The sequence below is a fragment of the Acutalibacter sp. LFL-21 genome (assembly GCF_025630755.1).
Classification (GTDB): Bacteria; Bacillota; Clostridia; order Oscillospirales; family Acutalibacteraceae; genus Acutalibacter; species Acutalibacter stercoravium.
The window spans coordinates 56184-113854 of record NZ_JAOTNT010000008.1; the positions used below are offsets into that span (position 1 = coordinate 56184).

45 protein-coding genes, 1 tRNA gene and 2 pseudogenes (1 of these 48 only partly in view) are annotated in these 57671 nt (G+C 56.2%); 30 read left to right on the plus strand and 18 right to left on the minus strand.

What is annotated here, in order from left to right:
• The 3 genes and pseudogenes from ODJ80_RS10720 to ODJ80_RS10735 all read left to right on the plus strand — a co-directional run.
• Nucleotides 1-583: the 3' end of an S-layer homology domain-containing protein gene (locus ODJ80_RS10720; RefSeq protein ID WP_263042069.1), read on the plus strand. It extends 716 nt beyond the left edge of the window; only the last 583 of its 1299 coding nucleotides appear in the window; its start codon lies off the left edge, out of view; its stop codon occupies nucleotides 581-583.
• A gap of 455 nt (nucleotides 584-1038) precedes the next feature.
• A pseudogene (locus ODJ80_RS10725) lies at nucleotides 1039-2280 on the plus strand (ABC transporter ATP-binding protein/permease).
• An 85-nt stretch (nucleotides 2281-2365) separates the two neighbouring features.
• Nucleotides 2366-3709 (plus strand): NosD domain-containing protein, encoded by a 1344-nt coding sequence (locus tag ODJ80_RS10735; RefSeq protein ID WP_178863161.1) that lies wholly within the window; start codon nucleotides 2366-2368, stop codon nucleotides 3707-3709.
• A gap of 75 nt (nucleotides 3710-3784) precedes the next feature.
• Here ODJ80_RS10735 and ODJ80_RS10740 read toward each other — a convergent pair whose 3' ends face one another.
• On the minus strand, nucleotides 3785-6433 hold the full coding sequence (locus tag ODJ80_RS10740; RefSeq protein ID WP_263042070.1) for a calcium-translocating P-type ATPase, PMCA-type: 2649 nt from the start codon (nucleotides 6431-6433) through the stop codon (nucleotides 3785-3787).
• A gap of 413 nt (nucleotides 6434-6846) precedes the next feature.
• On the opposite strand from ODJ80_RS10740, the gene ODJ80_RS10745 reads away from it, so the two are divergent.
• The 3 genes from ODJ80_RS10745 (at nucleotide 6847) to ODJ80_RS10755 (ending at nucleotide 8938) form a co-directional block, all read left to right on the plus strand.
• Nucleotides 6847-8244 (plus strand): MATE family efflux transporter, encoded by a 1398-nt coding sequence (locus tag ODJ80_RS10745; RefSeq protein WP_263042071.1) that lies wholly within the window; start codon nucleotides 6847-6849, stop codon nucleotides 8242-8244.
• A gap of 90 nt (nucleotides 8245-8334) precedes the next feature.
• Nucleotides 8335-8589: a Smr/MutS family protein gene (locus ODJ80_RS10750; RefSeq protein ID WP_263042072.1), complete on the plus strand. Its 255-nt coding sequence runs from the start codon at nucleotides 8335-8337 to the stop codon at nucleotides 8587-8589.
• 22 nt (nucleotides 8590-8611) lie between these two features.
• Complete coding sequence (locus ODJ80_RS10755; RefSeq protein ID WP_263042073.1) at nucleotides 8612-8938, plus strand: nucleoside triphosphate pyrophosphohydrolase family protein; 327 nt, start codon at nucleotides 8612-8614, stop codon at nucleotides 8936-8938.
• A gap of 56 nt (nucleotides 8939-8994) precedes the next feature.
• Here ODJ80_RS10755 and ODJ80_RS10760 read toward each other — a convergent pair whose 3' ends face one another.
• The 9 genes from ODJ80_RS10760 to ODJ80_RS10800 all read right to left on the minus strand — a co-directional run bounded on the left by ODJ80_RS10760 (nucleotide 8995) and on the right by ODJ80_RS10800 (nucleotide 20007).
• A complete protein-coding gene (locus ODJ80_RS10760) occupies nucleotides 8995-9834 on the minus strand; it encodes a M15 family metallopeptidase (protein WP_442863914.1) in 840 nt (279 codons plus the stop codon).
• A gap of 152 nt (nucleotides 9835-9986) precedes the next feature.
• A complete protein-coding gene (locus ODJ80_RS10765) occupies nucleotides 9987-10832 on the minus strand; it encodes a hypothetical protein (RefSeq protein ID WP_263042075.1) in 846 nt (281 codons plus the stop codon).
• Between the two features lie 137 nt (nucleotides 10833-10969).
• Nucleotides 10970-12283 carry an L-cysteine desulfidase family protein gene (locus ODJ80_RS10770; RefSeq protein WP_442863915.1) on the minus strand — a complete coding sequence of 438 codons (1314 nt, stop codon included), beginning with the start codon at nucleotides 12281-12283 and terminating at the stop codon, nucleotides 10970-10972.
• 2 nt (nucleotides 12284-12285) lie between these two features.
• On the minus strand, nucleotides 12286-13002 hold the full coding sequence (locus ODJ80_RS10775; protein ID WP_263042077.1) for an HAD family hydrolase: 717 nt from the start codon (nucleotides 13000-13002) through the stop codon (nucleotides 12286-12288).
• Nucleotides 13003-13083: 81 nt separating this feature from the next.
• Complete coding sequence (locus ODJ80_RS10780) at nucleotides 13084-14856, minus strand: ABC transporter ATP-binding protein (protein WP_178863147.1); 1773 nt, start codon at nucleotides 14854-14856, stop codon at nucleotides 13084-13086.
• Nucleotides 14857-16602: an ABC transporter ATP-binding protein gene (locus ODJ80_RS10785; RefSeq protein WP_263042078.1), complete on the minus strand. Its 1746-nt coding sequence runs from the start codon at nucleotides 16600-16602 to the stop codon at nucleotides 14857-14859. It lies immediately after the preceding gene.
• Between the two features lie 224 nt (nucleotides 16603-16826).
• Complete coding sequence (locus tag ODJ80_RS10790; protein ID WP_263042079.1) at nucleotides 16827-18563, minus strand: ABC transporter ATP-binding protein; 1737 nt, start codon at nucleotides 18561-18563, stop codon at nucleotides 16827-16829.
• Nucleotides 18564-18792: 229 nt separating this feature from the next.
• On the minus strand, nucleotides 18793-19521 hold the full coding sequence (locus tag ODJ80_RS10795; protein ID WP_263042080.1) for a hypothetical protein: 729 nt from the start codon (nucleotides 19519-19521) through the stop codon (nucleotides 18793-18795).
• Nucleotides 19522-19545: 24 nt separating this feature from the next.
• A complete protein-coding gene (locus tag ODJ80_RS10800) occupies nucleotides 19546-20007 on the minus strand; it encodes a methylated-DNA--[protein]-cysteine S-methyltransferase (RefSeq protein ID WP_263042081.1) in 462 nt (153 codons plus the stop codon).
• Nucleotides 20008-20170: 163 nt separating this feature from the next.
• Here ODJ80_RS10800 and ODJ80_RS10805 point away from each other — a divergent pair, with 163 nt between their 5' ends.
• Nucleotides 20171-23320, plus strand: coding sequence for a UvrD-helicase domain-containing protein (locus ODJ80_RS10805; protein WP_263042082.1), 3150 nt, complete (start codon nucleotides 20171-20173; stop codon nucleotides 23318-23320).
• Between the two features lie 247 nt (nucleotides 23321-23567).
• Here the strand turns inward: ODJ80_RS10805 and ODJ80_RS10810 are convergent, their stop codons facing one another.
• From ODJ80_RS10810 to ODJ80_RS10830, 5 genes and pseudogenes are all read right to left on the minus strand, one after another.
• Complete coding sequence (locus ODJ80_RS10810) at nucleotides 23568-23846, minus strand: GNAT family N-acetyltransferase (protein WP_178863135.1); 279 nt, start codon at nucleotides 23844-23846, stop codon at nucleotides 23568-23570.
• Between the two features lie 30 nt (nucleotides 23847-23876).
• Nucleotides 23877-24419: a phosphodiesterase gene (gene yfcE / locus ODJ80_RS10815; protein ID WP_263042083.1), complete on the minus strand. Its 543-nt coding sequence runs from the start codon at nucleotides 24417-24419 to the stop codon at nucleotides 23877-23879.
• 129 nt (nucleotides 24420-24548) lie between these two features.
• Nucleotides 24549-25187, minus strand: a complete 639-nt coding sequence (locus ODJ80_RS10820; protein ID WP_178863132.1) for an orotate phosphoribosyltransferase — start codon at nucleotides 25185-25187, stop codon at nucleotides 24549-24551.
• A gap of 784 nt (nucleotides 25188-25971) precedes the next feature.
• Nucleotides 25972-27246, minus strand: a pseudogene (locus tag ODJ80_RS10825) (ABC transporter ATP-binding protein); the annotation flags it as partial.
• Between the two features lie 359 nt (nucleotides 27247-27605).
• Entirely contained in the window at nucleotides 27606-28031 is a 426-nt protein-coding gene (locus ODJ80_RS10830) for a MarR family winged helix-turn-helix transcriptional regulator (RefSeq protein WP_263042085.1), read from the minus strand.
• A 146-nt stretch (nucleotides 28032-28177) separates the two neighbouring features.
• On the opposite strand from ODJ80_RS10830, the gene ODJ80_RS10835 reads away from it, so the two are divergent.
• The gene (locus ODJ80_RS10835) at nucleotides 28178-29068 is read left to right on the plus strand and encodes a LysR family transcriptional regulator (protein WP_263042086.1); all 891 of its coding nucleotides are present in this window, start codon (nucleotides 28178-28180) and stop codon (nucleotides 29066-29068) included.
• A 72-nt stretch (nucleotides 29069-29140) separates the two neighbouring features.
• Here the strand turns inward: ODJ80_RS10835 and ODJ80_RS10840 are convergent, their stop codons facing one another.
• Together ODJ80_RS10840 and ODJ80_RS10845 are read right to left on the minus strand one after the other, a co-directional pair.
• Nucleotides 29141-30862, minus strand: coding sequence for an ammonium transporter (locus ODJ80_RS10840; RefSeq protein WP_263042087.1), 1722 nt, complete (start codon nucleotides 30860-30862; stop codon nucleotides 29141-29143).
• A 398-nt stretch (nucleotides 30863-31260) separates the two neighbouring features.
• Nucleotides 31261-32469 carry a MalY/PatB family protein gene (locus ODJ80_RS10845; protein ID WP_263042088.1) on the minus strand — a complete coding sequence of 403 codons (1209 nt, stop codon included), beginning with the start codon at nucleotides 32467-32469 and terminating at the stop codon, nucleotides 31261-31263.
• A gap of 388 nt (nucleotides 32470-32857) precedes the next feature.
• Here ODJ80_RS10845 and ODJ80_RS10850 point away from each other — a divergent pair, with 388 nt between their 5' ends.
• On the plus strand, nucleotides 32858-33382 hold the full coding sequence (locus tag ODJ80_RS10850; RefSeq protein ID WP_263042089.1) for a helix-turn-helix transcriptional regulator: 525 nt from the start codon (nucleotides 32858-32860) through the stop codon (nucleotides 33380-33382).
• Nucleotides 33383-33646: 264 nt separating this feature from the next.
• Here the strand turns inward: ODJ80_RS10850 and ODJ80_RS10855 are convergent.
• Nucleotides 33647-33776: transfer RNA gene (locus ODJ80_RS10855), tRNA-Leu, on the minus strand.
• Here ODJ80_RS10855 and ODJ80_RS10860 point away from each other — a divergent pair.
• From ODJ80_RS10860 to ODJ80_RS10960, 21 genes are all read left to right on the plus strand, one after another.
• Nucleotides 33744-34730 (plus strand): replication initiator protein A, encoded by a 987-nt coding sequence (locus ODJ80_RS10860; protein ID WP_263042090.1) that lies wholly within the window; start codon nucleotides 33744-33746, stop codon nucleotides 34728-34730. The genes ODJ80_RS10855 and ODJ80_RS10860 overlap by 33 nt on opposite strands.
• Before the next feature lie 53 nt (nucleotides 34731-34783).
• Complete coding sequence (locus tag ODJ80_RS10865) at nucleotides 34784-35554, plus strand: ParA family protein (RefSeq protein WP_263042091.1); 771 nt, start codon at nucleotides 34784-34786, stop codon at nucleotides 35552-35554.
• The gene (locus ODJ80_RS10870) at nucleotides 35551-36507 is read left to right on the plus strand and encodes a ParB/RepB/Spo0J family partition protein (protein WP_263042092.1); all 957 of its coding nucleotides are present in this window, start codon (nucleotides 35551-35553) and stop codon (nucleotides 36505-36507) included. Before ODJ80_RS10865 ends, ODJ80_RS10870 begins: the two co-directional genes overlap by 4 nt.
• A gap of 66 nt (nucleotides 36508-36573) precedes the next feature.
• The gene (locus tag ODJ80_RS10875; RefSeq protein WP_263042093.1) at nucleotides 36574-36807 is read left to right on the plus strand and encodes a hypothetical protein; all 234 of its coding nucleotides are present in this window, start codon (nucleotides 36574-36576) and stop codon (nucleotides 36805-36807) included.
• Between the two features lie 17 nt (nucleotides 36808-36824).
• Entirely contained in the window at nucleotides 36825-37142 is a 318-nt protein-coding gene (locus ODJ80_RS10880; RefSeq protein WP_263042094.1) for a SpoVG family protein, read from the plus strand.
• Between the two features lie 112 nt (nucleotides 37143-37254).
• The gene (locus ODJ80_RS10885; protein ID WP_263042095.1) at nucleotides 37255-37530 is read left to right on the plus strand and encodes a type II toxin-antitoxin system Phd/YefM family antitoxin; all 276 of its coding nucleotides are present in this window, start codon (nucleotides 37255-37257) and stop codon (nucleotides 37528-37530) included.
• Nucleotides 37531-37535: 5 nt separating this feature from the next.
• Entirely contained in the window at nucleotides 37536-37925 is a 390-nt protein-coding gene (locus tag ODJ80_RS10890; RefSeq protein ID WP_263042096.1) for a putative toxin-antitoxin system toxin component, PIN family, read from the plus strand.
• A 179-nt stretch (nucleotides 37926-38104) separates the two neighbouring features.
• Nucleotides 38105-38374, plus strand: a complete 270-nt coding sequence (locus ODJ80_RS10895; RefSeq protein ID WP_263042097.1) for a hypothetical protein — start codon at nucleotides 38105-38107, stop codon at nucleotides 38372-38374.
• 782 nt (nucleotides 38375-39156) lie between these two features.
• Nucleotides 39157-39513 (plus strand): TnpV protein, encoded by a 357-nt coding sequence (locus ODJ80_RS10900; RefSeq protein ID WP_263042098.1) that lies wholly within the window; start codon nucleotides 39157-39159, stop codon nucleotides 39511-39513.
• Nucleotides 39514-39527: 14 nt separating this feature from the next.
• The gene (locus ODJ80_RS10905; protein WP_263042099.1) at nucleotides 39528-47450 is read left to right on the plus strand and encodes a YodL domain-containing protein; all 7923 of its coding nucleotides are present in this window, start codon (nucleotides 39528-39530) and stop codon (nucleotides 47448-47450) included.
• A gap of 121 nt (nucleotides 47451-47571) precedes the next feature.
• Entirely contained in the window at nucleotides 47572-48858 is a 1287-nt protein-coding gene (locus ODJ80_RS10910; RefSeq protein WP_263042100.1) for a DUF3849 domain-containing protein, read from the plus strand.
• Nucleotides 48859-48908: 50 nt separating this feature from the next.
• Nucleotides 48909-49061 carry a hypothetical protein gene (locus ODJ80_RS10915; RefSeq protein ID WP_263042101.1) on the plus strand — a complete coding sequence of 51 codons (153 nt, stop codon included), beginning with the start codon at nucleotides 48909-48911 and terminating at the stop codon, nucleotides 49059-49061.
• Nucleotides 49042-50253 carry an ArdC family protein gene (locus tag ODJ80_RS10920; protein ID WP_263042102.1) on the plus strand — a complete coding sequence of 404 codons (1212 nt, stop codon included), beginning with the start codon at nucleotides 49042-49044 and terminating at the stop codon, nucleotides 50251-50253. Before ODJ80_RS10915 ends, ODJ80_RS10920 begins: the two co-directional genes overlap by 20 nt.
• A gap of 12 nt (nucleotides 50254-50265) precedes the next feature.
• Entirely contained in the window at nucleotides 50266-50997 is a 732-nt protein-coding gene (locus tag ODJ80_RS10925; protein WP_263042103.1) for a hypothetical protein, read from the plus strand.
• Nucleotides 50998-51015: 18 nt separating this feature from the next.
• Nucleotides 51016-51792, plus strand: coding sequence for an ATP-binding protein (locus ODJ80_RS10930; protein ID WP_263042104.1), 777 nt, complete (start codon nucleotides 51016-51018; stop codon nucleotides 51790-51792).
• Nucleotides 51793-51816: 24 nt separating this feature from the next.
• On the plus strand, nucleotides 51817-52086 hold the full coding sequence (locus ODJ80_RS10935) for a DUF6103 family protein (protein WP_263042105.1): 270 nt from the start codon (nucleotides 51817-51819) through the stop codon (nucleotides 52084-52086).
• 249 nt (nucleotides 52087-52335) lie between these two features.
• Nucleotides 52336-52668 carry a plasmid mobilization protein gene (locus ODJ80_RS10940; RefSeq protein ID WP_442863916.1) on the plus strand — a complete coding sequence of 111 codons (333 nt, stop codon included), beginning with the start codon at nucleotides 52336-52338 and terminating at the stop codon, nucleotides 52666-52668.
• 46 nt (nucleotides 52669-52714) lie between these two features.
• Nucleotides 52715-54007, plus strand: coding sequence for a relaxase/mobilization nuclease domain-containing protein (locus ODJ80_RS10945; protein ID WP_442863918.1), 1293 nt, complete (start codon nucleotides 52715-52717; stop codon nucleotides 54005-54007).
• On the plus strand, nucleotides 54004-54876 hold the full coding sequence (locus ODJ80_RS10950; protein ID WP_263042108.1) for a PcfB family protein: 873 nt from the start codon (nucleotides 54004-54006) through the stop codon (nucleotides 54874-54876). The genes ODJ80_RS10945 and ODJ80_RS10950 overlap by 4 nt, the downstream gene beginning before the upstream one ends.
• A gap of 1 nt (nucleotide 54877) precedes the next feature.
• Complete coding sequence (locus tag ODJ80_RS10955) at nucleotides 54878-55816, plus strand: hypothetical protein (protein ID WP_263042109.1); 939 nt, start codon at nucleotides 54878-54880, stop codon at nucleotides 55814-55816.
• The gene (locus ODJ80_RS10960; protein WP_263042110.1) at nucleotides 55813-57624 is read left to right on the plus strand and encodes a VirD4-like conjugal transfer protein, CD1115 family; all 1812 of its coding nucleotides are present in this window, start codon (nucleotides 55813-55815) and stop codon (nucleotides 57622-57624) included. The genes ODJ80_RS10955 and ODJ80_RS10960 overlap by 4 nt, the downstream gene beginning before the upstream one ends.
• Nucleotides 57625-57671 lie beyond the last annotated feature (47 nt).

The following is a 57671-nucleotide window of genomic DNA, read 5'->3' on the forward strand; positions in this document are numbered from 1 at the left end:
GTCTGTGCAGTCCTTGGACTGTTACCAGTTTTTTGCTGATGGCACGGGGATCAACCTCTATGGCACTCCTATCCCGGCCGTTGTTCCTTTTACATATGCTATTGATGAGAGAAATTGCACCGTGAAGATCTCTTTTGGGGATTCGGCTAGAAATGTTCCTACTTGGAACTATTCCTCCGCATTACAATCCTTCTCTCTTTTCTTTACTGAGGCCCCCGGCGGCCAGCAGGTCTCCTTCCAGCTTCGCTCTGGAAGTATGGGGGAGGAATTTGCAAGCGCGGCGGAATATTGTGAGGCAGAGTGGGAAAGAACCGTCAGCGAGACCGCCAACGTGCACCTTCTGGGAAACAGTGTAGATACCATGAAGACCCTGATGGAGAGGATTGTGCAATACCTGGGGTATGTGTTGCCTCCGGAGGAATTTGCCCAGTTGAACCGGCAGTTGGCATCTTGGGAGCAGGACTTGCAGGCAGAAATGGAGAGTGTAGAGTGGGTAGGCACCATTTCCAGCCTTACAAGGCTGTCTATCAATAAAGAGTGGACCATAAAAAAGATTTATGAGTTGATCGAGATGATCCCCTAAAGCTCCTTGGTACGCCACAATTGAGATAGGCGTGTATCCTCGTTTTGAGCAGGGCTAGGCCCGCAGACCTTCTTTGCGGCGGGAATCCCTGCAAAACAGCGGGGACTTGCGGGGATAGTTTTGCGCGGCAAAAAAAGAGATGCGCTTTCGAGAAGCTTGCACCTGTAAAATGGAAGTAGACACTCACAAAAGTGGGTGTCTGCTTTTTTATGGTAAGATAGAGAAAAGGAGGAAGAGGAAATGGGAAAGAAAGGAACGCCACATCGGAAATGGAGCAAAGAGGAAAAGCTGCAATACATCCGTCTGCACCTGGAAAAACATATCTCGCTTCTGGAAATCGAGCGGAAATATGGAGTGAGATTTCTTTTGCGGCCTTTGTGCAAAGATGGAGGGGGCACCATCAATACAGCCGGCAGGCGCCTTGTGCGGAGGCGCCCGCGGAAAGGAACGGTGTAATGCTTCAGCTCAACAAGATATCTAAGCAGTACAGGACCGGGGATTTGGTGCAGCAGGCGCTGGACCAGGTGAGCCTGAGCCTGCGGGACAACGAGTTTGTCTCCATCCTGGGCCCCAGCGGCTCCGGCAAGACCACCCTGTTGAATGTCATTGGCGGCCTGGACCGCTATGACTCTGGGGACCTGGTCATCAACGGGGTTTCCACCAAACAGTATAGGGACCGGGACTGGGACTCCTACCGGAACCACACCATCGGCTTTGTGTTCCAAAGCTACAACCTGATCCCCCACCAGTCGGTGCTGGCCAACGTGGAACTGGCGTTGACCATCAGCGGCGTCTCCAGGGGGGAACGGCGGCAGCGGGAAAAACAGGCCCTGGAGGAGGTGGGGCTGGGAAACCAGCTCCATAAGCGCCCCAGCCAGATGTCAGGCGGGCAGATGTAGCGGGTGGCCATTGCCCGGGCCCTGGTCAACGACCCGGACATCCTCCTCGCTGATGAGCCCACCGGCGCCTTGGACAGCGAGACCAGCATCCAGATCATGGAGCTTCTGAAACGGGTGGCCAAGGACCGGCTTGTGGTGATGGTCACCCACAACCCAGAGCTGGCCCAGCGGTATTCCACCCGCATCGTCAAGCTGCGGGACGGGAAGATCATCGACGACTCGGACCCCTATACGCCCGCCCCCGCGGAAAAGCCGCTGGAGCACCGCAACCTGGGCAAGGCCAAGATGTCCTTTGGCACCTCCCTGGCCCTCAGCTTCAACAACCTGCGGACGAAAAAGGGCCGCACAGTCCTTACAGCCTTTGCCGGCTCCATCACCTCCATTGTGGATATGATCTCCTATGTGCTCATTGCCTTTGTGAGGGTGTCCTTGATCGTCTCCAGCATTATGATCGGCATTATCACCCACATCTCGGTGCTGGAGCGCACCAAGGAGATTGGCATTCTCCGCGCCATTGGAGCTTCCAAGGGCAACATTGCCCAGGTGTTCAACGCGGAGACGCTGATTATCGGCTTGCTGGCAGGGGCCATTGGGGTGGGGGTCTCCGCCCTGCTGACCCTTCCCATCAACAGCCTGATGCGCCAGCTGCTGGGGGCGGAGACCCTGACCACCTCCCTGCCTCTGGGCGCCGCGCTGATCTTAGTGGCCCTGAGCATGGCCATCACTCTCATTGCCGGGCTGGTTCCCGCCCGGAGCGCCGCGAAAAAGGACCCTGTGGCCGCTCTGCGTTCAGAATGATTTCCCTTTGGGGACAGGTTGACAGACGGAAACGGATATATTATATTTGATTTGAGTAAATTTCATTCTAAAGGCGGGATGTCCTGTGGGGAATTATTACGACGTGACACAGTGGCCTATTGGAAATGCGCAGGAAGACATAGGCCAGGTCATTAATAGTATTTTGGAAGATCTAAAAGCCCATCAAAGCCAGACGGATTTCCATGAAGGGGGAAAGCCCGGGGCAGTGATCTACCTCCCGCCTGGAGATTATCACCTGCGCACCCAGGTGGTCATTGATCGCAGCTATGTTAAAATTATGGGCTCGGGCCATGGCTTTGTGTCTTCCAGCATCCGGTATAATCTTCCCAGGGAACAGTGGCCCAGTCTGCATGAGATGTGGCCGGGAGGGAGCCGTGTGCTAGTGGACCTGGTTCCCGACCCGGGGGATGAAACCTCTGGGGCGGCATTTTATATCAACCGGGAGGGCGACCCCCGCATCAGTTCGGTGGAATTTGAGAACTTCTGCATTGACGGCCTGCACTTTGTAGAGGATGGCGGCCGGGATGATCCGGAAAACACCTATGTTAACGGGAAGACGGGAATTTATGTGGCAAGCGCCCAAGATTCGTTCCGATTAAACGGGATGGGTATGGTTTATTTGGAACATGGGGTGGTTATCTACCATGCGGACGCGCTGAGCATCCATGACAATTTCATCGCGGAGTGTGGGAGCTGCATCGAGTTGCGGGGTTGGGGCCAGGCCAGCAAGGTGACAGAAAACCTGCTGGGCGCAGGCTACAAGGGGTATTCTATCTATGCCCAGAACTTTGGGGGGCTTCTTGTCTCCTCAAACAATGTGTTTCCCCGGGGGAAAAGCAGCGTCCACCTGTCTGGGGTGGCCCGCTCCTCAATTACAGGAAACCGCTTCCATTCGTTTTATCCAGGCATGTTGGAAATGGACAGCAACTGCGCGGAAAACCTGGTCTCCAGCAACCATTTCTACCGTTCCCGGGAACCTTGGCCCCCCATGCAAAGCCATGATAACGGCCTGGATGACGCCTATGGCCTGGTCCATATAGAGGGGTTCCACAATTCTTTGATTGGGAACCATTTTTCCGAGGTCATAGACCAGGAGTATATCCGCCCCCAAGGGGTTCGCCCAGTAATTGTCCGCGTTGCCTCTGGCTATGGAAACTACATTGCTTCCAACTATATGGTGGGTGTGACAGAATCCGCCCCCGCGCCTGCCGGCAAGGAGGACTCCTGTTATTCTGCTCAGGTGGGGGCCATGTTGAGCATTGCCAACGCGCAGCCGGTACCCTTGGTTACAGTCCAGGTGGACGCCCAGGCGGGGGACAATATTGTGTTGGACTCCGGCCGGGAGGACCAGGTGGTTTTGGATCGGACAGAGAACGCGTTCCGGCCTACCCCTGCCCCGGGCAGGTAAAAAAGAAAAGCCGCGGCTGCTCCTTTGGAGAGGCCGCGGCTTTTGCGGTTTGCAAGCTGTCTTATGGTCTTTGTGTTAATGCCGGTGCCGCACCAGCCCAATGGCTTTGGCCAGCTCCATCACGGGCAGGGGAACCAAAATCAGCCCCAGGCCCACCAGGTATAGCCAGGCGGGCAGCAGCACCAGCCCAAAAGCGATGCGCACCGGGGTGAACAGCACCAGGCACACCAGCGCCAGGCTCAGCAGGGCGGCGCCATTCAGCTTCTTATTGGAGAAGGGGCCGATGGCGAAGAGAGAGCGCTGGCTGCGCATGTTGAAGGATTGAACAATCTGGGTCAGGGCCAGCACCATAAAGGCCATGGTCTGGCCGGCCTCCAGGCTGCCGCCGTAGCGCTGGCCCAGCACAAAGGCCGCCAGGGTTAAAAGGGCGAACATACAGCCCTGCAGTACCACCTGAATGCCCAGTCCGTGGGCAAAGATGCCCTCGCTCTTAGGCTTGGGCTTGTGGTCCATCACGTCGGCCTCCACCGCTTCCATGCCCAGAGAGATGGCGGGCAGACTGTCCGTCACCAGGTTGATCCACAAAAGCTGCATGGAGAGCAGGGGCGTCTTGTGCCACAGGATCATGGCAAAGAACACGGTGAGCACCTCGCCGATATTGGTGCCCAGAAGGAAGCCCACCACCTTCTTGATGTTGGCGTAGATGCCACGGCCTTCCCGGACAGCGTCCACAATGGTGGCGAAGTTGTCGTCGGTGAGGGTCATGTCCGCGGCGCCCTTGGCCACGTCGGTGCCGGTGATGCCCATGGCGCAGCCGATGTCCGCGGCCTTCAGGGCAGGGGCGTCGTTGACGCCGTCGCCGGTCATAGAGACCACCTGGCCCTTGCGCTGCCAGGCCTTGACAATGCGGATCTTGTTCTCCGGGGAAACCCGGGCGTACACGGAGATGTGCTCCACCTCCTGGTCCAGCTGTTCCTCCGTCATGGCGTCCAGCTGGGCGCCGGTGATGGCCTTGTCTCCGTCCTCCAGAATGCCAAGCTCTTTGGCGATGGCGGAGGCCGTCACCACATGGTCGCCGGTGATCATCACAGGCTTGATGCCGGCCTGGCGGCAGGTGGCCACAGCGGCCTTTGCCTCGGGACGGGGCGGGTCAATCATGCCCACCAGGCCCAAAAGGGTCAGGCCGTTTTCCAGCTCCTCGCTGGTGGGATCCTCCGGCGCCTCCTCCAGGATTTTATAGCCCACCGCCAGCACCCGCAGGGCGCCGCGGCTCATCTCGTCATTTTTCTCCTTGGCGGCTTCCAGGTCGCCAGAGACGCACCGGGCGGCCATCATGTCGAAAGCGCCCTTGACAATGGCCACGATCTTCCCGTCGATTTGGTTGACAGAGGTCATCAGCTTCCGGTCAGAGTCAAAGGGCAGCTCCGCCAGCCGGGGATACTGCCGGTTCAGCTCGTCCTGCTCCATGCCGTTTTTGTGGGCCGCCACCAGGATGGAGGTCTCGGTGGGGTCGCCGATGTGCTGCTCGGTGCCGTCCTCTTTGTAGACCACAGAGCCGTCGCAGCACAGGGCGCCGTAGCGCAGCAGTTCCCGGGCGGCCGGGGTGTTGGAGGCGGAAACCGTCTCAAGTTCCGGCTCTCCGTTTACCCACAGCTTTACCAGGGTCATGCGGTTCTGGGTCAGGGTGCCGGTCTTGTCCGAGCAGATTACCGAGGCGCTGCCCAGGGTTTCCACCGCGGGCAGGCGGCGGATCAGGGCGTTTTTCCGCACCATCCGCTGCACGCCGATGGCCAGCACGATGGTGACAATGGCGGGCAGGCCCTCAGGGATGGCGGAAACCGCCAGAGAGACGGCGGTCATAAAGATTTCCAGCACGTTGATGCCGCCCGCCAGCCCCACCACAAAAATGACCGCGCAGGCTGCCAGGGCCACAAAGCCCAGGTATTTTCCCAGCTGGGCCAGCTTCTGCTGCAGGGGGGTCTGGCCCTCCTCTTCCCCTTCCAGCAGGCCGGCGATTTTGCCCATCTCTGTGTTCATCCCTGTCCCAGTGACCACCGCCGTGGCAGTTCCATATGTGACAGAGCAGCCGGAGAACACCATGTTGCTTCGGTCGCCCAAGGGGGCTTTCTCCTCCACAAGGGCGGCGGCGTCCTTTTCGCTGGGGACGCTTTCGCCGGTGAGGGCGGACTCCTCGCTCTTTAAGCTGACGCTTTTCAGCAGCCGGGCGTCCGCGGGGATGAAGTCCCCGGCCTCCAAGCGGATGACGTCGCCGGGCACCAGCTGGGCGGCGTCGATGACCTGTTCTTTCCCATCCCGAAGGACCCGGGCATGGGGGGCGGACATGTTTTTCAGGGCATCCAGGGCTTTTTCCGCCTTGGCCTCCTGCACCATGCCCAGCACGGCGTTGAGCACAACGATCAGCAGGATGAGCAGCGGCTCAAAGAACTCCATGGGGTCGTGGCCAAAGCAGGCCACCACAAAGCTCACTGCCGCGGCCAGCAGCAAAATGATGATCATGGCGTCCTTGAACTGCTCTAAAAAGCGCTGCAGGTTGGTCTTTTTCTTCTTTTCAGCCAGTTTGTTTTCCCCATATTGCCCAAGGCGCTGTTGGGCCTCCTGGCTGGAGAGGCCCGCCTCTAACGAGGTGCGCAGTTCCTTGAGCAGGTCCGCTTGGGGTGTGTTGTGAGGGGTCAAACGAGATTCCTCCTTACTTTTTTCTGTCAAGAGATCCAGGTGGGTGTTTTCTGGCTAGAAGGGGGCGCCGCTGGGGGCGGAGAACCCGCCCGCCGATCTCTCCCACAGGCCGCCTGAAAAACAGACTGTCCCAGAGCAGGGGCGCAAAAAAGGCGCTGCGCGGCCCACTCCAGGACGGGTGTAAGGGGAGATTCAATTGAGATGCCTCCTCGCTGAGTCAGTATTCTCATTATACCAGGCCCACCGAAAAAGTCCACAAAAATAGAGAAAATTTACAAATCGTTTATTTCTTTTTTGAGAGGGCCTCTTTAGCAGGGGTGAGCATGGGTAAAGGGGATATATGCCCTTTGCGCATGTTGTGGGATTCTTACCAGGTATTGGACAGGGGCGGGGCTGCCCCGGTATAATAAGTGTGAAAAATTCGTTGGGGGCGTGGAGAAAGGATGCAGCCGTTCAAAGGCATATGGAGCAGGCTTTTGGAGCCCGGTCAGCAGGTGGAAGAGGGGCAGAAGCTGTTCTCCAACTCGGACCTGAAAAAACTGATTGTGCCGCTGTTCGTGGAGCAGCTGTTGGCCATGCTGGTGGGCATTGCCGACACGCTGATGGTCAGCTATGCGGGAGAGGCCGCTGTGTCCGGCGTTTCCCTGGTGAACATGCTGAACATCTTTTTCATTTTTCTGTTCACGGCCCTGGCCTCCGGCGGGGCGGTGGTGGTCAGCCAGTATATCGGCAGCAGGGACCGGAAGAACAGCAGCCTGGCCGCAGGGCAGCTGTACCTGCTCTCCCTTCTGTTTTCCCTGGCGTGCATGGGGGCGACCCTGCTGTGGGACCGTCCCCTGCTGGGGCTGCTCTTTGGGCAGGTGGAGCCGGACGTGATGCAGGCCGGCCTGGTCTATCTACGCATCTCCGCTTATTCCTATCCGGCCCTGGCCCTGTACAACGCCGGCGCGGCCCTGTACCGCAGCATGAACAAGACCAAGGTGACCATGCATGTCTCCCTGGTGATGAACGCCATCAACGTGGTGGGAAACGCTATCGGCATTTTTGTCCTTCACGCGGGGGTGGCTGGCGTGGCCTGGCCTTCTACGATCTCCCGGGTATTTGCGGCCGTGGCCATGACGGTGCTTTGCTTTTGGGGGAAAAATCCCGCTGCCCTCACTTGGGGCGGCCTCTTCACCTGGAACAGCAGCATGGTGCGCAGGCTGTTGGGCATCGCTGTGCCCAACTCCATCGAGAACGGCCTGTTCCAGCTGGCGAAAGTGGCGTTAAGCTCCATCACCGCCATGTTTGGCACCGTGCAGATCGCCGCCAATGGCGTGGCCCAGAGCATTTGGTCTTTGGCGGCGCTGGTGGGGTCTGCCATGGGCCCCGCTTTCATCACTGTGGTGGGACAGTGCATGGGCGCGGGGGACGTGGACGCCGCAGATTACTACATGAGAAAGCTTACCCGGCTGACCTTTTTCATCTCCATCGCCTGGAACGCCTTGGTGCTTTTGGCCACCCCGGTGATGCTCCTGTTCTATGACCTCTCCCCCGAAGCCAAAAACTTGGTGCTTTGGCTGGTGGTGATCCACAATATCTTCAACGCCGTGGCCTATCCCATCTCCGGCCCCTTTTCCAACGGGCTGCGTGCCGCCGGAGATGTGAAGTTTACCATGTATATTTCCCTGTTTTCCACCCTTGTGGTGCGGGTGGCCCTGTCTGTCCTGATGGGGGTGTGGCTGCACCTGGGGGTCATCGGCATTGCCCTGGCCATGGCGGGGGACTGGTGCGTCAAGGCGGTTATCCTGCTGCTGCGCTACAAAGGCGGCAGATGGAAAGCCTTCCGTGTGCTGGAATGAGGCTTGCATTTCCCGCACCGCCCGGCTATACTGAAAAGAGAAAAGCGGCTGCCCGCTGGGGCGGCCTTTCCTGCTGGGAGGAGGGTTTGAATGCGTTTTCAACGCCAGGGCAGCTTGGCCACGGTGGACCTTCATGGAGTTTACGAGCGGGACGCCAGGGATCTTCTTGCCGGCTGGCTGAACACCGCCCCCGCGGAGGTCACAGAGCTGCGGGTGATCCACGGCTACCAGCGGGGGACTGCGCTGCGGGATATGCTGCGCGGCGGCTTTTCCCATCCGCGGGTTCGGGCCGTTCTTCCCAGCCTGAATCCGGGGGAGACGCGGCTGATCTTGAAAAAGCCTTAGGAAAGAGGGAGGTTGCCGCTTTATGACGGTCAACGAATATCAAAAAATGGCCATGGCCACCCTAAATCCAGCGCTTGCCAAAAAGGATGTGCTCATCAATGGGGTCATGGGCCTGTGCGGCGAGGCAGGGGAGGCCATCGACGTGGTGAAAAAGCATTTGGCCCAGGGCCATCTGCTGGACCGGGAGCACCTGATCCAGGAGCTGGGGGACGTCGCCTGGTATCTGGCGGAAACAGCCACTGCGCTGGATGTGGACCTGGAAGAGGTCTTTTCCCGGAACATTGAAAAGCTCAGGCGCCGCTACCCCCAGGGGTTTGCGGCCCAGCGCTCCCTGGAGAGGGAGGAGTGAGCGCCCCGGATCAGAGGCATAAGAAAAAGAGGCTGGCAGGGACCAACCTCTTTTTCTTATGCCTGCCCCAAATATTCCTCCAGACAGAGGCCCTGGGACATGATTTCTTGGGCGGCTTCCACCCCGACATAGCGGTAGTGCCAGGGCTCATACCCTACGCCGGTCAGGCTCTGCTTGTCCCTTGGGTAGCGGAGGATAAAGCCATATTCCTGGCAGTGGGCCATCAGCCATTGCTGCTCGGGGGTGTTTTCCTGCTCTTCCTCCAGAACCTGGTAATCTGCCGACACAATGTCGGCCGCTAAACCGAGCTGGTGTTCGCTGGTTCCCGCGGGCACCACCCAACGAGAGGCCTCTTCCTCGGCGGAAGCCGGGGAATAGCCCTGGGACAAAAGCCGGTTCACTTTGTTTTGATGAAGGGCCTCCTGTTCCTCCCAGGTGCGGAAGGAGGAGCAGACCACGGGAGAAAGGCCCTGGGCTTCCATATCGGACACCATTTGAGAGAGCGCGGAGGCAGCCCGGCTGTCAAGCTGGCCCTCTGCCGCCTCTGCGGTCTCCACGGAAAAATCCCGGGGAAGGGGGTTGTCCTTGTTCACCAAGCGAAGGTTCCAGGGAAGCTCCTCCGGCAAAGGGATCTCATCCTGGCCGGTTTGGGGGGAGGCCGTTTCCAGGTCCACACCTGGCTGTTCGCTTTCAGAGGCGCTGTTGGCGCTTGCGGCAGGGGGCGGGGAAGAGGGTGGGGTTTCCCCGCTGGCTGCCGCGGTTCCCAACCGCGAGCTGAAGAGCATGAAAGCCAGCACGCAGGCTGCAGCGGCCAGGCCCGCCAGCAGGTCGTGAAAAGCGCGGTTTTTCCGGCCGCGGCGCCGGGCAGGCTGGGGTTCCGGTGGGTTCATAGGCATTCCCTCCTTTTGGGTTTTGCAATACAGACGGGGGAGAAGGGTGGGATTCTTACAAAATCCTACCGTTTCCTCGCGCGGCCCTATCCATTAGACGGATGGGATGAAAAATGGAAAGAAAGGGCGGGGAAATTTTTCCCCGCCCTTGTTGCGGCTCATGGCTCATACCGGGTGATGCACTCCATTTCATAGCTGTAAGCCGCCAGTTCCTCCCAGCTGAGAAAGCGGTCCCAGCTGATGAGGCAGTGTTCGTAATCCCGGTTACACTCCACCACAGTGATGCCCTCTTCGGCCACCGTCAGCACAGTCATGGAGTGTTCCGTCAGTTCCAGCCGGATGTGGTCTCCCACCCGCAGCTGGGTGTAGTCGGTAAAGGTGGAAACAGGGGCGTCCTCCCCAAAGACCAAATCGCTGAGCAGCGCCGCAAAGCCCAAACACTGCTCCATGGGCTCAAACTGGGGGAACAGCTCCTGGATGCCCCCGGTGTAACTGTTGCAGTAGGTGTCCCAATACAGGTCGTGATCGCAGGGAATGTCCGTCACGGTGAACTCATCCCATTCCTCCAGACCCATGTGGTTCCAATAGGAGCCATCGGGGAAGGTGTCCCGCAGGCTCTCCAGGGTGGCGGCAGCCTCCTCCTCGGTGATGGGCTGGGGCTCCTCATAGCAGGAGAAGGCAAGTCCCACGGCCCCTTGGGAGCTCTCCTCCAGGGCGCTTTCCACAGCGGAGGAAGCCGAGGAAAGCGCCTCCTTCTCCCGCGATGCCGCTTGGAGCGCGCTTTCCTCCGCCTCGCTTTCCTCCTCTTGGGCGCTTTCCAAAAGGGCGTCCTCTTGGACAGGGGCGGAGCTGTCCCCGGTGCCCAGCTCCATCACCCCCAGCACCAGGCAGAATGCCAGCAGCAGGGAGGATATCCCCATCAGCGCGGGGATGTGCCAACTCCGGTTGGGCCAGACGCGGCGGAAATGGATCACCGGCCTTTTGGGACGCCGTAAACGAAACATCGTGGTGAAAGACCCCTTTCCATACACAGGGAAAGGGACCGCCCTTCCCCTTTTTTCTACCTTATAGACATAGAATAAAGGCCTTTTGTGACAGTTCGGTGAGGAAACCGCCCCGCGGAAGGATTTTTTCAAAAAAGTCAGCAGCGGGTGGTCATAATGTCCAGGATTTCCCGGTCAGTTTCCCGCATGCCTTGGGTGGCAAGCAGGCCAATATTGTGGATAGTTTCCTCCACGCCTTTGGAGATAATGCCGTCCCCGCCCCGGAACTGCTGCCCCTGCTGGTACATGGTGAAGCCCAGAATGCCCGCGTCCACCGCCGAGGCGATCTTCGCCGCGCAGGAAGCCTTGGCCCCGTCGCACACCATGCCAGAGACCACCGCCAGGGAGTTGACAATGGTGTGGGAAACGTCTTTCAGCAGGGCTTCCTCGGGTTTATCCTTCCCATACAGGTAGGCGATGCCCGCCCCGCTGCCGCACCCGGCGCTGACGGCCCCGCAATAGGCGGAAAGCCGGCCGATTTCTGCCTTCAGGTGGATGGTGATGAGGTCGGAAACCAGCAGCGCCCGGTACAAAGTCTCCTGGTCCGTTCCCAGCTCCTTGGCGTATTCAATCACTGGGAGAGAAGCGGTAAGCCCCTGGTTCCCGCTGCCAGAGACAATGACCACCGGCAGGCCGCAGCCGTTCATCCGGGCGTCGGACCCGGCGGCAGCCATGGCCTTGGCCCGGATCTTCACATCGTCCCCATAGGCGGAGAGCAGCACCTGGCCGATATTGGCGCCGTAATCCCCCCGCAGGCCCTCTTGGGCGATGGCGGTATTAAAGCGGATCTGCCGGGAAAGGGTCTCCTCCACATCTGAGAGGTCCGCTTCCCGGGCGAATTCCAGGATGCCCCGCACGGAGAGCACGGATTTGTCTGTCAGCCCTTCCTCGGCGGCGGCTTGGACGGGCAGGTCCTTGAGGACAGCCCCGTTTTTCTCAATGCGGACAATGTGGGTGTGGTAGTTGGCAATGCGCACCAGGGCGCTGTCCTCCCCGGCCCAAGCCCGGACCAGGATGTCGAAAATCAGCGGGGAGTCCGCCAGTTTTACGGTGATGGGTGTATGGGCCAGGTATTCCCGAATGCGGGCCTGTTCCGCCTCTCCTATTTGAGAGAGGACCTCTAAGTCTAGAGAGGGGTCCCCGGCGGCCATGCCCGCGGCCGCGGCGGCAGGAATGCCCCGCAGGCCTCCTGTGCCCGGCACAAACACGCTTTTCACATTTTTAATGATATTCCCGCTGGCCTCCACTTCCATCCGCTCTGCGGGCCGGCCCAAGGTTTCCCGCAGCACGGCTGCGGCATAGGCGATGGCGATGGGCTCGGTGCAGCCCATGGCGGGCACCAGCTCTTCCTTGAGAATGTTTACATAGTCCTGATAGCTTACGGCGTCCATGGCAGGATCCCCCTTTTTCATTTTTATGCCAGCAGCTCCAGAATGCCGGAGATGGTTTGAATGGAGGCCATGCCGGGCGGGCACTCCTCCGCGCCGGGCTTGGCAGTGATGAGCACCGGCTGGATGCCCGCGGCCTGGGCGCCCTGCAGGTTTTTCACCCCGTCGTCAATGAAAGCGCACTCCTCCGGGGGGAGGCCCATCTTTGCCAGGGCGTCCTCATACATCCGGTGGTCGGGCTTAAAGCAGCCCAGCTCAAAGCTGAAGGTGAAACAGTCGAAATAGGGCGTCAGGCCAAAGGCGTCCAAAACAGGCCGGATGGAGGGCCAGGTGTCCGAGATGACGCCCAGCTTGTAGCGGCCGCGCAGGGCCTGCAGGGTGGAAAGGGCATCCTGAAAGATCCCAAAGGTGTGCTGGGGCTGATAGACCTTTTCCAGGGCGGCCACCTCGATATTCTGCCGGGTGATGCCCAGTTCAGGGAGCAGCCGGGCAAGCTCCCCATAAAAGTGGAGGTACTGGTCGTATTCCTCCTCCCGGGTGGAGAGCCTGTGCCGGGGGAGGAAGTAGTCGTTGGCGGCCTTTCGGGCGGCGGCCACCCGCTCCGGCGGCAGGGAGGAGCAGGCCTCCCAGTGGAACAGCTTCATGGCGGATTCCGTCAGTTCCCAGTCTCCGCTGAGAGGATAGACCAGCGTCCAGCCCAGATCGAAAAACAGGCCTTTGACAGGCTTTGGCAAAGTTTGCACAGCGCATCCCTCTTTTCCAAAAAAATACCGGCTTCTGGGACTATTTTCCCACGGAAGCCGGTATTTGTCAAATTGTGTCTCTCACTGGAATTGGGAGTTGTACAAAGAGGCATAGAAGCCGTTTCGGGCCATCAGGTCCTGATGGGTGCCCTGCTCCACAATGTCCCCATCCCGCACCACCAAAATGCGGTCCGCGTTTTGGATGGTGGACAGCCGGTGGGCAATGACAAAGCAGGTCTTATCCTTCATCAATTCCCGCATGGCGGCCTGAATCTGGATCTCCGTGCGGGTGTCCACGTTGGAGGTGGCCTCGTCCAAAATCAGCATCCGGGCGTCCAGCAGCATGGCCCGGGCAATGGTGAGCAGCTGCTTTTGCCCCTGGGAGATATTCATGCCGTTTTCATCCAGAATGGTGTCGTACCCCTTGGGAAGCCCCATGATGTAGCGGTGGATGTGGGCAGCCTTGGCGGCCTTTTGCACATCCTCCAGGGTGGCGCCCTTTTTGCCGTAGGCCAGGTTTTCAAAGATGGTGCCGGTGAACAGCCAGGTGTCCTGCAGCACCATGGCGTAGGAAAGCCGCAGGCTCTTCCGGGTGATCTGCTGGATGTTCCGGCCATCCAGGGTGATGGCCCCGGAGTCCGGGTCGTAAAAGCGCATCAGCAGGTTGATGAGGGTGGTCTTGCCCGCGCCAGTGGGCCCCACAATGGCGGTCAGGCTCCCCTTGGGGGCAGTGAAGCTCAGGTTGTGGATGATGGTTTTCCCCGGGTCATAGCCGAACCGCACATGGTCCATGGCCACCTCCCCCTCCACCTGGTCGATGGAAACGGCGTTGGGGGCATCGGCGGGCTCGGGCTCCTCGTCGATGAGGCGGAACACCCGCTCGGCCGCGGCGCAGGCGGACTGCAGCTCGCTGAGGATGTTGGCGGCCTCGTTGATGGGGCCGGAGAACCGGCGGGAGTACAGCACAAAGGAGGACAGGTTGCCGATGGACAGGTGCCCCCACAAGAACAGAATGGCCCCAAAGATGCTGACAAAGGCCAGGGACAGGTTGTTGATAAAGTTGACGGAGGGGCCGGTCATGCCTCCGTAATAGTCGGCGTTGTAATAGGCGTCCACCGCGGCCTTGTTCCGCTGGTCAAAGCGGGAGATCATGGTCTCTTCCTGGTGATAGGCCTTGGTGGTCTTCTGCCCGGTGATGATCTCCTCCACAAAGCCGTTCATCTCCCCCAGCTTTACGGAGCGCTGGTGGAACAGGGGCCGCACCTTCTTGGTCATGTACCGGGTGAAGAGGATGGACATGGGGATGGTGATGACAAACACCAGTACCAGGGTGGGGGAAATGACAACCATCATGATGAGAGAGCCCAGCACGGTGATGACGCTGGCGGCGATTTGCAGCAGGTCGTTGGAGAGGGAGGCGTTCACCGTGTCAATGTCATAGGAGATGCGGCTGACAATATCGCCGGTCTGGGTGCCGTCAAAATACCGCACCGGCAGCTGGGTCAGCCGGTCGAAGACCTGCTGGCGCATCTGGAATACAATCCGCTGGCTCAGCTGGATCATCAAAATGGAGAGGATATAGGAGAGCAGGGAGCTGACCGCGTAAAAGACAATCATCAGCCCACAGAAGAAAAACACGGTGGGAAAGTCCGCCTGGCCGGGCTCCATGCCGATGGCGTCGATAGCCTCGCCGGAGAGCATGGGCCCCAGCAGCGCCAGCAGGTTGCTGGAGACGGTCAGCAGCACAGCGGCCAGGGCCATCCACTTGTGGGCGTAGATGTAGGTCCAAAGGCGCAAAAGCACTTTTTTCCGGTCCTTGGGCTTTTCAATGGGCCCTCTGGGTCCTTTGGGCATTTAGACCACCTCCTTTTCGCGGGCTTCAGGGTCCGCATCCTGGCTGTATCCCATTTGGGATTTGGCGATCTCCTGATACACCTGGCAGGAGCGCAGCAGCTCTTCATGGGTGCCGTAGCCCAGCTCTTTGCCCTCTTCCAGCACCAGAATATGGTCGGCGTGCAGGATGGAGCTGACCCGCTGGGCGATGATGATGGTGGTGATGCCCCGGTATTCCTCCCGCAGGGCCTTCCGCAGGGCGGCGTCTGTGCGGTAGTCCAGGGCGGAGGAGGAGTCGTCCAGAATTAAAATTTCCGGGGAGCCCGCCAAGGCCCGGGCCACCAAAACCCGCTGCTTCTGGCCGCCGCTGAGGTTGGTGCCCTTGCTGGTGAGCATGTGGCCAAAGCCGTCGGGCAGGGCAGAGATGAACTCCAGGGCCTGGGCGCACCGGGCGGCCTTCTCAATCTCCTGGGGGGGCAGGTTCCGGCCGAAGTCGATGTTCTCATAGATGCTGTCCGCAAAGAGCACGTCGTTTTGGAATACCACGCCGAACTTCTGGTGGAGCTCCTCCAGGGGGATGGAGGAGAGCCTGCGCCCTCCAATCTGGATTAGGCCGGAGTCCGCGTCATACAGGCGCATGAGCAGGGACATCAAAGTGGACTTGCCACAGCCGGTGGCGCCAATAATGCCCAAGGTCTCGCCGGGCTTTAAGCAGAAGGAGATGTCCTCCACACTGGGTTCGTTCTTGTTGTAGGAGAAGGAAACGTGGTCGAATACCACATGATAGGGGGAATCCTCCGGCTCCTCCGGGTGGACGGCCAGGTCCTCCGGGGTGTCCAGCACCTCTTGAATGCGGGCGCCGGAGGCAATGCCCTTGGAGCACATGACGAAGATGCGGGTGACGGCCATCATGGCGTTGAGGATGATGGTGAAGTAGCTCAGAAAGGCGATGATGTTCCCCGCAGAGCTGACCCCCGCGTTGACACGGTAGGCGCCCACAACGATAACCAGGGTCAGTCCCACGTTAAGCAGCAGGTTCATCATGGGGTTGGTCAGGGCCATGGTGATGCCCGCCTTTTTTTCCCGGCGGACCACCTCGCCGTTGACCTTGGCAAAGCGTTCCCGCTCGTACTCTGTCTTTGAAAGGGCTTTGATGACCCGGATTCCGGAGATGTTCTCCCGCACGGTGCGGACCATGGCGTCCACCCCTTGCTGCAGGCCGACATACAGGGGAATGCCCCGCTTGGACACGCAGAACACCAGCACCGCCAGGAAGGGCAGGGTGCACACCAGCACCAGGGTGAGCACGGGGTCCAGGGTCAGGGTGATGAGGATGCCGCCCACCAGCAGGATGGGCGCCCGCACCCCCATGCGCTGCATCATGCCGATCATCTGGTGGACGTTGTAGGTGTCGCTGGTCAGGCGGGACTCCAGAGAGGGGATGGAATAGCTGTCGATCTGAGAGCAGGACAGGTAGGAGATTTTGGCGAACAGGTCGTGGCGCAGGGCCTGGGTGGTGTGCTGGGCCACCCAGGCGGCCATACGGTTTGCCACAATGTTGGTCACCAGGGCCATGACAGCGGCCAGAATCATGGCGCCGCCCCAGAGGAGGATCAGCCCCATGTCCCGCAGGGGGACGATGTCGTCCACCAGGTAGGAAAGAATCCAGGGCAGCAGCAGTTCCATGACCGCCCCCACAAATTTAATGAAGATTCCCAGGCTCATCCGTGGGATGAAGGGTTTGATGTAGTGCAGGATCACATGCATGGGTGTTCATCCTTTCGCGCCGACGGCCTCCAGCGGGCCGTGGTTTTCATTCTTCTCTCAGAGCTTTATCATATCACAAATTAGTTGAAGCTGCAACTATACAAAGGGGATTTTTACAGTTTTTTTAGGAAACCTTCTTCGATTTCCCGCGGGTTTCCATAAAAAATAGAGGGAGCAAAGCCCCCTCCGAAGTTTGGATTGTGGATTTTTCCGCTCCCATCGGCTCATACCTGGAAGCTGGCCTCATAAAGCTTGGCGTACACCCCGCCCTGAGCCATCAGGCTTTGGTGGGTGCCCTCCTCGCAGATGCCGTTTTCGTCCAGCACCAGGATCCGCTGTGCCCCTTGGATGGTGGACAGCCGGTGGGCAATGACCAGGGTGGTGCGGTGTTTTGCCAGATCCTCCAGGGACCGCTGGACCACCTGTTCGCTTTGAGAGTCCAGAGCACTGGTGGCCTCGTCCAGAATGAGGATGGGCGGGTCCTTCAAAAAGGCCCGGGCAATGGAGAGCCGCTGGCGCTGTCCCCCGGAGAGCTTCACGCCCCGGGGCCCGATGTCCGTGTCATAGCCCTGGGGGAGCTTTTCGATGAACTCCTCCGCCCCAGCTTGGCGGGCGGCGGCCTTGATCTCTTCCAGCGTGGCCCCCGGCCTGCCGTAGGCGATATTTTCCGCCACCGAGCCGGTAAACAGGGCCACGTCCTGCTGGACCAGCCCCACGTTTCTCCGCAGGGAGCGCAGGGTGGCCTGTTTGACAGGCACGCCGTCGATGGCGACCTCCCCGGCCTCCACGTCGTAGAACCGGGGGATCAGAGAGCAAAGGGTGGTCTTTCCCACGCCGGAGGCCCCCACCAGCGCCACATATTCCCCCGCGCGGATGGTCAGGTTCAGGTCCTGGAACACGGCGTTCCCCTCCCCATAACGGAACCGCACATGGGAAAAGCGGATGTCTCCCTTCACCCGGGGCAGGTCCCGGGCGCCGGGGGCATTCTGGATCTCCGGCACGGTTTCCAGCAGCTCCACATAGCGGCGAAAGCCGGTACGCCCCTCTTGGATGAGCCGGGAGGTGTTTACCAGGCTTTGGATGGGCTGGGTGAAGTAGCCGACATACAGCAGGAACACCACCAGCTCCGAAAGGGCCAGAGACCCCTGGAGGATGGAGAGCCCGCCGAACACCACCACCGCAATGGGGATGAGGCTGGCAAAGGCGTCCATGCCGCCCCAGCAGAGGGCCTCGCCCCGGTAGCTGGCCCGGCGGCTCTTGAGGAATTTTTCGTTGAGGCGGTGGAACTTGGCCGCCTCGATCTCCTCGTTGCAGAAGGACTGCACCATGCGGATGGCGGAAAGGGTGTCCTCCGCCTGGGCGTTGATCTCCCCCATGTCCTCCCGGCCCTGCCGCAGGGCGCTGGCCATCTTCTTGTTGAAATAGAGGGTGTAGGCCAGCATAAAGGGCAGAAAGGCCAGGATAACCAAAGTCATCCGCCAGTGGATGTTCCACAGGATGAGGCAGGCTCCCAAAAGCTTGATAGAGTTTACCAGGATGTCCTCGGGGACATGGTGGAAAAACTCCGCCAGGGAGAGGGAATCGTTGGTCAGGCGGCTCATCAGGTCCCCGATGGGGTGGGTGTCAAAATAGGAGAAGGACAGGCGCTGGCAGTGGCGGAAGAGCTGGGCCCGCATGTCCCGCTCCATTTTGGCGCCGATGGAGTGGCCTTGATAGTCCATAAAATAGCTGCACAGCGCCTGGATGAGCACCAGCGCCAGCAGCAGGGCCCCCACCCGCAGGATTTTCCCCGGCGCGCTGCCCAGATCCCCGGTGAGGACGTTTTCTGTGATGTACCCCGCCCCCAGGGGCAGAACCAGCCCGATGGCCGCGGCAGTGAGGGAGCACAGCAGGTCGGCGGCGAACAGCCCCTTATAGGGCTTGTAGAATGACAAGAGCTGTTTGATTGTATGGGTCTTCAAAAAGAGTTCCTCCTCGCGATGTGGGGAGGGCGGCCCTTAACGAGCGGTTTCCCTCCCGGTGATGGAATGGGTCAGGAAAACGGATCTTTTTAACATAAGCGATACATCCTTTCTTTTCCGCCCCGCAGGGCGTGGTCTTCCCCTACTTTAGCATGTCCGCAGTGCCTTGGCAAGGCGCATTTTGCACAGAAAAAAGCCGGAGGGTTTGCTCCCTCCGGCGGAAAGGTTTTCAGGTGTACAACGTCATCCCCCACAGGTAGCCGATGAGCAGGAGAACGGGCACCAGCACCCACTCCACTTTCATCATGGCCAGGTAGAAGTCGCTGGGTTCCGGGTCCCGCACCGAGAGAAAGTGGTTCAGCTTAAACCAGGCCATGGGGAAGGCCACGGTCAAGTTCAGCAGCCCCGCCAGCACGCTGATAAAGAAAAACCACTGCCAGCTTCCCCGGTAGTGGACATTGTCCCCGGCGGCCAGCCGGGCCAAGCTGGTAAAGGGGGTGGAGAACAAGGTGGTCTGGCTCTCTCCTGCCGTCTCTGCGGTGATGGTGAGGCCGTCGTCGGTGGCGGGGGCTCCGGTCCCGTCCAGCAGGGGCAGGTTCGGCCCGGCGTAGAAACACTCCAGCACCAGGGCCCCGTCCCCGCCGGTGATGGCGAGGGGCCGGCCGTAGGGACCCTCCTCCTCCCCAAAGGCAAAGCCGTACTTCTCGGAAAAGCCGCCAAATTGCAGCAGAAACACGCCCCCGTCCTCCTGGGGCTCGAAGATCAGCACGCCGGGCACGCCGTGGAGCTCCCCCTGGTAGAGGACAGTGTCCCCCGCCGGTTGGGCGGGGAAGAACTCCCCGGCGATGAAGGCCCCCGGCCGGGTGAATTGAAAAAGGTACACCCCCAGGAAGATCACGAAGAGGGCCCCCGTCGCTAAAAGCGAACCCACCTGCAGTTTGGTGCGTTTTTCCTCCATAAAATCCCCTCCTTAAAAGCTTCCTCAATGGTTGCGCTTCTCTAAATCCAGCAGGAAGCGCTTGTTCTCCAGGCCGCCGCCATAGCCGGTCAGGCTGCCGCCCGCCCCCACCACCCGGTGGCAGGGCACGATGATGGAGATGGGGTTGTTGTGGTTGGCCATGCCCACCGCCCGGCAGGCTTTGGGCTTGCCGATGGCCTGGGCGATCTCCCCATAGGTGCGCACTTCCCCGTAGGGGATGGCCTGCAGGGCCTGCCACACCTGCATTTGGAACGCCGTGCCACGAAGGCAAAGGGGCAGGTCAAATTCCCGGCGCTGCCCGGCAAAGTACTCCCGCAGCTGGCGGGCGGCCTCCTCCAGCAGGGCAGTGGGGCCCGCCTCCCCTGGCCGGGACAGGCGGCCGAAGTACAGACCGGTCAGGGCGCCCTCCTCTTCCGTCAAAGTCAAGTCTCCCACAGGAGAGCCAATGTGCCAGACGTGTTCCAAAGCGCTCCCCCTCCTTTCTGCTATCAGTATAGCAAACCGGGAGGGATTTGCAAGGAGTTTCCCCGCGGGGCGTGTAAATTCTTTCCACGTTATGCGTCTCTGCGTTGCGCCAGGGGGAAAAACAGCCTATAATGGAAGAAATTGTCGTGAAAGGGGACCCGCCATGTATTTTGCCGACCTGCACATCCACTCCCGCTATTCCCGCGCCACCAGCAAAGAGGGGGACCTGCCCCACTTGGACCTGTGGGCCAGAAAGAAAGGCATTGCCCTGGTGGGCACCGGGGATTTTACCCATCCGGCCTGGCGGCAGGAGATGGAGGAACAGCTTCTGCCTGCGGAAGAGGGGCTCTACCGGTTAAAGGAGGAGTTCCGCCTGCCCTGCGGCGTGGCCGGCCAGCCGGCGGAGCCCCGGTTTGTGGTCAGCGGGGAGATCAGCTCTATCTACAAGCAGGGGGACAGGACCCGGAAGGTGCACAATGTGATCTTGCTCCCCAGCCTGGAGGCGGCGGAGGAGCTCTCCCGCCGGCTGGAGCAGATCGGCAATATCCACTCCGACGGCCGCCCCATCCTGGGCCTTTCCAGCCGCGACCTGCTGGAGATCACCCTGGAGGCCTGCCCCCAGGCGGTGTTCCTCCCCGCCCACATCTGGACGCCCCACTTCTCCCTGTTCGGGGCCTTTTCCGGGTTCGACACCCTAGAGGAGTGCTTTGGGGACTTGACGCCCCACATCCACGCGGTGGAGACGGGGCTTTCCTCCGACCCGCCCATGAACTGGCGGGTGTCCCAGCTGGACGGGCTGCAGCTGGTGTCCCATTCCGACGCCCACTCCCCCCAGAAGCTGGGCCGGGAGGCGGACATGCTGGACACAGAGCTCTCCTACCCCGCCCTAAAGCACGCCCTGGACACCGGCGAGGGCCTTGTGGGCACGGTGGAGTTCTTCCCGGAGGAGGGCAAATACCATTTGGATGGCCACCGCAGCTGCGGCGTGCGGCTGTCTCCTGGGGAGAGCGCTGCCCTGGGGGACCGGTGCCCTGTGTGCGGCAAGCGGCTGACCATCGGGGTGGAGCACCGGGTGGAGGAGCTGGCGGACCGCCTGCCCGGCATGCCCTGCCCCCATTCCAACCCCTTTGAGAGCCTGGTCCCCCTGCCAGAGGTCATCGCCAACGCCACCGGCCGCTCCGAGGCCAGCAAGCGCACCCAGGCCCTCTATGAGGAGCTGCTCGCAGCCCTGGGGCAGGAGTTCGCCATCCTGCGGGAGGTGCCCATTGAGGCCATCGGCTCCGCCGCGGGCCCGGCGGTGGGGGAGGCGGTCCGCCGCCTGCGGGCCGGGGAAGTGGTCCGGGAGGCGGGCTACGACGGAGTCTACGGCAAGGTGCGGCTGCTCACAGTGGAGGAAGTGGAGGCTTTCAACGGCCAGGTGAGCCTGTTCGGCCCCGTTGCCGTGCCCCGCGCTCCCCGGGCCAAGAAACGGCCCGTGGAGAAGGCGGCGCCTCCGCGGGAAGAGGAGGCCCCTCCCGTGCCCCAGGCCGGCTTGGACGATTCCCAGCGCCAGGCGGTGGAGACCCAGGCCCGCCGGGTGGCGGTGGTGGCGGGCCCCGGCGCGGGAAAGACACGCACCCTCACCGCCCGGGTGGCTCACCTGCTGGATAGCGGCGTGAAGCCGGAGGAGGTCACCGTGGTGACCTTCACCCGCCGGGCCGCTCAAGAGCTGAAGGAGCGCCTGGAGGACCTGGTGGGGAAGGGTGCCGCGCAGGGAATGGCGGTGGGCACCTTCCACGCCCTGTGCCGGGAGCTGCTGGGCCGCCCGCCCCTGCTCTCTCAGGGGGAGGCGCTGGCCCTGGCGGAGGGCCTTCTAAAAGAGCGGGACAGCCGCCTTTCCCCCAAAAAGCTGCTGGGCTGGGTGTCCCAGGTGAAAAATGGGGTGGTTTCCCCGGAGGGCCCGGAGGAGGAAGCCTTGTTCGCGGCCTATGAGCAGGGCCTGAAGGACCTGGGCGTCACAGACTTCGACGGCCTGTTGAACCGGGCCCTGGCGGTGAAAGAGCTGCCCCCCAAGGCACGGCGTCCGTTCTCCCACCTGCTGGTGGACGAGTTCCAGGATGTGAACGCCCTGCAATATGATCTGGTGCTCCAGTGGAGCCGGGAGGGCAGCCTGTTTGTCATCGGTGACCCGGACCAGTCTATCTATGGCTTCCGGGGGGCGGTGGGTGACTGCTTTCAGCGGCTGGGAGAGGACTTCCCAGACCTGGTGACCCTGCGCCTGGCCCGGAACTACCGTTCCTCCCCGCAAGTGCTGGGCTGCGCCCTGCCGGTGATCTCGCAGAACCCTGGGGAGCCCCGTCGCTTGGAGGCCATGGGCAAACCGGGCCTGCCTGTGCGGTGGGTCCACGCCCCGGACGAGCTCTCCCAGGGGGTGTTCCTGGCCAAGGAGATCGGCCGCATGGCGGGAGGTCTGGGCATGGTGGAGGCCCAGGGGGATCGGGAGAACCTCCGCTCCTTCTCGGAGATGGCCGTGCTGTGCCGCACCCACCGCCAGGCGGAGATGGTGGAGCGCTGCCTGCGCCACGACAGCATCCCCTGCGTGGTGTGGGGCCGGGAGGACTTCCTGCAGGATAAGAAGATCCGGGGGCTGCTGGGATTTCTGGGCACTTGCTGGGACTTTCGGGACACTGCCTCCCTGAAGGCCTGCCTGACCCTGCTGTGGAGCTGTTCCCCAGAGACTGTGGAGCGGGCCCGGGCTGCCTGCTCCCGTGCGGAGAGCGTGGAGGCGCTTTCCACCCTGCTGGAAGGGGAGGCCGCGCTGCGGCCCTGGCTGGAACGGCTGGAACGCTATTGCGCCCCGGCTCAGCGGGAAAAGCCCCTCTCCCTGCTGAAGCTGTGGGAGCAGGAGGAGGGCGGCGGAGAGCCCCTGGAAAAGCTGAAGAACATGGCGGTGTTTTACTCCAGCCTGGGAGATTTTTTACAGGACCTCTCCCAGGGGGAGGAGGGGGACCTGCGCCGGGCCGGGGGCAAGGGCTACCGCTCCGGGGCCGTGCAGGTGATGACCCTCCACGCCGCCAAGGGCCTGGAGTTCCCCGTGGTGTTCCTAGCGGGGGCCAGCCGGGGCGTCATCCCCTTGGAATCCCCCGGCCGGGAGAACGACCCCCAGGAGGAGCGCCGCCTCTTCTATGTGGGCATGACCCGGGCCAAAGAGGAGCTGGTGCTCCTCTCCTGGGGGGAGGCCTCTCCCTTCCTGGGGGATATCCCCTCCCAGCAGCTCCAGCAGGAGACGGTGCCCTTGAAGGAGCGGCCGGCGGAGCAGCTCTCCCTGTTTTAAAGCGGCTTCCAGCAAGGAAACGCCCCGGACGTGTTTTCCCGCGTCCGGGGCGTTTTTCTGAAAAAGAAAAGGCCGCCAAACGGCAGCCTTTTCAGGGAGGAAGAATGAAGTTTATTGAAAAAGCTCCCGGCGTCCTGCCGGGAAGGGCTTGTTTTCCCTTTTGACAAGTCCCAGTATACCGGCGGGATATGACCAGGCTGTGAACGAGGATAAAACACTTTTTGAAGCCTTTTTTAAAAAATTTGTTTTACCGGGAGGCCAGCAGGTCCTTTTCCTCGGGATGCTTTTCAAACCACTGGGCCGCGTACCAGCAGGAGGTCTTCGCCTTTTTTCCCTGAGAGCGCAGCTGGTCCACGGCGGCCCGCACCAGCTTTCCTGCCACGCCCTGGCCCCGCAGGCTTTCATCCACAAAGGTGTGGTCAATGTCCGCCACACCCTCCGCCACGGTGGGGAAGGTGATCTCTGCCAACAGTTTGCCGTTCTCGTCTTGGGCGAAAATGCGCCCCTCGCTCTTTTGAAATTCCATGGGGACAGCTCCTTTCCAAAGGTTTAAGGTTTACAGCACCAGCTGGTCATATTCCACGCCCTCCAAATCCTTCCAGGCAAAGACGCCGTTTTCCAGCGTCATATAGCTGTGGGGGCTGTTTTCCTTGGGAAGGGAGACGCTGCCCGGGTTTAGATACCAGAAGCCCAGGCGGCTGTCCTTGGCGGGCACATGGGTGTGGCCGTGGAGGAGCACGTCCCCCGGCTGCAGCAGGGGCGGGGTCTCCAGGTTATAGTGGTGGCCGTGGGTGGCGAAGATGACATGGCCCTTCTGTTCCAGCAGGCAATAATCCGCCAGCACCGGGAAGGGCAGCACCATCTGGTCCACCTCGGCTTCGCAGTTGCCCCGCACGCAGAAGACCTTTTCCTTTACCCCGCTGAGCTGGGCGATGACCTCCTTGGGGGCGTAGCCCTGGGGCAGGTCGTTGCGGGGGCCGTGATAGAGCAGGTCTCCCAGCAGCAGCAGCCGCTGGGCGCCCTCCCGCACAAAGGCTTGCAGCATTTTTTCACAGTATAAGGCAGAGCCGTGAATATCCGAAGCGATCATCCATTTCATGGGACGCACATCCTCTCTTTCCCGCAGGGGGAATCGTTTTAAATTATTGTAGCACATCTGCGGGGGAAAAGCCATGGCGGGCCAGAAAAAACGCTGTACGCGGCTGGGGCGTACAGCGTTGGGGATGTTTTACAGCTTGGAGTAGCCATATCCGTTTACCAGGGCGTCCAGCTTGGCGCCGTGCTTGCACAAGGGGCACTCCTGGGTGGAATAGGTGGCGTAGCCGGAGACGTCCTCCTTGGTGAAGATGGACTGTACCGGTACCCCCTCCACCTGGGTGATATCGCTGAAAATTGTGGCGATGCCGGCGGTGGAACCGCCATAATACTGAACGCACTCCATGGCCTTGCGGGCGCTGATGCCCGTGGTGACGGAGGCCGTTAAAATCAGCACGTGCTTGTCCCGAATCATGGGTACCAGGTTGTCACGGAAGATCAGCTGGCTGGTGGTGTCGTACTCTGGGGTGACCACATAGATGGTCTGGTGGGCATTGATGGAGATAAAGCCGGCCCGGTTCAGCTCCTTGGCCAGGTAGGCACCGATAATCTGGGTGCCGTCCAGGCAGAGGATGGTGTCCACAATGGTGCTGGCCACATAATGCTGCGTCAGAGCCTGGGCAGCCAGCTCGGCCTCGCTTTGGCGGGTCTTCAGGGTGGTCATGTCCAGATAGCAGTTGATGTGGGAGTGGTTGGTGGCAAAATGGCCGTGGATCACCTTCAGCGGCACGCTGCCATTCTTCGACAGGATTTTGATGATGCGGTTTTCCATAAATTCTAACCTCCCTGCCGCAGCCTGTATGGAAACAGGGGATCGCGGTATTTTTATCAATTATAGCAACTGAGAAGGGAAAACACAAGATGTTTTCCTCAGGTTTTTAGAGTTTTATTCCAATAATCCGCAAAAATATGAAATAAAACCAGCAGGAAAGGCCAAATCCTCCTTGACAAGGGGAGGGCCGCCATGCTATTTTATAATTGTGAAGTTATATCCTCTAAAAGGCGTACCGCCCGCAAGAGGATGGGAGGAAACCCTGTTTCGGGACAGAAGGGAGGCTTTCGGTATGAAGAGCGTGGGAAAAAGGCTGCTGGCTGGCGCGATTTTGGGAGCGGCAGAGCTGGGCGCTGCCGGGCTGCTGTCGAACGTGGGCAAGCTGGCGTCTTTTCAGGACATCACCTTTTTTCTGGGCATTTTCACCTTGCTTTTTGGCGGGCTGATGCTGTTTCACACGATGCGGGTGAAGGCTGGCGCGCCAACCAGCGCCAGCAACAGCAATGCCCAAGGGGCCTTTGCCGCCCAGGTGGCCTTTGAGGAGGCCAAGGCCATGGAAAAGCTGCGGGACAGCAGCAAGGGCCGGGAGCTGGCGGCTGCCCCGGGGGCGATTGCCTTCTTTGCGGCGGCAGCGGTTGTTCTGGCAGGTTTTGGCGTCAGCCTGGCGTTGTGACGGATTCGGGGCTGCGGGAAGGGCGGGTGCTGGCAGACGGCGCCTGCCTTCGCAAAAAGGGGCGCGGCACACTGTGCCGCGCCCCTTTTTTGGCCCCTTACGAGGCTTTTTCCCTGTGTAGAGCTGGTAATAGCGCCCTTTCTGAGCGATGAGTTGGTCGTGGGTGCCCCGCTCGATAATGCGGCCTTGCTCCAGCACCATGATGCAGTCGGCGTCCTTAACGGTGCTGAGCCGGTGAGCGATGACAAAGGTGGTGCGCCCAGTCATCAGGGCGTCCATGCCCTGCTGGACCAGGGCTTCGGTGCGGGTGTCAATGGAGGAGGTGGCCTCGTCCAAAATCAGCACCGGAGGGTCGGCCACGGCGGCCCGGGCAATGGACAGCAGCTGGCGCTGGCCCTGGCTCAGGTTGGCGCCGTCCCCGGTGAGGACCGTGTCGTACCCATCGGGCAGGCGGCGGATGAAGCCGTCGGCGTTGGCCAGCTTGGCCGCGGCAATGCACTCCTCGTCGGTGGCGTCCAGGCGGCCGTAGCGGATGTTCTCCATCACCGTGCCGGTGAACAGGTGCACGTCCTGGAGCACCATGCCCAGGCTGCGGCGGAGGTCGCCCTTTTTGATCTTGTTGATGTTGATGCCGTCGTAGCGGATTTTGCCGTCGGCGATGTCGTAAAACCGGTTGATCAGGTTGGTGATGGTGGTCTTGCCCGCGCCGGTGGAGCCCACAAAGGCGATTTTCTGGCCCGGCGTGGCGTACAGCTTGATGTTGTGCAGGACGATCTTGCCCTCCCCGTAGCCGAAGTCCACATCGTGGAAGGTCACGTCCCCTTGCAGGCGGGTATAGGTGATGGTGCCGTCCGCCTTGTGAGGGTGCTTCCAGGCCCACACGTTGGTGCGCTCTTCGCACTCCACCAGGCTGCCATTGCGGTCCTCCTTGGCGTTGACCAGCTCCACATAGCCCTCGTCCCGTTCCGGCGGGGCGTCCATCAGGTCGAAGACCCGCTGGGCGCCCGCCATGGCCATGACGACGCTGCTGGTCTGCTGGCTGATCTGGCTGACGGGCTGGGTGGCGTTTTTGTTCAGGTTCAGAAAGGCCACCAGGGTGCCCAGCGTCAGGCCGGTGTAGCCGGAGAGGGCCAGCAGCGCCCCCACAATGGCGCACAGCACATAGCTGATGTTTCCAAGGTTGCCGTTGACCGGCATGGCGATGTTGGCAAAGGTGTTGGCCTTGTCGGCGCTGTCCCGCAGGGCCTGGTTCAGCTTGCGGAAATTCTCCACGCTCTTTTCCTCATGGCAGAATACTTTGACCACCTTTTGGTCGTCCATCATCTCCTCAATGTAGCCGTTAACGGCCCCCAAATCCTTTTGCTGCTGGGTGAAGTACCGGGCGGAACGCCCGCCGATCTGAGAGCTGGCCAGCACCATGACGCCCAGCATGGCGATGGTCTGGATGTTTTCATACATGGCGTCCCGCAGGTTGAGGCAAAGCCCGAGGAAGCCTTGGCCCCAAACCGCCCGGCCAGAATCCCTGCCGCAAGGCTGACAAAGGCCAGAACAAGCATGACAACGCCGTAAAAATAGACCTGCCCCATGTCCCCGGCCTGGATGCCCTTGTCAATGATGGAGGCCGTCACAAAGGGGATGAGCACCTCCATCAGCACTTCCAGCCCTGTGAACAGGGGAGTAAGCAGGGAGGCCGCCCGGTATTCCTTCACTTGTTTGAGCAGTGTTCGTATCATGGTGATTCCTCCTTATTCCGCTTGGGTGAGATTTTCCCGCATCCGGCACAGGACAGCTTTGGCGCAGTCCAGTTGCTGGGGCAAGAGGCCCTGCAGCAGGACCTGCAGCTGTGTTTGGATGGCTGCGTGCAGCGCCTTTGCCTGTTGGCGGGCCTTTGGCGTGGGCATCAGCCGTTTTTTCCGGTCGTCCAGGGGGTCCAGGGGCGTTTCCAAGAAGCCCTTGGCCTGCAGGGCAGTTAGAAGCTCGGAAAGGGTGGATTTGGAGATGCCCAGCATCTCTCGCAGCTCAGAGGCACAGCAGGTCCCTTCCCGGGAGAGCAGGCTGTCCAGCACAAAGGCCTGGGCAGGGGAGAGGCCCCAGGCGTGCAGCTGCCTTCGGCCGTATTGCTCTGCAGAGGCGTACACCTGCCGGATCAGCAGGAGAATGGATTCGTTCATAAGAGCGCTCCTTTTCTTTGGAAAATGGGGAAACAGTTTTGCTTGGAACTGTTCGCCTGCTAACAATTATAGGGCGAAGCCCCTTGAAAGTGAATTTAGAAAATGCTATTATTAATAAGAGAAACTTATTAATAGGGAGGGAGGATATGAACACCTTCCAGCTTTCCAGCTTTTTGGCCGTGGCAGAGACATTGAGTTTTGCCCGTGCGGCGGAGCAGCTGCACGTCACCCAGCCCGCCGTAACCCAGCAGATCCATTCCCTGGAAAAGGAGCTGGACGCCGTTCTGTTCCGGCGCACCACCCGTTCCGTCAAGCTTACGCCGGAAGGGGCGGCGTTCTTCAGCGATGCCCGGCAGATTGTCGCGTTGACAGAGCGGGCCAAGCACCGCCTGCAGGACCCCAAGGGGAGAGAGTTCCAGGTGCTGTCCCTGGGGTGCGGGGAGCCCTTCCAGCTGTTTTGGATCTCCTCGTTGCTAGAGCAGCTGCGCAGCGCCCTGCCGCAGCTGCATCCCCGCCTGTGTACAGAGCCTATCCCCAGGCTGTTCCGCATGCTGGAGGACGGGGACCTGGACGCGCTTTTGAGCTTTCGGGTATCTCACCCCCCAAAGGGGGATATCCTCTACCGGGAGACTGGGAAGGCGCCCTTGGTCTGCCTGTTGCCCCGGCGCCACCCCATGGCGCGGGAAAGCAGCCTGGACCTGCGCCGGCTGAGGGGGGAGAGGCTGGTGCTCCTTACCCCTGCCAAACCCCAGCCGGAGGCCCTTCACACCCTGTTGGGGCGCACGGTGGGAGAGCGGACCCCGGCCGAGCTGTATTTCTGCGAGAGCACGGAAGCCGTGGCCGCCCTGGTGGGGGCGGGATATGGCGCGGCCCTGCTGCCGGACCTGTTCCCGCCGGAAGAGCTGCCCTTTGCCAGGGTCCCCTTGGAGGGGGCGGCGCCGGTCTCCTTCGGCGCCTATTACCGTCCCCGCCCGTCCAGTGCTGCCTTGCGGGAGTTCCTGCGGCTGGTGGGGAAGAATGGGGCCTTGTCGGTGTGATTGGGCGCGGGAACGCAAAAAAGAGAGGCAGCCAAGAAGGCTGCCTCTCCTGTATGGAGGGGATAGAGAAGGTCACTCCACGTCCTGAAGGGCTGCGTACCCCTCTTCGCCGGTGCGGACCTTCACCACGTTCTCTACATCGTAGACGAAGATTTTGCCGTCGCCAATATGGCCGGTGTACAGCACCTTTTTGGCGGTTTCGATCACCGCCCGCGCAGGCACCTTGCTGACCACGATGTCCACCTGGATCTTGGGCAGCAGGTTCGCCTCCACCGGGGCGCCCCGGTAGTACTCCGGCTTGCCCTTCTGGATGCCGTAGCCGAGGACATGGGACACGGTCATGCCGGTGATCCCCAGCGCGGACATGGCCGACTTGAGCGCCTCCAGCCGGGGCTCCTTGCAGATGATTTCCACCTTGGTGATCTTGGGGGCCTTTTGGTCCCCGGGGGAGGTGGTGTCCTTGACCGGCACGGCCTCGGAAACGGGCACCTCGCCCAAGGGCTCCACAGCGGGCCCGTCGGGAGAGTAGCCGATGTTTTCCACCGCCTGCACGAAATCCGGGTAAGCATGGTTCCCGTGTTCGCCAATATCAAGGCCAGCCAGTTCCTCCTCCCTGGAGACGCGGATCCCAATGGTCTTTTTCAAGATCCACCAGACCGCAAGGGCACTGACAAAGGTAAACGCCCCCACCGCGAGGATGCCCGCCAGCTGGATGCCCAGCAGGCTTGCCCCGCCGCCGTAGAACAGGCCGTTCCTGGTGGAGAGGGTGGTCACGCCCTCCTGGGCGAACAGGCCGATACACAGGGTGCCGAACACGCCGCAGCACAGGTGGACCGAGGTGGCCCCCACCGGGTCATCTATCTTTGCGCGGTCAAAGAACACCACCGCGAACACCACAATCACGCCGGCAATGGCGCCAATGATGAGGGAATCCACAATGGAGATGTAAGAGCACCCGCCGGTGATGGCGACCAGCCCGGCCAGACAGCCGTTGATGGTCATGCCCAGGTCCGGCTTCCCCAGGAAGATCCACGAAGTGGCCGTGGCGGTGACGACAGCCGCAATCGCGGAGGTGTTGGTGGTCATCAGGATGTGCATCACATCCGAGGGGTTCTGGAAGCTCATCGTAGAGCCGGGGTTAAACCCAAACCAGCCAAGCCACAGCACAAACAGGCCGATCACCGCCAGGGACATGTTGTGGCCGGGAATGGCCCTGGGCTTGCCCTGTTTGTCATACTTCCCAATGCGGGGCCCAAGGATGAGGGCGCCCGCCAGGGCGGACCAGCCGCCCAGGGAATGGACCACCGTGTCGCCGGCAAAGTCCATAAAGCCCAAATCAGCCAGCCAGCCGCCGCCCCATACCCAGTGGCCGACGATGGGATAGACGACCAGGGTGAGCACAAAGGAGAAGATGATGAAGGAGAGATACTTGATCCGTTCCGCCACAGCGCCGGAGACAATGGTGGCCGCGGTCCCGCAGAACACCAGCTGGAAGAAGAATTTCCCCCAGAACGGCACGTTGGAAGTCAGGGTCCCGTCATAGAACGACAGATCCTTTTCACCCAGGATGAACAGGTGCTCTGTGCCGATAAAGGGGTTGTCGCCTCCAAACATGAAACCCCATCCAAGCAGCATGAAGCCCAGGGAGGAAACCGCGAACACGATGAAGTTTTTGGAAAGGATGTTCACGGTGTTTTTCGACCTGGCCATGCCGGCTTCCAAAGACGCGAAGCCCAGGTTCATAAAGAACACCAGGATTGCCGCAAGAAAGACCCACAAGGTATCAACGATCATAGGGAAACCAACTCTTTTCTTGAGATTTATCTATGTGAAGCGGCGCTGCCGCGGGTTGCCGGCGCCGGATTGCATGGAGAAAGGGGCCCTGAAGGATTGCTCCTTCAGGGCCCCTTTGCCCAGCCTGGTGGGGAAAGCTCTGGCCTGCCCGCGGCCGCTGGAATAAAAAAACGCCCTGAAAAGCCGTCAGCCTTTCAGGGCGCCATTGCCGCAGAATCGGGGAACTTCCCTCTTACGCACGACATTATACTCCGGAAAGAAGCCCGTGTCAAGTGCGTTTGCAAGATTTGGCGCTAGACGCTGCAAAAACAGAAGAACGACAGGATGGATTCCTGCAAATTGCGGAAAAAATGTGAAAAATGTGCATGAAACAGAAGGGAATCCTTCATTTTGCGGCTTTACAGGGTAAACACATGCTTTTTCAGCCGGTCAAAGGCCTCCTGTACCCGAGAGAGGGGCAGGGCCAGGTTCATGCGGATATGGCAGGGCCCGTGGAAGGCGCGGCCGTCCTGCCAGGCCACGCCCACGTCCCATCCGGCCTTCTCCAGCTGGTCGATGGTGGTGTTGTGGGCGGCGCACCAGTCGGTGCAGTCCAAAAACAGCATGTAGGTGCCCTGGGGCTTGGAAACTTTCACCCCGGGGAAGTTTTGGGCGATAAAGCCGCAGGCGAAATTTACGTTGCCGGTGATGGTCTGCCGCAGCTCGTCCACCCAGTCACTGCCCTCCTGGGTGTAGGCGCCGGTGAGGGCGTGCATGGACAGCACGTTCATGGAGTTGTAGTGAGAGAGGGAGCTTTCCTTGTCGATGCGCTCCCGCAGGGCCTTGTTGTAGACAATGTGGTAGCTGCCGATGAGCCCCGCCAGGTTGAAGGTCTTGGAGGGGGCGTAGAGAGCTACCGTGCGCTGGCGGGCGTCCTCAGAGATGGACTGCAGGGGAATGTGCTTGTGGCCCTCTAAGATGATGTCGGACCAGATCTCGTCGCAGATGACCATGACGTCGTGCTTTTGAAACAGCTCCATGGCCTTTTCCAGCTCCCAGCGCTCCCACACCCGGCCGCAGGGGTTGTGGGGAGAGCAGAACACCGTGGCGTGAATCTTGTTTTCCACAATTTTCTTTTCCATGTCCTCAAAGTCCATGCGGTAGACGCCATCCTCATCCTGCACCAGGGGGCTGTGAACAATGTGATAGCCGTTGTTGGTCAGGCAGCCGGTGAAGCCGATGTAGGTGGGGGAGTGCAGCAGCACGTTGTCCCCCTTGGAGCATAGCACGTTCAGGGCCGTGATCACGCCGCCCAGCACGCCGTTTTCATAGCCGATGCACTCTTTTGTCAGGCCGGTGACGCCGTTGCGCCGCTCCTGCCAGCGGATGATGGCGTTGTAGTAGTCGTCGCTGGTGGCAAAGTAGCCGAAGAAGGGGTGGTCCACCCGCTTCTTGATGGCCTCTGTAATGGTGGGCACCGTGGGGAAGTTCATGTCCGCCACCCACATGGGGATCACGTCGAAACCCTCTTTGGGGGGCTGGGGGCCGTGGCCCCCTTCTGTCAAGCCATCCACCGCGATGGCGTCCCTCCCGTGCCGGTCAATAATGCTGGTAAAATCGTATTTCATTCTGTTCGGCGCGCCGCGCCTGCCTCCTTTTGCCCGATGGCAGCGTAATGTGTGCCAGATGCACAATGGTAAAATGAAAAGTGCGGGGGCCAGGGCCGCCGCAAAACCAGCGCGCTCCGGCAGATTTTTCCCCATACGTCTTTATTTTCCTACACAGCGGTGCCTTTGTCAATAAAAAACGAATTTCGCGCTGGCGGGCCCACTTCCGCCCATCCTTATAATTTTGTGGCATAAATGAAAAGAATGTTCCTTTTTTACGGCTTTTTCCTGTGTTATACTGGCACAGAAGACTGTTTCAGACACAGTGGCTGATAGGAGGAACAGAAGTTATGAACTTGTCTTTTTCCAGAGAGATCCCTTTGAATGATTCCTATGAGGTTATCGGAATGTGATCAGCCGCTATATCTTCGAGGTGTACGGCGTGCTGCGAGAACAGATGGAAGAAGGGGAAGAGGGCACGCTTTCCCAGCAGTCCATTTTGGACCAGCTCTTCCATTCCGAGACCTTGGAGCAGATGCGGGAGCTGCTGCTCCAGTATGGAGGCAATGTGCGCGACCTGATCCGCCTGAAAAACGACTCGGCCACCATCGGCATGATTCAGCAGGTGCAGAAGACCATTCGGGAGCGGTACAGCGAGAATTTGACCATCAACGAGCTGGCCGCTCAGGTCTATCTGACGCCCACATACCTGTGTCTGCTCTTCCGGCAGGTGACGGGCACCACCATCAACCGCTATCTGACCAATGTCCGCATGGAGAAAGCCAAGGAGCTTTTAATGGATCTCTCCAACAAGCTGTATGATGTCAGCTACGCAGTGGGGTATATGAACCCCAGCTATTTCTCCCGGCAGTTCAAAAAATATGTGGGCTGCCTGCCCTCGGAGTACCGCAACCGGCGGATGTCCCGGGAGTGAGGCGGGCGCTCCGCAGGATCACGGCGATCTGTTGCAATCCCCCTTGCCAAAGGCAGGGGGATTGCTTTTTGCTTTGGGGGCGGCGTTGCGAAAGAGCGGGGCGGCTTGTGAGCGGGGGCGTGCACCTGCTTGACGTGCAGGTGCACAGTGGCCTATGGAATTTCCAAGAAAGCAAAAGCGGCCCCGAAAGGCCGCGGAAAACTGAGAGTGTGTTACAGACAAAAAGAAAAACCGCCTAAACCCAGTGTTTAAGCGGCTTTTTTGTGGTGGGCGCTAACGGACTTGAACCGCTGACCCCCTGCACGTCAAGCAGGTGTCGCAAAATGTGTGTATTTCAAGAGTCCACCAGGAGTGATACACCATGCAAAAGTTCCAACCTGCTCGGCAATTACCCAGAATAAAACCACGGCAAGCTCTTCAATACCGTTATTTGGTAATCCCCCAACTTTTGATTACAGACCCGGCTTTTGCCGATATAGATTGTGCGGCAAAACTGACGTATGCCATCCTGCTAAATAGGCTGACTCTTTCTGCTGAAAATCCCGCTGAATACACGGATGAAGAGGGTCAACTTTTTGTTATCTTCACGGTAGAGGAATTACAGAGTACGTTGCACCTTTCAAAACCAACAGCGGTCAAAGTTCTCAATCAGTTAGAAAAGGCTGGTCTGATTGAAAAGAAACGCCAAGGGCAGGGTAAACCTACTTTGCTCTATGTGAACGATTTTACTGCCGCTGTGGAGCTTCCTTCGCCCGGAGGGGATAGCAATGGCCCTGAAAGCGACCAAAGCACGGTTGAGGATAGCTCGGAGAAGTTAAATGATTTGACTTCCAGAAGTGAAGAATTTGAACCTCAAGAAGTAAAAAAACTTGACTGTAGTAAGAATGACCTGAGAAAGAATGACCTGAGAATCTCTTCTTCCTACCAGGATGAAGAAAGAAAAGATAGAGAGGCCAGAGCTTTAGGACCGCCTCATGTTCGAAAGATAGACATTGATGACCTTACGGAAGATGTGAAAAATCAAATTGAGTACGATGTGCTGAAAGAAGTCCATGGTGAATGTGTGGCAAAGAGTGTGCTTTTCTTGATTGTAGGGGTACTTGCACGAGACGGACCTTTCTATTTCGAGAAAGGACAGTACCCGGAAGAGGCTGTAAAGCAGCGTTTTCGCAGTTTAGAGTACATGGATATTGACCGTGCGCTTAATATCCTGTATCAAACCCCAGGAGTACGAAATCAGACCGCCTACTTGCAAACACTATTGTTTAACGCTGTAGGAAGCTCAGACATTGAGGCGGCAGCTCTATGGGAACAAAATGAGAATCAACGTGAGAAAAACCGGAACTAGTTCCGGTTTTTTTAATACCCAAAACCAGGAATGAAAACCAGGAGGAAAAAACAATGGCAACGAAAATCGCAATCACCAACGAAAAAGGCGGCTGTGGGAAGACCACTACTACGGTCAACATTGCGGCGATCCTGGCCGAACACGGCCAGCGAGTGCTGCTAGTGGACGCTGATTACCAGAGCTATGCAACCACCTACTATGGCCTTTACCAACCCAATGCCCAATCCCTTTACCATGTTCTTTTTGAAGGGACTTCCCCCAAGGTGGCCATCAGCGTTACCGAGTATGGAGTGGATGTACTGCGGGCCTCGGCGGCACTAAAAAAGGCAGAAGACCAGTTGACCCTCATGCACTTGTCCCATGAGCCGTACACCAACCTGCTGAAGAATACTCTTGCTGCCATAGAGGGCCAGTACGACACTATCCTGATTGACTGCCCTCCCCAGAGCTACCGGCTATTGGAGGTCATCCAAAGCTATGTTGACTACCTGATTGTTCCCATGATTCCTGATGAATTTGCTCTGCACAGCCTGCGGATTAAAGCAGAGAATCTGCTGCAAGTGCGCCGGACTCTAAATCCCCGGCTCCAGATTATGGGAGGGCTTATCGTCATGCAGGAAAACAACGCTACCAAACGGGCGTACACGGATGCCCTCTTGAGTCAGACCGTGGTGCCGTTTTTCCGCACACCCATTCGGAAGAACATCACCCTGAGCCGGGCTATCAATGCCCACCAGCCTATCAACGTGTATGCGAAAAGCAGTAACGGTAATCAGGACTACCAAGCATTGGTGGAAGAAATCATGGGGAGGATTGCGAAATGAAAAAGCTGAATTTTGGAACCATCGCTGATGGGTTGAACACGTTGCAGAACACATTGGAGCAGAACTCCGGGATAGGCTGGAGTGAGCTGGTGGATGCGAACACCATCGACTTTGCCGAAAAGAACTCCTATGCTGCGGATGATACGGATGAAACAATACGGGAATTGGCCGAACAGATTGAGGTTGCTGGGCTTCTGACCCCTCTGGGTGTTATCAAGGAGGGAAACCGGTATCGACTATTTTCTGGGGAGAGGCGCTATAAAGCTATCACCACCTATCTCCACTGGGAGAAAATTCCTTGCCAAGTATTTCAGGGTGTTACCCCGAACAAAGCGCAGTTGATGCTTCATATGGCAAATGGTGCCAGGGACTACACCCCAGCCAGAAAACTGGAGCTTTACGAAGAATATAATGCCCTCCTGCGGGAGATGAAATCCACCGGCGAGTTTACCGGCCCCATCCAGAAGGGGGTAGCCGAGCTGCTGAACGTCTCTGACCGGCAGGTACGGACCTACCGCACCATGGCCGAGCAGCTTACCCAAGAGGAGAAGGAAGCTGTTTCCTCTGGCAGCTTGTCTTTTGGAGATGCCAAGCAAGTTGCCGTGGAACGTGCTGCTGAGGAAAAGGAACCGGAGAAAATCGGAACTGGTTCCGGTTTTTCTGGTAGGTCGGAAAAGAAAACATCCAGAAAGAAAGTGCAGGGCTGGAATCGTGAGAAAATAGCCCAGATTACACTCCCCGATGCAAAGGATGATGACCCTCATCCCCGTCTGTTGTGTGGTGGGGAAAGCATCCACTGCGGGGAGACGTTTAAGGCTTTTTTCCCGGATGGTTGCTGGCATGACATCACATTGGAAATCACCTGGGATGTGGAGGGGCCAGGCTGCTGGTACATCTCCAATCCAGAATACCGGGATATTTGCCCTATTGGGCTTTTTGTAAAAAGAAATTGAGTTAAGAACAGGTAGTATAGGCAGGAGCAATTTGCGGCACGGTTGTCCGGAAAGAGAGTATGGCATATGGCAAAGAGTATGAAAGTCCTCACATTCCTGGCGAAAATAGGAGCCGCCAGCGATGACATTCCTGTTGTTGTTAAGGAAGGACTAAAAGAACTTGGGACTGCAAAGAGCTTGCGCTGGTTAGAACTTCACGGTTCACCTGGTATCCTAGAAGCCCGATTGGAGTATGCGAACGTAGGACGCGAGAAAATCACCCTGCAAATCCGGCTCAAGGACTACAACACCAAAATCTGACCAAGGAGGCATAGAAAATGGAAGTAACCGGTGTAGAGATTAACCCCCTCCACACGGGGAATGGCTATTATAAGGCGGCGGCAACAATTTACATTGAGGGCGGTTATGTTGTCAATGGGATTATGGTAGCAGAGACGAATGGGAAAGTAAAAATCCGGTTTCCTTTCGTAGCCAAGAACGATAAAGATGGCAGACCTCGAACTTTCGCTTTCACACCCATTTCAGCACAAGCCAGGGCTGAAATCGAAGGCGCAATCAAAAAGGCGTATTATCAAGCCCAAACACAGAACGGCGCTGCTCCTCAGAAACACAAGAGGCCAAACGGGAGAGAATGAACTGGGGAAAAATATTTGGTTGTATCACAATTCGTTGACAATCGTGCCATGATTTGATACAATAATCATGGGTAAACTACTGTAACGGATTGTGATATAGGAGTGTGAGTATATGAATTTTTACTCTGTAAGGGATTTGAGAACAACGCAAAAGGCAATATGGGAGAAGCTGGAACAAGACGGGGAAGTTGTCATCACCAACAATGGGAAGCCCTCGGCCCTATTGTTCGACATTGGTGACGGGGACTTGGAGGAAACCCTGAAGGCGGTCCGCCAAGCAAAAGCTATGATGGCCTTTAATTCCATGCGTGGGAAGGCTGCGGAAAAAGGCTATATGAGTGATGAAGAAATCGAGGCTGAAATCGCAGCGGCCCGGCAGGAGGAATAAGGCTTATGCTTGCAGTGATAGATACGAACATCTTGGTGTCGGCACTGTGGTCCAGGAACGGAACTCCTGCTAAAGTGTTGAGCTTGGTGCTCAATGGGAAAGTAATCCCCTGTGTGGACAGCCGCATAATGAGTGAGTATCGAGCCGTGTTGTCCCGGCCAAAGTTTGGCTTCTCAGAACGCGAGATAGATGCTCTCTTGGGTTGGTTTGGAGATTATGGGCTTTCGGTTGTGCCTGAGCCATTGGAGGATGCGTTCATTGATGAAGCCGATAAGAAGTTTTACGAAGTCGCAAAGCATTGCGGGGCCGTTCTTGTCACAGGTAATCTGAAACATTTTCCATCCGACCCGCAGATTGTCAATGCAGCCACTTTCTTGGAGATGATTCAAAGATAAGAAGCTCCCCTTTTTCATTATGGAAACGCCTGCTGAAAAGTAGGCGTTTTTCTTATGCCTAGAAGACACGATTTCCAGCATCCCTTTTCTGAACAGAAATTCAGTATTATACCTTGGATTATAATAATTTGAAGAATAACTTGGACGAAGTTAATGTTCCAGAGAGGAGGAACTAATCCATGAGGTATTACAGCACACAAAGGCCCCTTGGCCCAGGCACATTCCCTCGGCAGGATGGAACAGAAAGTGTAGTCAATTTTGATGGTCCTACCTACTGCGAAGAAATTGGCCGGGAAGCGTGGGGGTATATTGAGTATCAGTGTGGCCTCGAACCAAATGAGTGCAGCCGGTATGAGCTTACGCCTGGTCTTGTAACGAAAGAGCAAGGTACCAATGGAACAATACCCTGTCCCCATTGCGGCAGGTGGAGCGAATACACAACATTGTAGAAATCTGGGAGGTGGCATAGTGGAAACCAAAGTCGAAAAAGTAACACGGTTGTATAAAGAGGCTCTTACAGATATGTGTGGAAGCTGGCCAGATTGGGCGGATTTCCTCACAGCCGCCGCCAGGCTGTATAAGTATCCCTTTGACGAGCAGGTGATGATCTATTCCCAGAGGCCGGATGCCACGGCTTGCGCCAGCTATGAGTTATGGAACAAACGGATGGGAAGATATATCCGGCGTGGAAGTACCGGTATCGCTCTGGTGGACAACACCGAGGGAAAAGCCCACCTCCACTATGTTTTTGATGTTTCGGACACTGAAGTTCTCCAGAGATCCCGAAGCCCTTGGATATGGACACTGGAAGATCGGCACACTGATAGGATCAGATTTATGCTTTCCAGGGAATATGAAATCGGGTCTGGAGACCTTGCAGAACAGCTCGGTGGAGCCGCAGAGAGATTGGCCGAGGACTACTGGGAAAAAACCAAAGAAGATATTATCAGGGGAGTTGACGGCTCCCGGTTAGAGGGGTATGATGAAGATAATCTTCGAGTAGCGTTTGTAAGGGCCGCCAAAGCAAGCTCTACCTATGCGCTGCTTACCCGCTGCGGAATAGACCCTATCGACCACATAAAAAGGGAAGACGCAGAGTTGGTGCTAGAATTCTCCACGCCCCGAGCCATCCACGCATTGGGAAAAGCAGTCAGTGAATCAGACCAGCAGATCCTGCGGCAGGTCGCTAGCACCATACTACAACAGGAACGAGAAGAAAGGAGCGCAGAACATGGCAATCGACCTAACATATCGACAGGAAGGGGATTATCTGGTCCCGAATCTGGAATTGGACGAGCAGCCGGACCGGCCCTTGAACAGGTACGGCAGAATGAGGCTGACCTACCTGAAGGAGCACCGGCCGATTCTGTACAGCGAACTGGCGATGAGCCTCAAGCTGCACGAACACCTGCTGGAAATCCAAGACGCAGCCCAAGCGAGATTGGAGGACTTGATGCCCAAGTTAATGAAGGAAGCCGGGGCAACAGAGAAGCTGAAAACAGAGAACATGATGAAGTGGGTGGGCCTGGTGAACAACTGCAAAGCCCAGGCGGAGGAAATAGTCTTCAACGAACTGATCTACTGCTAACGCAACATGAGGGGATGGAACAGTTTAGCCTGTTCCCCTCTGAACAAGAGCAAATACAGATTATTCAGGAAGCAGAGAGTGCTAGTACAGCACCCTCTGCTTCTTCTTTTACACAGAATGAAATCGACCTGGTTCTCCGCATGGGAGGCAACACAGTGCGGACTAGAGAGACCGTAGTCGCGCTCTTTTCGAAGCAGAAGGACCTTGCCGACACGGCACAGGAACTCCGGGCGATCTACCAGGGTGGGAATGGATTTACTACGGAAGCCGGATCTTTTGCGGTGTGGTACACCGATGACGGCATCCGTTTGGCAAGAGGCAGACAGGCCAGGTATATTCCAAGCGCCCAGCTGGTACCCTGGGAAACAGCCGCCGAACGGGTTGAGGCCATGCTTCATGCAGGGACGTTCGCCCCGCAATCGGAACTGGATGCTGCGTTGGGCCATGAAAGAGATGGTGTAGCCCTGCGCCTTGACTACCTTTGCGGAGATTTCACCGAGGAAGCACGAAGTGCGGGCTACCTCGCCAGTATATCCGACCTAATCGGTCTCCACCATCCTGACAGCGAACAGAAGATTAGCGAGCTTCTGGCAGACCCAAAAAGCCGGGCATCCATTACCCAAGAATATCAGTCTTTCCTGGCAGCGTACCGGGATACGCCGGATCAACTGCTGCGCTTCCACTATCACAAGGTAGAGGTGCTGGAAAAGGAACTGCGGGAATTGGCACTTCCTAGGGAGACTTACACTACAACCATTGACGGTCTCCCCTCTGCCGGCCAGTTTATTACTGAGGACGAGATAGATGCAGTGCTGGCATCCGGGAGCGGGATGTCCGATGGAAAAAGGCGAATCTACGCCTATTTTCAGGAGCATCACGGCGCAAAAGAGAAAGCAGATTTTCTTAAAGAGGAATACGGTGTGGGCGGCAGGTCCCACGCTATCTCTGGTTCCAACACCAGTTGGGAAAACTACGACCCAAAGGGATTGCAGCTGCAAAAGGAAGGCTGTCCCACAGAAATTTTATCCTGGACCAAGGTCGCCGCCCGTATTACGGTGCTCATAGAACAGGGGCGTTATCTGACCCCAGACCTTACCCCAAATCAATCCCTCTTGGAGCAGGCAAAGGGCTTAATTGACCAATTCTGTCAGAAGGAATATAACAGCCCAGCAGATTTCAGCGATTTGGAGAAAGTGGGCATAGCCTACACCACCGTTACTGATGAGGAAATCCCCATCCAGGTAAATGTCGATCTGGTCCATTACCGCATAGAGCGTTACCTGGGCGAACAGCTTATGGAGCGTAGGCAGTATGAGAGCCTGGACGAACTCATCCATAACGAGTTGACCGGCCTGGAATTCGATGAACTTGTTGCCGTTTCCGATGATGAACTAAAAACCATTGAGGCGGAACAGACAGGAGCAGGGCGCTCCCCCACCGTGCGGGAACTGTACGATCAATATAAACCTGCCGTCATGGAACGGGTAATGGCCGATGTACCCTATCAAAATGCCTGCCGGAACTCTGACCGGGAAAACGCCATGGTGGAAGGCGGAGCGGCCATTCAGAGAGTTGTCTTGGAGATCAACGACACTCAGCTCTTACGGCTTTATTACGACATGGCCAAGTTCCACAATGACCTGCACCATGAAATATTGGAGGAGACCTATCAGGTTCTCTCAGCGGAACCGCAGGAAACCCAGGAAACCGGAACTGGTTCCGATTTTACTGCCGACTACAATGCACTGAAAGAACAAAACTCTGATAGTCTGGTACTCTATCAGGTAGGGGATTTCTTTGAGCTGTTCGGAGAAGATGCCAGGACTGCGGCAGCCTTAGCTGAGCTTACTCTGACCACCCGCAACATTCCCGATGTGGGGCGGGTCCCCATGTGCGGTTTCCCGGCACACAGCCTTGAGCGCTATACCGAAATCCTCCGTACAGAGCACAGCGTGGTTATCTCCGCTGTACCGGAGGGCGCTTCGGAACGCCAAGTCTTCCGTATGACTGCATTTACGCAGAGCGTTGAACAAGAGACCCCAAAAGAGGATACCTTCCACATTTATCAGCTCAAAGATGGCCCTGATACCATAAACTACCTTTTTGCCTCACTGGAACAGCTGCGGCGCAACGGGCGGACCATTGACCCAGACAACTATGAACAGAAGTATTCTGCCCCTCTGGAAGAAAACGAAACTTTAGAGGGTATCTATACCAGGTTTAACATTGACCGGCCAGCGGACTTTATAGGACATTCCCTGTCAGTTTCGGATGTTGTGGTGTTGGAACGCGGGGAGACCGTCACTGCCTATTACTGTGACAGCGCCAGTTTTGAGGAAGTCCCGGAGTTTCTAACCAGGGAGCTTGCTCCTACAACGCACGACCTGAAGACGGAGGTGGAGGCATGGGAGTCCCAGCAGGCCGCCCAAAGGCAAGCAATATTTGATACGCTCTCCGAGAGGCAAAAACTCATCGTTCAAGCATGGGAGACTGCCGGTTTCACTTTTTCCCAAAACCAGGGAGGAAAACCAGTCTTTACTGATGGCATTGGGTATCCCCTCACCTTTAATGACTGGGAAGAAGCCTATGAGCAGATTGACAAGGCGCAGCTGCAGGACACACCTGGCCTGCGAGAACAGGTTCAGAATGTTCTCCATCCCGAAAGAAAAAATGTGGAGCAGGAAGCTACTGATGAGGGACCCGCACCAGCTCCCGTGCTTACCACAGAGCAGCAGGCTTTCTATCCTGCGGAACAGACCTATCTTCCCTATGACATTGAGATACAAACCCTACGGCTAGACCCGCCGGAGCAAGAGAAGACCAACGGCACAGTGTCAATTCCCGTCAATGGAGAATGGCAGACATTCCCGGATCTTCCCACAGCTCAGGAAGCTGCTCTCCAGGAATATAAGGACGAACTTCGCCGGAAGGCGGTCAACTTCCGTATCACGGATGACCACCTGGGAGAGGGCGGACCAAAAGAGAAGTACCAGGCCAACATATCCGCCATCCGGCTACTCAAATACCTGGAAGAAAATAGTTTCCAGGCAATCCCGGAACAACAGCAAATTCTTTCAAAGTATGTTGGCTGGGGTGGCCTTGCAGACGCTTTTGACAGTACCAAGGCAAACTGGCATACCGAGTATGAGGAACTAAAAGGTTTACTAACGGAGGAGGAATACGCCGCTGCCAGGGCCTCCACCCTCAACGCCCACTACACCAGCCCTACCGTAATCCGGGCTATTTATGAGGCTGTGGAAAACATGGGGTTCCACACTGGCAATATTCTGGAACCGGCCATGGGTGTCGGCAACTTCTTCGGGGTGCTTCCGGAGAGTATGGCAGGAAGTCGTCTGTACGGTGTGGAGCTGGATTCTATTAGTGGGCGCATTGCCCAGCAGCTCTATCCCAGGGCGGAGATCACAGTAGCGGGATTTGAAACCACCAATCGTCCGAACTTTTACGACCTTGCCGTTGGGAACGTGCCTTTCGGTCAGTATCAGGTCAATGACCCAGCCTATAACGGGCTGGGTTTTTCCATTCACAACTATTTCTTTGCCAAAGCGCTTGACCAAGTACGCCCTGGGGGTGTAGTTGCGTTCATTACTAGCCGGTATACCATGGATGCCAAGAGTTCCACTGTGCGCCGGTATCTGGCCCAACGGGCCGAACTGCTGGGGGCCATCCGGCTCCCCAACAACGTATTTAAGGCCACCGCTGGAACAGAAGTGGTGTCGGACATTATCTTCCTGCAACGGCGGGAACAGGCCGTGGAGCTCGACCCGGATTGGACGCAGACCGGTCTGACTGAAGATGGTTTCGCTATCAATCAGTATTTTATCGATCATCCTGAGATGGTGATGGGCATTCCCACCAGCGAAAGCACCCCATATGGCCGTCAGGAATACACGGTGGCTCCGATCCCCGATGCTGACCTTGGTCTTCAACTCCACGAAGCGGTGCGGCATATCGAGGGACATTTTGTAGAGGCTGAGTCCTCTGAGCTTGCCGAAGGGGATGACCTTAACCGCAGTCTCCCTGCCGATCCCGCAGCGCGGAACTATTCCTATACCCTGGTAAATGGGGCTGTATATTTCAGGGAGAATACGCGGATGTCTCCAGTCGAAGTGAACGCCACGGCAGAGGAGAGAATCCGCCGCATGATTGAAATACGGGACTGCGTGCGAAAGCTTATAGAGATGCAGTTGAACCCCTTGGTTATGGATGAGGCTATTCGCAGCCAGCAGGCCCAACTCAATCTTCTCTATGATGCGTACACAGCCCAATACGGACTGCTCAGCAGCCGGGGAAACCGATTGGTATTCTCTGAGGATTCCTCCTATCCTCTGCTCTGTGCACTAGAAGTCTTGGACGAAGACGGCAATCTGGAACGCAAGGCAGACATCTTTGATAAACGTACAATCCGCCCCCACAATCCAGTTACCTCTGTGGACACTTCCAGTGAGGCTCTGGCCGTTTCCATAGCTGAGAAAGCTGAGGTAGACCTGGCGTATATGGAAGCTCTGTCTGGAAAGACAGAAGCGCAGTTGGTGCAGGAGCTAGAGGGGACAATTTTCCGGGTTCCGTTTACCGATCAGCCGGTCTATGTCCCAGCAGATGAATACCTCTCTGGCAATGTCCGCCAGAAACTTCGGGAAGCGCGGGCCGCAGCGGAAGAAGACCCTACGTTTGCCATCAATGTCCGATACCTGGAAGCTGCACAGCCTAAAGACCTGGATGCCTCTGAGATTGAAGTTCGCCTGGGGGCTACCTGGATAGCGCCAGAATACTATCAGGAGTTTATGCTAGAGACCTTCCAGCCGCCAACGTATATGCGGGATACTATCAAAGTGCAATATTTCCCATACACCGGGGAGTGGGAGGTCACCAGCGCAAGCAGAATACCAACCCACAATGTGAGGGCGCACGTCACCTATGGCACGAGCCGGGTGAGTGCCTACCGTATCTTAGAGGAAAGTCTGAATCTTCGTGATGTGCAGGTATATGACACCATAGAAGACCCGGACGGACATAAACGGCGTGTTTTAAACGCCAAAGCGACCATGCTGGCAGCTGAAAAGCAACACGCTATCCGCACGGATTTCCAAAACTGGATATGGAGGGACCCAGAACGGCGCAGGACACTGGTACAGAAGTACAACGAGGAGATGAATTGTTTTCGAGTACGGGAGTATGACGGCAGCAAGCTGATCTTCCCCGGCATGAACCCGGAAATTACACTTCGGGAGCATCAAAAAAACGCCATTGCTCACATTATCTACGGCGGTAACACTCTGCTGGCTCACGAAGTGGGTGCAGGGAAGACTTACGAAATGGTAGCTGCTGCTATGGAGAGCAAACGCCTCGGCCTTTGCCAAAAGTCTTTGTTTGTCGTTCCCAACCATTTATTAGAGCAGTGGGGTTCCGAATTTCTTCGTCTCTATCCGTCTGCAAACATCCTGGTGACAACGAAAAAGGATTTCGAAACCAAGAATCGAAAGAGGTTTTGTAGCCGGATCGCTACTGGGGACTATGACGCTATTATTATGGGACATTCCCAAGCTGAGTTAATCCCCATAAGTCCTGAAAGACAGGAACGTATGCTGAGGAGTCAGATCGAGGATATTACTGCGGGTATCGAGGAAGCAAAAACGCAAAAAGGAGGCCATTTTACTGTCAAGCAGCTTGAAAAAGTAAAGCGCGGGTTAGAAACTAGGCTACAAAAGTTGAACAATACAGAAAGAAAGGATGATGTGGTCACTTTTGAAGAACTGGGGATTGACCGCCTCTTTGTGGATGAGGCTCACAACTATAAAAACTTGTTCCTCTACACAAAGATGCGGAATGTGGCAGGTCTTTCTACGAGTGAAGCTCAGAAGTCTAGTGACATGTTTGCGAAATGCCGCTACCTTGACGAGATTACAGGAAATCGTGGAGTAATTTTCGCTACCGGCACCCCGGTCTCCAACAGTATGACTGAGCTTTACACCATGCAGCGGTATCTTCAATATAACCGCCTTCAAGAGCTTGGTATGGGTCAATTTGACAGTTGGGCCAGCCGGTTTGGGGAAACCGTAACTGCCATGGAGCTTGCACCGGAAGGTACTGGCTACCGGGCCAGAACCCGATTTGCAAAATTTTATAATCTGCCAGAGCTGATGACGATTTTTCGGGAAGTGGCAGATATTAAGACAGAAGACCAACTTCATCTTCCTAAACCAGAAGTAGAGTACCATACGGTGGTTGCCAAACCTACTGAGCGCCAGAAGGAGATGGTTCAGGCGTTATCCCAACGTGCTTCTGCGGTTCATAACCACAGTGTGGACCCATCTCAGGACAATATGCTGAAAATCACTTCTGATGGCCGCAAGTTGGGTTTGGACCAGAGGCTTATAAATCCGTTGCTGCCTGACGAGCTGGGGACTAAGGTCAATCAGTGTGTGGAGAATGTTCTGCGAATCTGGAGCGAGGGTCAGGATGGCAAACTGACTCAGCTTATTTTCTGTGATAGTTCAACCCCCCAGGAAAGAAAAGAGAAGAAGGGAGAACCGAAGGCTTTTACTGTTTACGACGATATTCGGCAGAAATTAGTGGCCCAGGGTGTCCCTCTAGACCAGATTGCTTTTATTCACGAAGCAAAGACCGACGCTCAAAAGAAAGAACTTTTTGCCAAGGTGCGTTTAGGCCAAGTACGGATACTCATGGGTTCAACTGCAAAGATGGGGGCCGGAACCAATGTTCAGGACCGTTTAATTGCTCTGCATGACCTGGATTGTCCCTGGAGGCCCGGCGACTTAGAACAGCGGAAGGGCCGTATTGCCCGGCAGGGAAATCAGAATGCCAAAGTCCACATCTATCGATATGTAACCGAGGGGACTTTCGATGCCTACCTCTGGCAGACTATCGAAAATAAGCAGAAATTTATTGGTCAGATTATGACTAGCAAAACCCCGGTTCGGTCTTGTGAGGACGCTGATGCTACTGCCCTTTCTTATGCTGAGGTCAAGGCACTTTGTGCTGGTGATCCTCGGATTAAAGAACGAATGGAACTAGATGTGGAAGTTACCAGGCTGAAGATGCTTCGATCAGAGTATCAAAGCCGGCAATTCTCTATGCAAGATCAATTAGGGAGGGAACTGCCTGCCCGGATCAATGACACAGAGTTAAGAATTCAGGCGTTAAAAGCTGATATAACCTACCTAAATGAACATCCTGTACCAGAGGATAGTTTCAGCGGTATGGTTGTAAATGGCCAAACATTTAGAACCCGTTCATTGGCAGGTAAAGCAATTCAGGATGCCTTAACTAAGGTTTATTCTGGCAAGCCTCTTCCAATCGGAGAATATCGTAGTTTTACTATGATGGCCGGTTTTGATGAATTAAACAAAGTGTTCTTTCTCACACTGAAACGGTCGATGCCCTTCACCATGGAGCTTGGAACGGATGGTTTGGGTAACGTAACACGGATTGAAAACGGGTTGCGTTCGCTACCCCGTCGGTTGGACGAAGAAGAGCGAATCCTGGAGGACTTGCGGCACCAGGTTGAAAATCTGAAAATTGAACTTCAAAAACCTTTTGCCCATGAACAGGAATACCAGGAGAAATCTGCCAGACTTAACCAGCTGAATACCCTGCTCAGCATGGATCAGTGGCAGTCAAATATGGAGACCATTGATCCAGAGGAATTGGCAACGGAAATCTTCGATTTGGCCTGTGAGTATAACCCCGATACCAAGGCGTTTTTTGAGGACTTTCGAGACCATCAGATTTCATTGGTCACTGACCGGCTGAAAAAGGGTGACACAAAAGACTTCACGAGCTTACTGCAAGAAATCAGAAAAGAAGGAGGGCCAGAACAGCAGGATAAGGCAGCTGCTCTGATTGAGAAGATCTCTACTCTGCCCGTCCTCCAACATGATGAAGAAATAGCACGATGACTTTGCCCCTCACACCAATTACCTGAAGTCCAGAAGCACGAGAAATCAGTGAAACAGTGTGGCCTCCCCTGAACCGGACAGGGAAGACAACCTTGAACTATAAGGAGGAAGGAACAAGGTAATGAACACGATGCAAACCCTTTTTGACAACATGGCCCAGGAGCAAGAGAATTATCGAGAGTGGCTGCTGCACCAGAGTCCAGAGACCATTTTGGATCACGCCTATGAGTACGCAGTCAGAGAGGACATTATGATTGCGTTCGCAGATGCCGATTTTGAGTTGGATCAGGCCCAAGTAAATGCGCTTCTTACAAGAAGAAGCCCTCTGCAAGATATTCTCAAAGACTATCTCAAGCTGGACTCTGACATCTCCAATACGATCAGGGAGGTCACAGAAGAACGGGCCAACACCATCCTCCAATCGTATAGGGAAACGCCGGTCTATCTCCATACTTATGCCACTGGGCAAGAGTCTCTCTACCATACATCCCATGAGCTAAATATAAAGTGCCGGAACGCCATTGAGCAGGCTATTTCCGATAATTACCAGGATAACCGGCTCAATACAGAGGAGGCCGTCAAGGAGGTTGCGGATATATACGGCTATGACCGCCCCCTGTATGTGCTGGCTGTAACGGTCCGGGCGCACCTCTGGGACGGAAGGTTTGGCAGGGAAACCAAGACCTGGGCACAGGAAGCCCCTACTGCTGAGGGAGGGCCTGATGTTGAGCGGCAATACGTCATCGAGAAGACCCATCCCGGCTTGGTCCAAATGTTCACCTCCCGTTTCCGGGAGCAAGCCAGGGAAAAAGCTGCTGAACAGATAGCCGCCATTCCGTTGAACGCTGCGGCATATCAGGAACTTAAAGATGGCCATCCTGGTAAAGTAGCGGGTATCCTCACAGGGGACTATGTGATGTTCTACGGAGAGGATGCCCGCGCAGCAGCACTAGCTCTAGGAACCAAAGTCCTCAATGCAGATGTTCCCGGTTTGGGCCAGACAGAAACCACTGGGAGTAAACTCAACTGGCAGTCAGTGCTGAAGAAACTGATGGACCATAACATTCCGGTAGTGCTGGCCAAGCAAGACCCCGAAAGTGGTGTGGACTCTCCTTACCTGGTGGTAAAAGAACGAGATACTCCCCTGCCGGTGGAGGAACTGGCCGCACAAATCTATGACCTTGCCGCAAAGGCGATGCCTGAACTAACTCAGGGGAGTGACAGGGATGAGCAGATCAGCCTAACAACCAAGTGTCTCCGGGAGGGAGATACAATGGACTTTATTTACCTGCTGGTTGACATTTCCAATGGGGAAAACCAGGAGCTCGCCTCTCAGGCTGACCAGCTTCTGGCGCAGCTGCCAGACCCCGCACTGCTGGAAAAAGACGAAGGTTACCAAGAGCTTTAATTTCAGACGAAGACCATTTTCCATCGCCAAAATGCAAGGAGGTTGTATCAATGAAAAATCGTACAGACCCAAAACCTAACTCTGGAAACAAGCCCCTTTTCCAAGATTTTATTGAGGAAAACGGAATCGTGCTCACCGATGACCAGCCGCCGTTTGACGAGGAGCCGGAGGAGGTGACCGTGTATGGCGGGGAAGATCAATAAGGCCAGAGAAGCCCTTGCTGATATGTTCGTGAAGTGCTTGGAGCAAGACACTCTCCCCTGGAATCAGCCATGGGTGAACAAAATACCTTCCTTCGGTGCTCACAAGAATCCGATTACCGGCACCCGTTACCATGGTATGAACGCAGTCATATTATGGGCCACCGCCCTGGTCAATAACTATCCCGATCCCCGCTGGGTCACTTACAAACAGGCATCGGAAAAAGGGTGGCAGATCAAAAAAGGAAGTCATGGAGCCAGGGTTGAATACTGGTACCTCTTTGATACAGCAGAGAAAAAGAAGATTCCCTGGGCGGAAGCACAGAGGGAAATCGAGGCAAAACCGGAGCGAGAGGCCGACTTTAAGATGTGCAGCAGCGTCTACATAGTTTTTAACGGGAGCCAGATCGCCGGTATCCCGGAGTTGCCTGTACAAGCTACTGTAAGCCAGCCGTTTCAGAATGACTTGCTTAAAAATTTCGCGGAGAATTATCTTGCCGCTGAAAATATCCCTCTGCTGGAAGGAGACCATGCTGCTTATTCCCCAGGCAGTGATAGCATCATCATGCCGCCAAAAGAGTCTTTTGTCAGCGAGATCGCTTATTACGACACTCTGTTCCATGAGTGCGCACACTCCACTGGAATAGAAAAGAGGCTAAACAGAGGGCTCGAAGCAGATGCTGATAAAAAAGAATACGCTATCGAGGAGCTCCGGGCAGAGATGGCCGGAGCTTTTATCTTGTCTGAAACAGGAGCACCCGTGCCTGAATCGGTGTCTGCGAATAACCGGGCCTATATCCAAGGGTGGGCGGAAGACATCAAAAAAGATCCCACCGTGCTTTTCCAGGCAATTAAATCGGCCAATAAAATTTCCGACTACATTGAGGAAAAAGGCGAGTTAGAACTGCTTCTGGCACAAGAGCAGGAGTTAAGTCTGGAGGAATTCGCAGCGCAAATGTTTGACCTGGTCCGCGAGTACGACCCACAGGGTATGATGGGATATGACAGGGAAGATGAAATAAACCTGTCGGTTGACCTTATTGAGAAAGGTGACACTGAGGACTATGCCAGCGTTCTGAAAGAGATTCAGACTTACGGAGGAACGGAAGAAATGATCTCCAAAGCTGGGCTGCTGCTTGAAAAGTTAGAAGGTTTTGAACCGGAGCTTGCCAAAGAGGAGGAGATCGAGCTGTAATCAGGAGGAATCATGGACAACAACACATCCTATGAAAGTACTTCTACAGATTTCTTTATCGAGCCTTTCTTTGTAGATGGCCAGTGGGTGTGGCCGGACAATGTTCCCGATTGGGCCGGCGGACCGGAGGCAGAGGAGGATTTTTACTCTGCTCTCCGGGAAGCCTGGATGACCAGCAGTGACCCACGGAAACGCCTTCTGGCAGCTGAACACGGGGGTCCAGCAGAATGGAAAGTGTTGGTAACAGACCCTGATTTCATGGTTCGGGCAGCAGTGGCCATGGTCGGAAATGCCGATGTACAAAGGCTTCTCTGCCGGGACCAGTCGAGTTTTGTGCGGGAATATGTTGCGAATTATGCCACGCCAGAGGTGCTGCGCTACCTTGCTTCGTTCGAACCTGACCAAACTGTCCTCTACAACATAGTGAAGCGATACGACATCCCCTCACAGAAAATAATCGTCGAAAGGGCGTGGGGTGACCCAGAATTTCTGAAAAAGATTATCCCACTTCTCCCACATTCCCAGCAGGAGAAGCTGCTCTCGCACAATGACCCGGCAGTCCGAATCCGTGTAGGAGAATGCGGTGACCGAAAGCAAGCCAGGGCGGTTCTGAACGATGAATCCATACCGGCAAGCAAGAAAATCTTCGTGGAAGACCATCTCGACGAGCTGGAAGAAATCGCTGCGGCGCTGCGTCCTGCCCGTTTGCGTGAACGCGAAAGAGACATGGAAACGCAACGATAAAAGGAGGATAGAGAGTAAATGAAGACCATTGTAGTCAATATGTTTGCCGGTCCCGGCGCTGGTAAGACCACCTGCGCCTGGCAGGTCGCCAGCGAACTCAAAAAGCGTGGGTACATCACAGAGTATGTGCCGGAATATGCAAAAGAGCTGGTGTGGGACAAGAATTTTGACCTGCTGGACGGTACATTAGACCACCAGAAGCAACTGTTGGAGGTCCAGGCCCATCGGTTGGAAAGACTTAAAGGCCAGGTGGATTTTATCGTCACAGACTCCCCGCTTATGCTCAATGCCATTTACTTGACGGGATCACCGGAGGAAATGAAGCGATATACCGACCAGGTCTACAGGCGGTTTGCCGCGTATGACAATTTCTCTGTCTTTATCCAACGAGGAAAGAGTTTTGAGCAGGCGGGCCGTATCCACGATCTGGAACAGAGCCGGAAAATCGATCAGCAGATAAAGGACTTGCTGCACGACTACAAAATCTACTACGGCACCTACACCTATGAAACGGTCCGCCTGGTGACAGATAACTGTATTAAGACGTACTCCAGGGTGAACCAGGCAGCGGCGTTTGAGGAACGGACGAAAGCAAAATATGAGGTAAAAACGGACACGCCTCCTACCGTTTCCTCGCCAGAATCGCGCACAGTATTTGTAAAAAACTACCACCGACCGAGGGAAACCGAACGCGACTCCCCTGCCCCTGAGCAGGAGAAAGCACGGTCGGAGGAACTTTTTCCTCTACAAGATGAGCGGGGCCAGGAAGAAATTGACGACGATTTAGAACTATAAACCACCATGAAAGGAATGATTTTTGTGCCTAAAAAAGAGAAGAAAATCTCCGTTTCCCTCAGCTTTCCCGAGTACAAATTAGAGGCGCTGGCGCTTGCCTTGGAGGAAAAAGGAGTGTCGCTGGAGGAAGAATTGGAGCAATATCTAGCGAAGCTCTATCAGAAAAAGGTCTCCGCAGACGTGCGAAAGTTTCTGGCCGGCAAGTACAAAGAGTACGAACAGACCACGTTGGTAAATACCAGCCAGGCGGCGGAGCGGGAGCCGGAGGATCAAGTTTTTGATCCGCAGCCCTGAGCCGAAAGGCGGTTTTTTCTATCGCCGGAGGCCTTTCCTCCCAACACACCCGCACGTAGTGCGAGTGTGGAGCCAGCATCGCATTTGTAAAGCAGATTGTAAAGCACTTTGTAAAGCATTCTGCTTTCAAAGTGTTTCCAATTCTGCTTACAAACGCAGCCGGTTAGGGGAGACCCCTAATACCCCATAGTGTTCACGCAAAGCGTGGATAAAAAAGTGAGCGTGACTATCAAATAAGGAGATGGTTAAATGCAATCAAAACGGTTGTTCAATGTCCGGTTAACGGACCATGAATACGAGCGTCTTGAACGGAAAGCTCGTGATTGCAATTTATCCATGTACTCGTATGTACGCCAAATCATCAATGGCTACCATCCGAAGGAAGCTCCCTCCATGGACTTCTACCACATGATGCGTGAGCTAAAACAAATTGGTAACAACCTGAACCAGCTTGCCTACGTTGCAAATAACACCGGCCTCATTGATGAGGACGAGTATCATGCTCTGGCCGCACTGGTTCGCCGGAAGATTCGGCAGATTGAAAAGGAGGTGCTGGACCCGGAGCGAGATGGCGACCACTAAAATATGGCCGATCAAAAAACGGCTCGACTATGTAGTCCGCTACATTATGAACCCGGATAAAACAGAGGACGGGCGGTTGGTCAGCACGATCAATGTGCTGAAGGACACCCCAAAACAAATTACCCAAGACATGATTGCGACGAAGGAGCGGTTTGGAAAAAGAGATGGCCGTCAAGCATATCACATGGAACAGTCCTTCGCCCCTGGGGAGGTGACGCCGGAACAAGCGCATCAGATTGGTGTGGAGTTGGCTCAGGAGCTTTTTGGGAAAGACTTCGAGGTTGTGGTCACGACCCATGTGGACAAGTCCCACATCCATAACCACCTGGTAATCAACTCAGTCTCCTGTGTGGATGGTCACAAGTACCACGAACCGAACACGGAGTATTACGACCGCATCCGCAAGCTGTCTGACCAGCTCTGCAAAAAGTATCAGCTCTCCGTGGTGACCGAACCAAAGAAAGGACGCTACCATTCCTACCCAGAACAGCACCATGGGGACAACCCCGCCCACCCCACCATTCACAATATCATATACTCCGACATCGATCGTGCCATCGAATTTGCGAAATCGCTGGATGACTTCTATGAATATCTCCAAGATATGGGGTATCGAGTGAAACGAGACGGGAAGTACCCGGCCATAGCACCAGAGGGCCGCAAATTTTTCCGTCTCTATAAATTTGCCAAGGGCTACACCGAAGAAGACATCGAAGCCCGTATCAATGAACGGCTCCACGCGGCGATTCCACCGCCATCCAAATATTCCTCCCAGGCCCGTCTGGGAAGGGATGACGTAAACACTGTTTACTATGGAGCATGGCAGTCAGATCGAGATTATCAACAATGCGCTTATCGTTTTCATACATACTTCGCAAGACGGTATTACAGGCGCAACCTATGGCAGACCTACATTCAATACCGATTTGTACTGCGGAGTGTCCAGCGGGAACGCTATCCAAAATACCCCAGCCCAGACTTGCGCCTGGCCCTGCGGCAGCTCAACCGGTATTCTCAACAGGCGGTGATCCTGGCCCGCAACCACATCGAGACAGAAGACCAGCTGAAGGAATACATGGAGAATTTGGACAGTCAGGCCCATTCCATCAACAAAGAGAAGTGGTACCTAAAACGGGCACTCTCAAAAGCTGCCCCCGAAGATAAGGAGGTAATCGAGGCACAAATCAACGCTTTGGAAAAAGCCGCCAAACCTTTCATCCGGGAAAAATTCCTCTGCCGTGACATTTTAGAACGAAGTACCAACGTCCGGGCACAGGTAGACTGTGAAAAGGAGGAGGCGGCCAGAGAAATTATGGAAGAAAGGGGAAGGTCATTATGAATGAAGCATCTATGGCAACGGAAGAACTGTTTCGTGTCACCTTGAGCGGAATTACCTATACGTTCCGTATTGCGGAAGCGATCATCAACGGCGCTCAAAGAATAAGCCAGAATAGCCGCGAAAAAAACGAAGTTATGTGGCGATACCTCAATAGCCTGGAAAACGAGGGACAGGGCACACCGGGTCAGGTTAAGATCGAAGAAATGCTTCGACGTGGTGAAGGCCTGGCACAGGTCAATATCATGGAAAAAGACTACGGGACTTTTTCAGCAGCGGCAAAGGCAGCTGGACTGAAATACGCTGCCGTAAGTCTGGACCAGACCCACCAACCTGGCGAACGGGTACTCACTATCTTTATAGCCCGTGGCGATGCGTTTACCGTCCAGAACATCTTTGAGCTGAACAACCTTAATTCTGTAAAAGATAATGATGTTATGAAGGAGGCGGAGGCAGCGGCCAAGGCGGCAGAACAGGAAAAAGAGCAGGCCGCCCCTTCCAGGCCCTTAACACCAGAGGAAATCAAAAAGCAAAAGAACGAGCTATTTTTAGCGCGCCTGAAATCCAATGACAAGGCTCCCAAGGAACAGGCACAGAAGTCCACAGAGCAATCACAGGAAAAGGAGGAAGTCATAAACCCTACGACCCCGGAACGGACCTCCCCAGAATCTGCGTCCGTGACAAAATCCGGGAGCTTAGGGAACAAGGAACAGGAAAAAGGAATTACGGGAAAAACAGGAAATTCTGATCGTCCGTCCATCCGTGCGAAAATCCTTGCCTACCGTGCGGAAATGACAGAAGAATCCCTTTCCCCGGACGAAAAGCTGCGTAGAGCACAAGAATATCTGAATGGGATGAATAGGGGGGTGTAACATGAACTGGAACTTCACAGCACAGAACAGCCTCGGTGAGTTTATCAGCGAAGCTGAAAAGAATGCTTCAAAGTATGGCTATGCTCCCCAAAAGGTCAGCTTTGCAGACCGGATGAAAAAGCTGCGGGAGAGCCTTTCGGAAATCAGCACCAGTGTTTTTGTCAAGGTTTGGGGAAACGAGAAGGAGTTTCAGAGTTTTCTGACAGTCGTAGAACATCTGAACCTTTCGGCAGCGGATGATTCGCACGGGAAAGGGATTGTCAATGCAGCTCTGGTCTATGCTCAGAGGCCGGAAGCCAGGAGGCTTCTGACCTTTGATGAATGGTCAAGAAAAGGTGTGCGTATCAAAAAGGGAAGCCGGGGTATCGACATCTTCATCCCATCAACAGGTGAAAAGGATGGGAAAAAGACTACTTTTTTCAACCCCACAAAGGTGTGGGATGTGGAGCAGACCACCGCCCAGTTTCGCCCTGTGCAGATAGGGTTGTCGGACCTGAAAGTTGTATCATGTATTATGAGCATAATGGACTTTGCCACTGATTACAGCGACCTGTTGCCGGACGGCGTGGATGCCTGCTACATTCCTCGGATCAATACGGTCTGGGTGAGAGACGGGCAAAGCATGGCTGCCATGCGGACCTCACTACTCATTGAATATGGCCATTACCAGTTGTCTAAGGCAAAAGACTATGACAGAACACCGGAAGCCAACTTCATAGCCTACACCAGCGCCTATCTCCTGTCCCGTCACTTTGGGTTAGAGATGGAAGCGCCTCCGCAGGAAGCATTTCCTCCCACTGTGGATACCCCAGGGAAAATTAAAGAGATTCTGGCCTCCACTTTATCCGTCAGCACTAGGATATGCAGCAAGATGGAGAAAGAGCTAGGTGGTCTTTACTCTGTACAACAGGACTCCCGTGACGAGGATATGGAGCCATGAAAAAAGGCCAAGACCGGACAACTATACTCATCATGGGGGGCCTTGGTGCCTTAATTGCGGCTTGGATCGGTATAATTGCCGCCCCCGGCGCTCGTGAGGGGCTTCGCGGTCTTATCTCTGCCCTCTCTTATGGAATAAAGCACCCATTTTCCCTCAAATTCGTCCCCGATACTTTTACCTCTGTGCTCGTCTGCCTTGGCATCTATGCCATATTTGCCGTGGTGGTGGTGACATCCAGTAAGGGCTATCGTCGTGGCGAGGAATACGGCTCCGCACAATGGGGAAGTCCCCATGCTATTGACCGTAAATACCGGGACAGGAAACATCCATTTCAGAACCAGATTCTTTCCAGAGCAGTCGCCATGGGTAACTCTGAGCAGGCCCTGCATCGACACCAGCGCAACAACAATGTGGTGGTGATCGGTGGCAGCGGCTCTGGTAAAACCAGAGGCTATGTTATCCCCAACCTCCTGCAAGGGGAAATCTCCTATGTCGTTTTGGACCCCAGCGGAGAGATCCTCCGAGCAACGGGAAGATTTCTGCGTGATAAGAAAGGGTACCGCATCCGGGTACTGAACCTGGTGGACCCCGATACTTCGAGCCGATACAACCCTTTCGTCTACCTGAGAAACGATGACGATGTGGATCGGATGGTTGAAAACTTCTGGAAAGCGACCACCCAAGAGGGAGCACAGCGAGGCGAACAAATCTGGGACGATACCGCAAAAGAGCTTCTGTCGGCCCTGGCATATTACTTGTTCTACTTTGCTGGCCCCGAAGAACAGAATTTTCCCATGATACAGTTTCTAGTGCGGAACATGGCCATTGAGGGGGATGATAAAAGAGCAATAAGTCCAGTGGACAGGCTGTTTAACGACCTGGAACAGGTACAACAGGAACATATCGCTCTCAAGCATTACCGGTCATACCACTCTGGTGCGGCAAAAACACTTCAAAGTATCCAGATCACCCTGTTATCCCGGCTATCTAAGTTTAACCTGACCAGCATTGAGCGGCTCTCCACCACCACGCAGGATGAGCTGGGCCTGTTCACTGCGGCAGAGACCAAGACGGTGATCTTTGCCGTTACCCCGGTAGCGGATACTTCCTTAAACTTTTTCGTCTCCCTGCTCTACGGCCAGATGTTTGAGCTGCTCTACGCTTATGGCAACGCCCATGGCCAGCTGAAAGTGCCCATGCACTTTCTCATGGATGAGTTTGCAAATATCACTTTACCAAAAGACTTTGACAAGCGTTTGGCTACGTTCCGAAAATATCTGATCTCCGCAAGCATCATCTTGCAGGATCAAAGCCAGCTGAAGGCCATATATGAAAAGCAGTGGCAAAGCGTCATCAATAACTGCGATTCTCTTTTGTATCTTGGTGGTAATGAGAGTGGGACACACGAATATCTCTCAAAACTCCTGGGAAAGCAGACGATACGCACCAATACCTTCGGCCAATCTAAGGGTCGAAATGGCAGCTTTTCTAAAAATGAGCAGCAACTTGGGCGGGAATTGATGACCCCGGATGAGATACGGCAGATGGATAACAATTATTCCATCCTTCTGATTCGAGGTGAACCACCGCTATATGACCATAAGTATGACCTTAACCTTCATCCCAACATCAAATACACCACATACGGCCATGGACAGCCGTACCGTCACGATGAACTGACGCACATCAATTCGATGATAGAGCTGGTCCATGGACTAACCAAGGAAGAAATTGCTCAACTACCTGTCCTACCTCCCATAAAGTTTACATGGGTGGGGGACGATGAAACCCCGTACTACCAGCAATAAGGGCGGCGAAAAGCCGCCCTTAATTTATTTTCAAAGGAGTGCACACA

What these genes read in the sequence shown, in the direction of transcription:
- ODJ80_RS10745 (WP_263042071.1), top strand. Translation starts at nt 6,847, where the DNA reads ATGCAGCCGTTCAAAGGCATATGGAGCAGGCTTTTGGAGCCCGGTCAG.
- ODJ80_RS10750 (WP_263042072.1), top strand. Translation starts at nt 8,335, where the DNA reads ATGCGTTTTCAACGCCAGGGCAGCTTGGCCACGGTGGACCTTCATGGA.
- ODJ80_RS10755 (WP_263042073.1), top strand. Translation starts at nt 8,612, where the DNA reads ATGACGGTCAACGAATATCAAAAAATGGCCATGGCCACCCTAAATCCA.
- ODJ80_RS10760 (WP_442863914.1), bottom strand. Translation starts at nt 9,834, where the DNA reads ATGCCTATGAACCCACCGGAACCCCAGCCTGCCCGGCGCCGCGGCCGG.
- ODJ80_RS10765 (WP_263042075.1), bottom strand. Translation starts at nt 10,832, where the DNA reads ATGTTTCGTTTACGGCGTCCCAAAAGGCCGGTGATCCATTTCCGCCGC.
- ODJ80_RS10770 (WP_442863915.1), bottom strand. Translation starts at nt 12,283, where the DNA reads ATGAAAAAGGGGGATCCTGCCATGGACGCCGTAAGCTATCAGGACTAT.
- ODJ80_RS10780 (WP_178863147.1), bottom strand. Translation starts at nt 14,856, where the DNA reads ATGCCCAAAGGACCCAGAGGGCCCATTGAAAAGCCCAAGGACCGGAAA.
- ODJ80_RS10785 (WP_263042078.1), bottom strand. Translation starts at nt 16,602, where the DNA reads ATGCATGTGATCCTGCACTACATCAAACCCTTCATCCCACGGATGAGC.
- ODJ80_RS10795 (WP_263042080.1), bottom strand. Translation starts at nt 19,521, where the DNA reads ATGGAGGAAAAACGCACCAAACTGCAGGTGGGTTCGCTTTTAGCGACG.
- ODJ80_RS10805 (WP_263042082.1), top strand. Translation starts at nt 20,171, where the DNA reads ATGTATTTTGCCGACCTGCACATCCACTCCCGCTATTCCCGCGCCACC.
- ODJ80_RS10810 (WP_178863135.1), bottom strand. Translation starts at nt 23,846, where the DNA reads ATGGAATTTCAAAAGAGCGAGGGGCGCATTTTCGCCCAAGACGAGAAC.
- yfcE (WP_263042083.1), bottom strand. Translation starts at nt 24,419, where the DNA reads ATGAAATGGATGATCGCTTCGGATATTCACGGCTCTGCCTTATACTGT.
- ODJ80_RS10820 (WP_178863132.1), bottom strand. Translation starts at nt 25,187, where the DNA reads ATGGAAAACCGCATCATCAAAATCCTGTCGAAGAATGGCAGCGTGCCG.
- ODJ80_RS10830 (WP_263042085.1), bottom strand. Translation starts at nt 28,031, where the DNA reads ATGAACGAATCCATTCTCCTGCTGATCCGGCAGGTGTACGCCTCTGCA.
- ODJ80_RS10835 (WP_263042086.1), top strand. Translation starts at nt 28,178, where the DNA reads ATGAACACCTTCCAGCTTTCCAGCTTTTTGGCCGTGGCAGAGACATTG.
- ODJ80_RS10840 (WP_263042087.1), bottom strand. Translation starts at nt 30,862, where the DNA reads ATGATCGTTGATACCTTGTGGGTCTTTCTTGCGGCAATCCTGGTGTTC.
- ODJ80_RS10845 (WP_263042088.1), bottom strand. Translation starts at nt 32,469, where the DNA reads ATGAAATACGATTTTACCAGCATTATTGACCGGCACGGGAGGGACGCC.
- ODJ80_RS10860 (WP_263042090.1), top strand. Translation starts at nt 33,744, where the DNA reads ATGCAAAAGTTCCAACCTGCTCGGCAATTACCCAGAATAAAACCACGG.
- ODJ80_RS10865 (WP_263042091.1), top strand. Translation starts at nt 34,784, where the DNA reads ATGGCAACGAAAATCGCAATCACCAACGAAAAAGGCGGCTGTGGGAAG.
- ODJ80_RS10870 (WP_263042092.1), top strand. Translation starts at nt 35,551, where the DNA reads ATGAAAAAGCTGAATTTTGGAACCATCGCTGATGGGTTGAACACGTTG.
- ODJ80_RS10875 (WP_263042093.1), top strand. Translation starts at nt 36,574, where the DNA reads ATGGCAAAGAGTATGAAAGTCCTCACATTCCTGGCGAAAATAGGAGCC.
- ODJ80_RS10880 (WP_263042094.1), top strand. Translation starts at nt 36,825, where the DNA reads ATGGAAGTAACCGGTGTAGAGATTAACCCCCTCCACACGGGGAATGGC.
- ODJ80_RS10885 (WP_263042095.1), top strand. Translation starts at nt 37,255, where the DNA reads ATGAATTTTTACTCTGTAAGGGATTTGAGAACAACGCAAAAGGCAATA.
- ODJ80_RS10890 (WP_263042096.1), top strand. Translation starts at nt 37,536, where the DNA reads ATGCTTGCAGTGATAGATACGAACATCTTGGTGTCGGCACTGTGGTCC.
- ODJ80_RS10895 (WP_263042097.1), top strand. Translation starts at nt 38,105, where the DNA reads ATGAGGTATTACAGCACACAAAGGCCCCTTGGCCCAGGCACATTCCCT.
- ODJ80_RS10900 (WP_263042098.1), top strand. Translation starts at nt 39,157, where the DNA reads ATGGCAATCGACCTAACATATCGACAGGAAGGGGATTATCTGGTCCCG.
- ODJ80_RS10905 (WP_263042099.1), top strand. Translation starts at nt 39,528, where the DNA reads ATGGAACAGTTTAGCCTGTTCCCCTCTGAACAAGAGCAAATACAGATT.
- ODJ80_RS10910 (WP_263042100.1), top strand. Translation starts at nt 47,572, where the DNA reads ATGAACACGATGCAAACCCTTTTTGACAACATGGCCCAGGAGCAAGAG.
- ODJ80_RS10915 (WP_263042101.1), top strand. Translation starts at nt 48,909, where the DNA reads ATGAAAAATCGTACAGACCCAAAACCTAACTCTGGAAACAAGCCCCTT.
- ODJ80_RS10920 (WP_263042102.1), top strand. Translation starts at nt 49,042, where the DNA reads ATGGCGGGGAAGATCAATAAGGCCAGAGAAGCCCTTGCTGATATGTTC.
- ODJ80_RS10925 (WP_263042103.1), top strand. Translation starts at nt 50,266, where the DNA reads ATGGACAACAACACATCCTATGAAAGTACTTCTACAGATTTCTTTATC.
- ODJ80_RS10930 (WP_263042104.1), top strand. Translation starts at nt 51,016, where the DNA reads ATGAAGACCATTGTAGTCAATATGTTTGCCGGTCCCGGCGCTGGTAAG.
- ODJ80_RS10940 (WP_442863916.1), top strand. Translation starts at nt 52,336, where the DNA reads ATGCAATCAAAACGGTTGTTCAATGTCCGGTTAACGGACCATGAATAC.
- ODJ80_RS10945 (WP_442863918.1), top strand. Translation starts at nt 52,715, where the DNA reads ATGAACCCGGATAAAACAGAGGACGGGCGGTTGGTCAGCACGATCAAT.
- ODJ80_RS10950 (WP_263042108.1), top strand. Translation starts at nt 54,004, where the DNA reads ATGAATGAAGCATCTATGGCAACGGAAGAACTGTTTCGTGTCACCTTG.
- ODJ80_RS10955 (WP_263042109.1), top strand. Translation starts at nt 54,878, where the DNA reads ATGAACTGGAACTTCACAGCACAGAACAGCCTCGGTGAGTTTATCAGC.
- ODJ80_RS10960 (WP_263042110.1), top strand. Translation starts at nt 55,813, where the DNA reads ATGAAAAAAGGCCAAGACCGGACAACTATACTCATCATGGGGGGCCTT.